At 40.8% G+C, this 47,614-nt stretch carries 38 protein-coding genes and 2 pseudogenes; 13 read left to right on the top strand and 27 right to left on the bottom strand.

The window, feature by feature from the left end; all coding sequences use genetic code 11:
• The 5 genes and pseudogenes from B5G52_RS16185 to B5G52_RS22555 all read right to left on the bottom strand — a co-directional run.
• Positions 1-1,115 (bottom strand): IS4 family transposase (locus tag B5G52_RS16185; protein WP_087533684.1); only part of this gene is annotated, 1,115 nt, incomplete at its 3' end.
• A 90-nt stretch (positions 1,116-1,205) separates the two neighbouring features.
• A pseudogene (locus B5G52_RS16180) lies at positions 1,206-1,920 on the bottom strand (IS3 family transposase); the annotation flags it as partial.
• 47 nt (positions 1,921-1,967) lie between these two features.
• Positions 1,968-2,126: a hypothetical protein gene (locus B5G52_RS22095; RefSeq protein WP_176372567.1), complete on the bottom strand. Its 159-nt coding sequence runs from the start codon at positions 2,124-2,126 to the stop codon at positions 1,968-1,970.
• Positions 2,127-2,209: 83 nt separating this feature from the next.
• Positions 2,210-2,458 (bottom strand): PAS domain-containing protein, encoded by a 249-nt coding sequence (locus tag B5G52_RS16175; protein WP_140394340.1) that lies wholly within the window; start codon positions 2,456-2,458, stop codon positions 2,210-2,212.
• Between the two features lie 216 nt (positions 2,459-2,674).
• Positions 2,675-2,794: pseudogene (locus tag B5G52_RS22555) on the bottom strand (PAS domain-containing protein); the annotation flags it as partial.
• 292 nt (positions 2,795-3,086) lie between these two features.
• On the opposite strand from B5G52_RS22555, the gene htpG reads away from it, so the two are divergent.
• Together htpG and adk are read left to right on the top strand one after the other, a co-directional pair.
• Positions 3,087-5,003, top strand: coding sequence for a molecular chaperone HtpG (gene htpG, locus B5G52_RS16165; RefSeq protein WP_087533682.1), 1,917 nt, complete (start codon positions 3,087-3,089; stop codon positions 5,001-5,003).
• A 175-nt stretch (positions 5,004-5,178) separates the two neighbouring features.
• Positions 5,179-5,823: an adenylate kinase gene (gene adk / locus B5G52_RS16160; RefSeq protein ID WP_087533681.1), complete on the top strand. Its 645-nt coding sequence runs from the start codon at positions 5,179-5,181 to the stop codon at positions 5,821-5,823.
• Between the two features lie 72 nt (positions 5,824-5,895).
• Here the strand turns inward: adk and tpx are convergent, their stop codons facing one another.
• Positions 5,896-6,477: a thiol peroxidase gene (gene tpx, locus B5G52_RS16155; RefSeq protein WP_087533680.1), complete on the bottom strand. Its 582-nt coding sequence runs from the start codon at positions 6,475-6,477 to the stop codon at positions 5,896-5,898.
• 203 nt (positions 6,478-6,680) lie between these two features.
• Between tpx and B5G52_RS16150 the strand changes: the two genes are divergently transcribed.
• Positions 6,681-7,685: a response regulator gene (locus B5G52_RS16150; RefSeq protein WP_087533679.1), complete on the top strand. Its 1,005-nt coding sequence runs from the start codon at positions 6,681-6,683 to the stop codon at positions 7,683-7,685.
• A gap of 4 nt (positions 7,686-7,689) precedes the next feature.
• On the top strand, positions 7,690-8,652 hold the full coding sequence (locus B5G52_RS16145) for a diguanylate cyclase (protein WP_087533678.1): 963 nt from the start codon (positions 7,690-7,692) through the stop codon (positions 8,650-8,652).
• A gap of 26 nt (positions 8,653-8,678) precedes the next feature.
• Here B5G52_RS16145 and B5G52_RS16140 read toward each other — a convergent pair whose 3' ends face one another.
• The 4 genes from B5G52_RS16140 to B5G52_RS16125 all read right to left on the bottom strand — a co-directional run bounded on the left by B5G52_RS16140 (position 8,679) and on the right by B5G52_RS16125 (position 14,260).
• The gene (locus tag B5G52_RS16140; RefSeq protein WP_087533677.1) at positions 8,679-10,193 is read right to left on the bottom strand and encodes a SpoVR family protein; all 1,515 of its coding nucleotides are present in this window, start codon (positions 10,191-10,193) and stop codon (positions 8,679-8,681) included.
• A 21-nt stretch (positions 10,194-10,214) separates the two neighbouring features.
• Positions 10,215-11,489, bottom strand: a complete 1,275-nt coding sequence (locus B5G52_RS16135; RefSeq protein ID WP_087533676.1) for a YeaH/YhbH family protein — start codon at positions 11,487-11,489, stop codon at positions 10,215-10,217.
• 31 nt (positions 11,490-11,520) lie between these two features.
• Positions 11,521-13,443 carry a PrkA family serine protein kinase gene (locus B5G52_RS16130; RefSeq protein WP_087533675.1) on the bottom strand — a complete coding sequence of 641 codons (1,923 nt, stop codon included), beginning with the start codon at positions 13,441-13,443 and terminating at the stop codon, positions 11,521-11,523.
• Positions 13,444-13,678: 235 nt separating this feature from the next.
• A complete protein-coding gene (locus B5G52_RS16125; protein WP_087533674.1) occupies positions 13,679-14,260 on the bottom strand; it encodes a superoxide dismutase in 582 nt (193 codons plus the stop codon).
• Between the two features lie 276 nt (positions 14,261-14,536).
• Between B5G52_RS16125 and B5G52_RS16120 the strand changes: the two genes are divergently transcribed.
• Positions 14,537-14,875 carry a Grx4 family monothiol glutaredoxin gene (locus B5G52_RS16120; RefSeq protein ID WP_016709200.1) on the top strand — a complete coding sequence of 113 codons (339 nt, stop codon included), beginning with the start codon at positions 14,537-14,539 and terminating at the stop codon, positions 14,873-14,875.
• 44 nt (positions 14,876-14,919) lie between these two features.
• Here B5G52_RS16120 and B5G52_RS16115 read toward each other — a convergent pair whose 3' ends face one another.
• From B5G52_RS16115 to B5G52_RS16090, 6 genes are all read right to left on the bottom strand, one after another.
• On the bottom strand, positions 14,920-16,233 hold the full coding sequence (locus tag B5G52_RS16115) for a PAS domain-containing sensor histidine kinase (RefSeq protein WP_087533673.1): 1,314 nt from the start codon (positions 16,231-16,233) through the stop codon (positions 14,920-14,922).
• Positions 16,233-17,570: a sigma-54 dependent transcriptional regulator gene (locus B5G52_RS16110; protein ID WP_087533672.1), complete on the bottom strand. Its 1,338-nt coding sequence runs from the start codon at positions 17,568-17,570 to the stop codon at positions 16,233-16,235. Before B5G52_RS16110 ends, B5G52_RS16115 begins: the two co-directional genes overlap by 1 nt.
• A gap of 100 nt (positions 17,571-17,670) precedes the next feature.
• Positions 17,671-18,879: an ABC transporter permease gene (locus B5G52_RS16105; protein WP_087533671.1), complete on the bottom strand. Its 1,209-nt coding sequence runs from the start codon at positions 18,877-18,879 to the stop codon at positions 17,671-17,673.
• Positions 18,880-18,889: 10 nt separating this feature from the next.
• Positions 18,890-20,203: an ABC transporter permease gene (locus B5G52_RS16100; protein WP_087533670.1), complete on the bottom strand. Its 1,314-nt coding sequence runs from the start codon at positions 20,201-20,203 to the stop codon at positions 18,890-18,892.
• A gap of 3 nt (positions 20,204-20,206) precedes the next feature.
• Complete coding sequence (locus B5G52_RS16095) at positions 20,207-20,917, bottom strand: ABC transporter ATP-binding protein (protein ID WP_087533669.1); 711 nt, start codon at positions 20,915-20,917, stop codon at positions 20,207-20,209.
• A gap of 45 nt (positions 20,918-20,962) precedes the next feature.
• The gene (locus tag B5G52_RS16090) at positions 20,963-22,216 is read right to left on the bottom strand and encodes an efflux RND transporter periplasmic adaptor subunit (protein WP_087533668.1); all 1,254 of its coding nucleotides are present in this window, start codon (positions 22,214-22,216) and stop codon (positions 20,963-20,965) included.
• A gap of 790 nt (positions 22,217-23,006) precedes the next feature.
• Between B5G52_RS16090 and gltB the strand changes: the two genes are divergently transcribed.
• The 4 genes from gltB to B5G52_RS16070 all read left to right on the top strand — a co-directional run bounded on the left by gltB (position 23,007) and on the right by B5G52_RS16070 (position 30,127).
• Positions 23,007-27,464: a glutamate synthase large subunit gene (gene gltB / locus B5G52_RS16085; protein ID WP_087533667.1), complete on the top strand. Its 4,458-nt coding sequence runs from the start codon at positions 23,007-23,009 to the stop codon at positions 27,462-27,464.
• Between the two features lie 9 nt (positions 27,465-27,473).
• Positions 27,474-28,889 carry an FAD-dependent oxidoreductase gene (locus B5G52_RS16080; RefSeq protein ID WP_087533666.1) on the top strand — a complete coding sequence of 472 codons (1,416 nt, stop codon included), beginning with the start codon at positions 27,474-27,476 and terminating at the stop codon, positions 28,887-28,889.
• Positions 28,890-29,366: 477 nt separating this feature from the next.
• The gene (locus B5G52_RS16075; protein ID WP_087533665.1) at positions 29,367-29,633 is read left to right on the top strand and encodes a DUF1778 domain-containing protein; all 267 of its coding nucleotides are present in this window, start codon (positions 29,367-29,369) and stop codon (positions 29,631-29,633) included.
• Complete coding sequence (locus B5G52_RS16070; RefSeq protein ID WP_087533664.1) at positions 29,624-30,127, top strand: GNAT family N-acetyltransferase; 504 nt, start codon at positions 29,624-29,626, stop codon at positions 30,125-30,127. Before B5G52_RS16075 ends, B5G52_RS16070 begins: the two co-directional genes overlap by 10 nt.
• A 321-nt stretch (positions 30,128-30,448) precedes the next feature.
• On the opposite strand, the gene B5G52_RS16065 is transcribed toward B5G52_RS16070, so the two are convergent.
• From B5G52_RS16065 to nadK, 6 genes are all read right to left on the bottom strand, one after another.
• Positions 30,449-31,294, bottom strand: coding sequence for an abortive infection family protein (locus tag B5G52_RS16065; RefSeq protein ID WP_087533663.1), 846 nt, complete (start codon positions 31,292-31,294; stop codon positions 30,449-30,451).
• Positions 31,295-31,859: 565 nt separating this feature from the next.
• Positions 31,860-32,183: a hypothetical protein gene (locus tag B5G52_RS16060; protein ID WP_140394339.1), complete on the bottom strand. Its 324-nt coding sequence runs from the start codon at positions 32,181-32,183 to the stop codon at positions 31,860-31,862.
• Between the two features lie 98 nt (positions 32,184-32,281).
• Positions 32,282-32,704, bottom strand: a complete 423-nt coding sequence (locus B5G52_RS16055) for a hypothetical protein (protein WP_087533661.1) — start codon at positions 32,702-32,704, stop codon at positions 32,282-32,284.
• A gap of 41 nt (positions 32,705-32,745) precedes the next feature.
• Positions 32,746-34,419 carry a DNA repair protein RecN gene (recN, locus tag B5G52_RS16050; protein ID WP_087533660.1) on the bottom strand — a complete coding sequence of 558 codons (1,674 nt, stop codon included), beginning with the start codon at positions 34,417-34,419 and terminating at the stop codon, positions 32,746-32,748.
• Positions 34,420-34,634: 215 nt separating this feature from the next.
• Positions 34,635-35,192, bottom strand: a complete 558-nt coding sequence (locus tag B5G52_RS16045; protein ID WP_087533687.1) for a hypothetical protein — start codon at positions 35,190-35,192, stop codon at positions 34,635-34,637.
• Between the two features lie 78 nt (positions 35,193-35,270).
• Entirely contained in the window at positions 35,271-36,155 is an 885-nt protein-coding gene (nadK, locus tag B5G52_RS16040) for an NAD(+) kinase (protein WP_087533686.1), read from the bottom strand.
• 105 nt (positions 36,156-36,260) lie between these two features.
• Between nadK and B5G52_RS16035 the strand changes: the two genes are divergently transcribed.
• The gene (locus tag B5G52_RS16035; RefSeq protein ID WP_087533659.1) at positions 36,261-37,226 is read left to right on the top strand and encodes an HrcA family transcriptional regulator; all 966 of its coding nucleotides are present in this window, start codon (positions 36,261-36,263) and stop codon (positions 37,224-37,226) included.
• Between the two features lie 58 nt (positions 37,227-37,284).
• Positions 37,285-37,893, top strand: a complete 609-nt coding sequence (gene grpE / locus B5G52_RS16030; RefSeq protein ID WP_087533658.1) for a nucleotide exchange factor GrpE — start codon at positions 37,285-37,287, stop codon at positions 37,891-37,893.
• Between the two features lie 35 nt (positions 37,894-37,928).
• On the opposite strand, the gene B5G52_RS16025 is transcribed toward grpE, so the two are convergent.
• Positions 37,929-39,125, bottom strand: coding sequence for a Bcr/CflA family efflux MFS transporter (locus tag B5G52_RS16025; protein ID WP_087533657.1), 1,197 nt, complete (start codon positions 39,123-39,125; stop codon positions 37,929-37,931).
• Positions 39,126-39,313: 188 nt separating this feature from the next.
• Here B5G52_RS16025 and B5G52_RS16020 point away from each other — a divergent pair, with 188 nt between their 5' ends.
• Positions 39,314-40,111: a M48 family metallopeptidase gene (locus tag B5G52_RS16020; protein WP_087533656.1), complete on the top strand. Its 798-nt coding sequence runs from the start codon at positions 39,314-39,316 to the stop codon at positions 40,109-40,111.
• Positions 40,112-40,183: 72 nt separating this feature from the next.
• On the opposite strand, the gene B5G52_RS16015 is transcribed toward B5G52_RS16020, so the two are convergent.
• Together B5G52_RS16015 and B5G52_RS16010 are read right to left on the bottom strand one after the other, a co-directional pair.
• Positions 40,184-41,296 carry a polysaccharide lyase family 7 protein gene (locus B5G52_RS16015; protein WP_254911232.1) on the bottom strand — a complete coding sequence of 371 codons (1,113 nt, stop codon included), beginning with the start codon at positions 41,294-41,296 and terminating at the stop codon, positions 40,184-40,186.
• A gap of 283 nt (positions 41,297-41,579) precedes the next feature.
• Positions 41,580-43,424 carry a M2 family metallopeptidase gene (locus B5G52_RS16010; RefSeq protein ID WP_087533655.1) on the bottom strand — a complete coding sequence of 615 codons (1,845 nt, stop codon included), beginning with the start codon at positions 43,422-43,424 and terminating at the stop codon, positions 41,580-41,582.
• Between the two features lie 177 nt (positions 43,425-43,601).
• On the opposite strand from B5G52_RS16010, the gene B5G52_RS16005 reads away from it, so the two are divergent.
• Entirely contained in the window at positions 43,602-45,878 is a 2,277-nt protein-coding gene (locus tag B5G52_RS16005) for an acyl-CoA dehydrogenase (protein ID WP_087533654.1), read from the top strand.
• A 46-nt stretch (positions 45,879-45,924) separates the two neighbouring features.
• On the opposite strand, the gene B5G52_RS16000 is transcribed toward B5G52_RS16005, so the two are convergent.
• Positions 45,925-46,365 (bottom strand): hypothetical protein, encoded by a 441-nt coding sequence (locus B5G52_RS16000; protein WP_087533653.1) that lies wholly within the window; start codon positions 46,363-46,365, stop codon positions 45,925-45,927.
• Between the two features lie 144 nt (positions 46,366-46,509).
• Complete coding sequence (cysK, locus tag B5G52_RS15995; RefSeq protein WP_087533652.1) at positions 46,510-47,478, bottom strand: cysteine synthase A; 969 nt, start codon at positions 47,476-47,478, stop codon at positions 46,510-46,512.
• Positions 47,479-47,614: the final 136 nt, after the last annotated feature.

Genomic DNA, 47,614 nt, shown 5'->3' with positions numbered 1-47,614 from the left:
TACTTGCAGGTGCATTTTGCTAGACGCTTACGTTTAAAGGACTGTTTTTTGAAGTATCGCAGCCCAACAAATGCCCATGACACTACTCGCCTGTTTTTGGTTGAGTTAGCTTGAAAAGCCCCTGTCTTTCCTGCTTTGTCTATCACTGCACCCAGCATCATTGAGAACCAATGCGCCAGTGTGGCAAGCAGTAAAAGTATGTCTAATCGATTGAGTTTGTTCGTTCTATTCAGATCTGAGCCTAAACCGAACCTTACACTTTTTTGGTCTCGGAACCCTGCCTCTATCTGCATTCTCATACCATATAGCTTGAGCACTTTTTCGAGAAAGTGGTGCCTTTTTGGAAGTGAAGAAACGAGTAGCCAAGGCTCTTTATAACCGCGTTCTTTATCTCTTTTTAATAACTTATGACTCTTGCCAACCAACACTGCATGCGTTTGATATTTTGCACTTTTGGTCAGCTCGGTCGCGCCAAGATACTGACTCTTACGTTGATTGTTCTTGAAGAGTGACTGGCATGGAATAAACTCATCACTGTCCTGCGTTTTCAAGTGTGCCGTACCTCGAACCCGGCTGATATAGTGCCAGCTATTGTTTCGCACGGCTTTGAGCCAGGGGACTTTAAAGCCCGCATCCGTCACAATGACGGGGCGGCAATCACTCGGCAAGATCAGTTTGAGCATCTTTAAGAACCGTTTTTGTACTTTTGGGCAATGATATTGAAAGCTGAATGCACTTTCTTGATATAAGGTCAAAGAGCGACCTTCATTGACAATGCTAGCACGCAGAATACAGTATTTGGTTTGTGTATCTGCATGACTCCAATCAACCAAGATGACGGGATGCTTTTCAGTGACCACAAAACGGCTTAAGCGAACATAAACCGATGTCGATTCACGTAAAAGCTCGTGGTTACTGAGTAGTCGATCAATACGTTTAATATCATGTTTTTCAGTTGTTTTTGAATCCAAGTTGCGGCCGATAGACGTCAAGGTGCATTGCTGACAGTGCAAAAGAGATTTAACGGCAGCGACTAGAGTATTAAATCTGGCTTTATGGATAGAGTTAGGAGTGACAGCGCGGAGCATATTGTGCAAAATAGTAGACGCATTCATGGTGTTTAGTTCTGTTGTTTTTGGCGATTCATAAGATCACAAAACACCATGAATGTTCCCTCACATTCCACATTTTTTAATACTATTAGTTCATTGATATATAAAGGTTAATTCTGGGGATACTTTAGCTAACGCACTATGCCTTCTCTTTTTGTTGTAATCAATTTCTATATATTCAAATACATGCTGCCTCATGGTTTCTCGGTTCATAATAGGCTCATATTGGATGGCTTCGACCTTGAGTGAATGGCAGAAGCTTTCCAAACACGCATTATCCCAGCAGTTGCCTTTACGACTCATACTTTGCATTAAATGATGTTCGCTTAATAAATCACGATAAGCATGGGAAGCATATTGGCTGCCTCTATCACTATGTACAATGACATCTTTAGGTCTACCTCGGCGCCAGATAGCCATTTGCAGGGCGTCACACACCAAAGATGATGTCATGCGTGTACTCATTGACCAACCAATCACTGAGCGCGAGTACAGGTCGATAATCACAGCGAGGTAAAGCCATCCTTCGCTGGTCATTAGATACGTGATATCACCTGCCCATTTTTGATTAGGCTTATCGGCGGTAAAGTTCTGCTCAAGTAAATTAGAGGCCACAGGTAAATTGTGTTTACTGTCGGTGGTCGACTTGAATTTACGAGCTGCTTTAGCTACTAAACCCTGACGTCCCATGCTTCTGTTGATGGTTTTTACATCATGTTTATTCCCTTGCTCCCGCCAGCTCGACTTGGATACGTCTCGCACCGTCTCGCTCTTCACTGTCAACAAATACGGCTTTGACCTGAGTATCTAACATTTGCTGTTGTTGTTTGCGCTTACACACGTGCTCACATAATTTTATCCATGCATAAAACCCACTTGGCTGATAGTCAAAACTATTTCTTTAGCTCCCGTTTGGATATCATGCATTACGGCTCCCGCATTATTTGAGAGTGAAAGAGTATCTTTAGCTAGTACTAAGCTACCATTGATTGCAGTGATGGCTTTTTGAGTCAAATTTCTATTTTCATTTACAACTTCAATAATTTGTTAAGTTGCAACACTTGTTCGAGCAGCTAAGTTGCGTACCTCATCAGCTACTACACTAAACCCTCAGATAGAGTCGTGACTTTTTCAATGGTAATACCAATGACATTGAGACCTAAATCTGCATTTTCATCTGTTTTTCGCGAAATATTAAAGGCTATCTCAGAGGTTTTTCCAATTTCTCTGTTCATTTTTTCTGTTATAACAGTAGCAAATTTGATTACTTTATATAATTCACCTGTATCGTCATGAACTGGGTTACATGAAGCCTCTAACCACAAAATATTTCCATCTACTATCAAACCGCTTAGATCTCCCAGAAACAAACTCTCCCTGTTTTAATTTTAACCAAAAATTCTTATGTTTTTCTGAGTTAACTTCATTAGGCGAGAAAAAATCTCATGGTGTTTACCAACTAGTTGAGCTCGGCTATATTTCACACCATTCAAGAATTTATCATTTGCATCTAAAATAACACCGTCTAAACTAAACTCAAATCGCCTTACTATGTTTTTTATTCACTGATTTTTTAATAAGATTTCATCAAAAGAGCGATTAACTATTTCTTCATATGAATACCCTAATACAGTACAAAAACGTTCATTAGCGTCAATTATTTTAGACTTATCGTTTATAGAGAAAAAAGCATCTCCTCTTTCAGTTCATTTTTAATTCGCTCATATTCGAAAGCAGCAATTTTAATTTGTGAAATTTCACTCCGTAATTTTTCCTGTGAATAACATTATTTAATTTCTTTTGCAAATGAATGTAAACAGACTTGCAGCTTTGGTAATGGTTAAAATGGAAGCCCAAATTTATTCTTTTTTTACTCTTGAATTGTTCGACTATGGACACAATATTCTAAGCCATGCTACTAGAGCAAATTTGATTGTGTACCAACTTGTGTACCAGAAAGTATAGGGTAATATTATGTCAGAAGAAAAAAACATCACAAAACATGAGTTTGGGTCAGATACAGGTCGCTTATTAAACCTAATGATCCATTCGCTTTATTCAAATAAAGAAATATTTTTACGTGAGCTTGTGTCGAATGCCTCAGATGCGGCTGACAAGTTACGCTTTTTAGCGCTTTCAAATGGTGACTTATACCAAGGTGATGCGGATTTACGTGTTCGTATCAGTGCTGATAAAGATGCAAAAACAGTGACAATTTCAGATAACGGTATCGGTATGACCCGTGACGAAGTTATCAGCTCACTGGGTACTATTGCAAAATCAGGCACTGCTGAGTTTTTCAAAAATCTAACTGGTGACCAAAGCAAAGATTCACAGTTAATTGGTCAATTTGGTGTTGGTTTTTATTCAGCCTTTATCGTAGCTGACTTAGTAACAGTTCGCACTCGTAAAGCAGGCGAAGAAAAAGGTGTTGAATGGCAATCACAAGGTGAAGGCGAATACACCCTAGAAGAGATTGAAAAAGAAGGCCGTGGTACAGACATTATTCTGCACCTTCGTGAAGACGAAGCAGAGTTTGCTGATGATTGGCGCTTGCGTAGCATCGTCACCAAATATTCAGATCATATTTCTACACCTGTACAAATGTACAAAGAAGAAGTACCTGAGTCTGAAGGCGAAGATGGTGAGAAAATCCCAGCTGTTCCAGGTGAGTGGGAAAGCATTAACCGCGCTACAGCACTTTGGACGCGTGATAAGTCTGAAATATCAGAAGATGAATACAAAGAGTTCTATAAGCACGTAAGCCATGACTGGGAAGAGCCGCTAAGCTGGGGTCACAATAAAGTTGAAGGTAAGACTGAGTACACAAGCCTGCTTTATATCCCTAAAAAAGCGCCTTTCGATTTATGGAACCGTGAGCGTCAAAGTGGCTTAAAACTTTACGTACAACGTGTATTTGTAATGGATGACGCTGAGCAGTTTATGCCAAGCTACTTACGCTTCGTAAAAGGTTTACTAGATTCAAACGATTTACCGCTGAATGTATCGCGTGAAATCTTACAAGATAACAAAGTGACACAAGCTATTCGAAAAGGGTGTACTTCACGTATTTTAAAAATGCTTGAACGTATGGCGAAAAACAAAGCCGATGATTACCAAACATTTTGGAATGAATTTGGTCAAGTAATGAAAGAAGGTCCAGCTGAAGATGCGACCAACAAAGAAGCGATTGCTAAATTACTACGTTTTTCTTCAACGCACACAGATGAAGAAGCTCAAAACGTTTCATTAGAGCAATACATTGAGCGTATGAACGAAGAGCAAGATGCGATTTACTATGTTGTTGCTGATTCATTCACCGCAGCTAAAAGCTCACCACACTTAGAGATCTTCCGTAAGAAAGGTATCGAAGTATTATTAATGAGTGACCGTGTTGATGAGTGGATGATGAGCCACTTAACAGAGTTTTCAGAAAAACCGTTCAAATCAATTACCCGAGGCGATCTTGACCTAGGTAACTTGGATGATGAAGAAACGAAGAAAGCGCAAGAAGAGTCAGAGAAAGAAGTAGAAGGCTTAGTTGAACGTATTAAAACAGCACTGGGTGATAGTGTGAAAGACGTACGCTTCACACATCGCTTAACAGACTCACCAGCATGTGTAGTTGCAGATGAAAACGACATGAGTTCACAAATGCAAAAGCTAATGGAATCAGTAGGTCAAGCTGCTCCTGAAGCAAAACCAATTTTTGAGCTAAACCCTGAGCATCAACTTGTTAAGCATTTAAATGTTGAGCAAGATGAAGATAAATTTGGCCAGTGGTCACATGTACTGCTTGACCAAGCATTGCTTGCTGAGCGTGGTACATTAAAAGACCCAGCGGGTTTTGTGACACGCTTGAATAAATTAATGCTAGATATGAGCAAGTAATTGCTAAATTAGGCATTTGATTGAAAAAGGGGCGAAAGTCCCTTTTTTGCATTCTACGGCTAGTTAATTAGTATAAGTTGCTTGAGTATCTGTAGCGCTTATGGAAGAATTCAGGCTTTAAAAATAAATATTACTGAACTGCTTTTTCAGTTTGGTATCAACCGAGGACAATGATATGCGCATTATTCTTTTGGGCGCGCCGGGTGCAGGTAAAGGCACTCAAGCTCAGTTTTTGATGGACAAATACGGTATTCCGCAAATCTCTACTGGTGATATGTTACGTGCAGCGATTAAAGAAGGCACACCACTGGGTTTAGAAGCTAAAAAAGTAATGGATGCGGGTCAGTTAATCTCTGATGACATCATCATTGGTCTAGTAAAAGAGCGCATCGCCAAAGATGACTGTGAAAAAGGCTTCCTATTAGATGGTTTCCCTCGTACGATCCCTCAAGCTGACGCGATGAAAGAAAATGGCGTAGTGGTTGATCATGTTATCGAGTTTGACGTAGCTGATGAAATCATTGTTGAGCGTATGGGCGGACGTCGTGTTCATCCAGGCTCTGGTCGCGTTTACCACGTTGTTTATAATCCGCCAAAAGTGGAAGGTAAAGATGACGTAACCGGTGAAGATTTAATTATCCGCGCCGATGATACAGAAGAAACTGTACGTAAACGTTTAGGTATTTACCATGAGCAAACAATGCCACTGGTTGATTATTATCAAGCTGAAGCAAAAGCGGGTAATACGCAATACCACAAGCTAGATGGCACCCAAGCTGTTGAAGCGGTAAGCCAACAGCTTGGTGAACTATTAGGCTAATTTGTGCTTGATAGGACTAAAAAACCGCCAAATTTGGCGGTTTTTTATCACTACTATTTAACAAGTCATGGCTCAAAGCGCATTCATCGCGCTAATGATAGGCTCATAGTTAGGCTCTTTCGATAAATCATCTACTAATTGCTTATACACAATTTTATGTTCACTGTTTAAAACAAATACAGCACGGGTAAGAAGCCCCATATCTTTAATGATCAAGCCATAATTTTGACCAAAGTCACGCCATACTGAATCAGATAAAGCGGTAATTTTATCTATATTCTCGGCTTTGCAAAAACGCTTTTGTGCAAACGGTAAATCCACACTGATAGTAAGCATCACTATATTTGGAAACTTCTCGGCCACTTTTTCGTTGAAATGTTTAGTTTGAATACTACACACTCCAGTATCTAGGCTTGGCACTACACTAATGAGTACAGCCTGACCTTTATAGTCATTTAATGTTATTGGTGAGAAAGAGTCATTGACAACTTTAAAATTAGGCGCTTGTTGCGAAACTTCAACCCCAGTACCAAGTAGTGTAATTGGCTTTGACTGAGCAGAAACTTTACCTGCATCTAAGCTATTTTCAGCTATATTAGCCGCAAAAGTCGCTGAACAAAACGTACATAACGCAAAAGTGATTAAACGAAGCATAAGGTATTTCCTTTAGAATTAACGCAATTGCACTCAGTGTATTATAATCAACACAGTGCACCAAGGTTTACGCTAATTTAAAATTGTAAATCTAGGTTACATTGATTAACATAATGCAGTAATAAATGTTTATTAGCTGACAAATAATAATAAAGAAAAGTTGTAGGCTTTGCCTTATACAACTGAAACAACAGAGAGAAGTTATGTCAACATCGGTACTAATTTGTGATGACTCAAAGCTAGCGCGACGCCAATTGGCACGTTCGTTACCTGATGATTGGGATATCAAAGTTGAGTTTGCCGAGGATGGTGTTCACTGTATTGGACAAATTAAAGCGATTCAGCCAGAAATACTGTTTCTTGACTTAAACATGCCGCAAATGGATGGCTACGAAGTACTGCAAGCTATTCAGCAGCAATCTCTGTCGGTATTAACGGTCGTTGTTTCAGGTGATATTCAGCCTAACGCACACCAACGCGTGCTTGACTTAGGGGCCATTGATTTTATTCAAAAGCCTTGCGACGCGCAAAAACTTGCCGACATCATTGAGCATCACGGTATTAAAGATAAAGCGATGCGAGAGCGCCTTGCTCATCAGCTTGGTGAGCAGGTTGACCCGGATGTAAGAGATATCTATCAAGAACTAACGAACGTCGCTATGGGACAAGCAGGGGACTTGCTTGCCCGTCTTCTTAATGTATTCGTTGAGCTGCCTATTCCTAATGTGAATATCCTTGAAGTTAATGAGCTCGATATGGCGCTGCGCTCAATCGATGCAAATGCCTCAACATCGGGTGTATGTCAAGGCTTTATTGGTGGTGGTGTTTCAGGGGAAGCTCTTTTATTATTAAATGATTCAAGCTTTAAAGAAATTGCTTCACTAATGAATTACCAAGGTGAGCTAAATAATAAAGTTGAGCTTGAGCTATTAATGGATATCAGTAATATCTTAATTGGCGCCATTTTAACGGGGTTATCGCGCCAATTAGACATGACATTTAGCCAAGGCCACCCCGTAGTATTAGGCCAACATTGTGATGTATCAGATTTAGTAAGGGCGAATAAATCCCGCTGGCAACGTACTTTAGCAATAGAGATAAGCTACGGTATTGAAAATCACAATATTAACTGTGACCTTATGCTGTTATTTACCGAAGATTCACTTAAAACTTTGAAATACAAAGTTGCTTACCTACTAGAAGACTAACATTATGCCAGCAGCTGATTTTAACATGAATGAAATCCATTGGTTAATGGATATGTTTAACACCGTCGATGTCGGTTTAGTGGTGCTCGACCGTGACTATAAAGTGTGTATTTGGAATGGCTTTATGGAAAATCACTCGGGTATGTTGCCGAGTGCGGTCAAAGATAAAGATTTATTTGATTTATTTCCCTCTATCGATGAAAAGTGGTTCCGTAGTAAGTCAGAATCCGTATTTATTTTAAAGAATCGCTCATTCACTATTTGGGAGCAACAGCCGTATATTTTTCGCTTCAAAAACTACCGGCCAATCACAGGTAAAGCGGATCATATGTATCAAAATGCGACTTTTATTCCACTTTCAAATACCATGGGGGAGGTAAGCCATATTTGCGTCATTCTTTATGATGTAACGGATGAAGCGGTAAATAAAAAAGAGTTAGAAGAGGTTAACCGCAAGCTTGAACAAATGAGCCAAACCGATGCATTAACCCAACTGAATAACCGCGGCCATTGGGAGAACACATTACGGCAAGAGTTTCTACGCATAAAACGCAATTCAGGTATATGTACTTTATTGATGTTTGATATCGATCACTTTAAGAAAATCAATGATGAATATGGTCACCGCTGCGGCGATGAAGCATTACGCCATATTGCAGACTTACTACGTAAAACCCTCAGAGAAACCGATATAGCAGGACGTTATGGTGGCGAAGAGTTCGCTGTAGTTCTACTTGATAGTGATAAAGTAGGTGCTGAGACTTTTGCCGAAAGGCTGCGTAGCTTAATTGAAAACTCATCTGTTTACTTTGATGGACAACAAATCAAAATGACGGTGAGTATTGGCTATGCTAGTTTTGATGAGAGTTTTGAACGTTATGAAAAGTGGATTGAAGCCGCTGACAAAGCTCTATATGCGTCTAAAGATAATGGCCGAAACTGCATTACTGATTACAAAAATTTATAAAGAAAAATGACGCATTGGCGTCATTTTTATTCTGTGCTGTGTCTCGAGTCATCTAACGGGCACTGGCCAAGGATGCTCACATCACCAGTTCCTGATTGCTGCTCTAATTTAACTTTAAATCCCCATAGTCTATAAAGGTGTTTCAACACTTCATCTTGCGATTTTGCTAGCGGAATGTTTTTATGTGGAACATAGCGCAGAGTTAATGAGCGATCACCACGAACATCTACATCATAAACCTGTATATTTGGTTCAAGATTACTCAAATTATATTGTGCAGATAATGCTTCACGCACTTTGTGATAGCCACTGTCATCATGTATCGCGCCCACTTCTAAGGTCGGGTATTTTTCATGATCAATAATGGTAAAGAGTTTAAAATCTCGAATCAGTTTAGGAGATAAAAACTGGCTAATAAAGCTTTCATCTTTAAAGTTCTGCATTGCAAAATGCAGCGTATCCAGCCAATTACTTCCGGCATATTCAGGAAACCATTGTTTATCCTCTTCTGTGGGGTTCTCACAAATGCGGCGAATATCAACCATCATATTAAAGCCAAGTGCATAGGGATTAATACCTGAGTAATACTGGCTGTTATAGGGCGGTTGATAAACCACATTGGTATGGCTTTGCAAAAATTCCAACATAAATGAATCTGTAAGCTTACCTTCATCATATAAGTGATTCAAAATAGTGTAATGCCAAAATGTCGCCCAACCTTCGTTCATGACTTGAGTTTGCTTTTGCGGGTAAAAGTATTGCGATATTTTGCGTACAATACGAATAATTTCCCGCTGCCATGACTCTAATAATGGCGCGTTTTTCTCAATGAAATACAAAATGTTTTCTTGTGGCTCTGAAGGAAAGTGTTGCTCTCGCTTTTTTGTTTCCTGCTGATGTGTTGGAATTGTACGCCATAGCTCATTGACTTGAGATTGCATATATTCTTCACGCTCTTGCTGGCGCTTTTGCTCCTCAAAAAGTGAAATTTGCTGAGGACGTTTATATCTGTCAACGCCGTAGTTCATTAAGGCGTGGCATGAATCAATAAGGTTTTCTACATCATCTATGCCATACTTTTCTTCACAGCGCGCGATATAGTTTTTGGCAAATAATAAATAGTCGATAATAGAGCTGGCATCAGTCCATGTTTTGAATAAGTAATTGCCTTTAAAAAATGAGTTATGGCCGTAACAAGCGTGAGCCATTACCAACGCTTGCATGGGAAGGGTGTTTTCTTCCATTAAATAGGCAATACAAGGGTCTGAGTTAATAACAATTTCATAGGCAAGGCCCATTTGCCCGCGCTTGTAGTTTTGCTCGGTTTGAATAAACTTTTTCCCGTATGACCAATGACTGTAACCAATTGGCATACCAACGCTTGAATATGCGTCCATCATTTGTTCTGCGGTGATCAGTTCAATTTGGTTTGGGTAAGTATCTAGGCGATAATGCTCGGCAACGCGAGCAATCTCATCTTGGTATTGTTGTAATAAATCAAATGTCCAATCAGGACCATCACTTATTCGTTTATCGGTCATATAAATACCTCGTTGCGAATCTTACGCTGCACCCTGATGTTGACGACTTTTCTTAAATAGCTCGCGGAAAATAGGGTAAATGTCTCCAACCGTTTTAATATGCTGCATGGCAAAATTGTCATGACTTTGGCAAATGTTTTGATATTCTCGCCAAAGACTTTGGTGTGCACGGGTGGTGATTTCGATATAAGCGTAATACCGTACATCATCAAGTAACTTATTGCGTAATAGTTCAGAGCATTGGGGTGAATCATCAGCCCAATTATCACCATCGGATGCTTGCGCTGCGTATATGTTCCACTGCGACGCGTTGTAGCGTTCTTTAATAATCTCGTTCATTAACTTCAGCGCACTTGAAACAATGGTGCCGCCGGTTTCTTGGGAGTAAAAAAATTCTTGCTCGTCCACCTCTTTTGCTTGGGTATGATGGCGAATATAGACCACTTCAATATCTTTATAGCTACGGGTTAAAAACTGATACAGCAAAATATAAAACCGCTTAGCCATGTCTTTGGTCGCTTGATCCATCGAGCCTGACACATCCATAATGCAAAACATCACGGCTTTGCTGGTGGGGTGAGGCTGTTTTTCATAGTTACGAAAACGCAAATCGTAATTATCTATAAAAGGCACCGCTTTTATTTGCAGCTCTAATTGCGCAATTTCTTGCTCTAGTAAGGTTATTGCAGCTAGATCAGGCTGTGCTTCTGCGAGCAGTATGGCAAGTTGTTCGTTAAGCTCCTTTAAGCGGCGTTTCTTGCTGGCGCTCATAGCTACACGTCTGGCTAGGGAGCCTTGTAATGAACGAACAATATCAATATTACTGGGCATACCATCGCTGCAAAAACCAGCTCGGTGGGTTTTCATTTGCACTAATTTATCAAGTTGATTCTGCTGTAAATTAGGTAGTTCTAAGTCTTCAAACAGTAAGTCTAGGTATTCATCTTTTGATATTGAAAACACAAAATCATCTTGGCCTTCGCCAGAGTCACTTGCTTCGCCTTCACCGGCGCCACCACCTTGCGGGCGTTGTATTTTATCACCGGTAGAGAATTGATCGTTACCAGGGTGAATTTGCTCACGATCGCCGCCTTTGCCTTGATGAAAAATAGGCTCACTAATATCTTGTTGCGGAATAGATATGCTTTCTCCGCTGCTTGTGTCAGTCACACTGCGTTTGTTAATCGCATCAGACACCGCTTCTTTTATTTGCTTTTTATAACGCCTGATAAACCGTTGACGATTTAACGTGCTCTTGTTTTTACCGTTCAGGCGACGGTCTATAAAGTGCGCCATAGAGACCCCCTAAAAGTACATCAGTCACTAACTACTGTGATTTACGAACGCGTAAGTACCACTCTGATAGCAAGCGAACTTGTTTTTGGGTGTAGCCTTTTTCGACCATACGGTTAACAAAATCTTCGTGTTTTTTCTGATCTTCTGCGGATGTTTTAGCATTAAACGAAATAACCGGTAGTAACTCTTCGGTATTTGAGAACATTTTTTTCTCAATCACGGTGCGCAGTTTTTCGTAACTGGTCCACAAGGGGTTTTTACCGTTATTATGAGCCCGTGCTCGTAATACAAAGTTCACTATTTCGTTTCTAAAATCTTTCGGGTTGGAAATACCAGCAGGCTTTTCAATTTTTTCAAGCTCAGCGTTAAGTGCTGCACGGTCAAATAACTGGCCGGTGTCAGGGTCGCGGTACTCTTGATCTTGAATCCAAAAGTCTGCATAAGTGACATAACGGTCGAAAATGTTTTGGCCATATTCAGAGTATGATTCTAAATATGCGGTTTGCAGCTCTTTACCGATAAACTCTACATATTGAGGTATAAGGTAACCTTTTAGATGACTCAGGTAGCGCTCTTCAACATCAGCAGAAAATTGCTCGCGTTCTATTTGTTGTTCAAGTACGTAAAATAAATGCACCGGGTTGGCTGCTACTTCAAGGGTGTCAAAATTAAATACCCGAGATAAAATCTTAAACGCAAAGCGGGTAGACAGCCCAGTCATGCCTTCGTCTACGCCGGCATAATCACGGTATTCTTGATATGATTTGGCTTTAGGATCGGTGTCTTTGAGGCTCTCCCCGTCATAGACTCGCATTTTCGAATAAATGCTTGAATTTTCTGGCTCTTTTAGGCGCGATAAGGTGGTAAATTTAGCTAATGTTTCGAGTGTCCCTGGCGCACATGGGGCATTGTAGAGCTCACTGTGCTCAAGGAGTTTGTCATAAATCTTTATTTCTTCAGAGACACGTAAACAGTAAGGGACTTTAACGATATACACACGGTCTAAGAATGCTTCGTTATTTTTATTATTTTTAAAGGTTTGCCATTCTGATTCATTTGAATGGGCTAAAATCATCCCATTGAAGGGCAGGGCACTGATGCCTTCGGTGCCGTTGTAGTTACCTTCTTGGGTTGCTGTTAAAAGTGGATGCAGCACTTTAATAGGCGCTTTAAACATCTCAACAAATTCCATCAAGCCTTGATTCGCAAGGCACAATGAGCCTGAATATGCGTAAGCATCTGGATCGCTTTGGGCAAAATGCTCCAACTGACGAATATCCACTTTACCTACCAGGGCAGAGATATCTTGGTTGTTTTCATCGCCGGGTTCAGTTTTTGCAATGGCAATTTGATTTAAAATTGAAGGGTAGCGTTTTACAACTCTAAACTGGCTAATATCACCATTAAATTCATGCAGTCGTTTAGTTGCCCATGGGGACATAATGGTTTTTAAATAACGTGGTTTAATACCATATTCTTTCTTTAGTAGCTCGGCATCTTCGTTAGCATCAAAAAGTGCCAAAGGGTGATCGTTCACCGGCGAGCCTTTAATTGAATAAATGGGTACCTGTTGCATTAAGTACTTTAGCTTTTCAGCAATCGAAGACTTACCGCCCCCGACTGGACCAAGTAAATACAGTACTTGCTTACATTCTTCTAAGCCTTGTGCGGCGTGTTTCAGATAAGATACTATTTGTTCTATGGCATCTTCCATACCATAAAAATCATTAAAGGCGGGGTAACGTGCAACAACGCGATTGGAAAATAATCGGCTTAACCGAGCATCGGTTGAAGTATCAACCATTTGTGGCTCACCAATAGCCATGAGTAATCGTTCAGGGGCGCTGGCGTAAGCTGCTTTGTCTTTTTTACAAATATCGAGAAATTCTTCGATACTGTACTCTTCTTCTTTTGCTGCTTCGTATCGTGATTGATAATGCTCAAATATACTCATAGTAGAAACCTCCGAAAACCAGCTAAAAAAACCAGTTTTGAATGAAAGAAAAAAGCAAAGGTTAAGTTAAGGGTAGTCACGATTTTGATTCTTTGCGCAATAAAATTAAGAATTTAATTGAAATATTCTCACAGTGATCAGATTTAGTTATGAGTGCGTGTGACACATAAATGCCAGGCATAAAAAAAGACGCCGTAGCGTCTTTTTATCAATTTTTAACTAATTGCTAAGTTAATTATGCGAAGTTTGCGTTCGCGAATTCCCAGTTAACAAGTGACCAAAAACCTTTTAGGTAGTCTGGACGCACGTTACGGTAATCAATGTAGTAAGCGTGTTCCCACAAATCAACAGTTAGGATAGGTGTAACACCTTCGTCAGTAAGTGGAGTTGCAGCGTTAGACGTATTTACGATGTCTAATGTGCCATCAGCAAGTTTTACTAACCACGTCCAGCTTGAACCGAAGTTGTTTACTGCTTTATCATTTAATGCATCTTTAAATGCGTCGAATGAACCCCATTTTGCGTTGATAGCATCAGCAACCGCGCCCGTTGCTTCACCACCGCCGTTTGGAGATAGGCTGTTCCAGTAGAAAGTATGGTTCCAAATTTGTGCAGCGTTGTTAAATACGCCACCAGTTGAAGAACATACGATTTCTTCAAGTGATTTGCCTTCAAATTCAGTACCAGGGATCAAACCGTTAAGTTTAGTCACGTAAGTGTTGTGGTGCTTACCATGGTGAAACTCTAAAGTTTCTTGTGAAATATGTGGCTCAAGTGCATCAATTGCATAGGGTAGTGACGGTAGTTCAAATGCCATTTTTTATCTCCATCTTCTTTTGGTTGATAGTCCAAATAGTAATAGTTAATACCTGCACAAACAGGGTAGTTACCTATACCAAATGGGATTATAGTGTTACTATAATTGTTGAGTATTTTACTCAAGTTTTAGCAAACAGCAATGCCAAACAGCGTTGCAAATGCAAGACTATTTCGATTGTGGCTTTATTTGCCCACTTTAAGATACATATATGAGGCTAAATGAAAATTTTTCAAGCCATGAATATGTTCAGCTATCGTCACTTTGAGGTTGTAGATGGAAACCATTGATAAAATTAAACAGCAAATTTCTGAAAATCCAATTATCCTTTATATGAAAGGATCGCCTAAGTTACCAAATTGTGGTTTTTCTTCACAAGCATCTCAAGCACTTATGTCATGCGGTGAACCGTTTGCTTATGTTGATATTTTACTCAACCCTGATATCCGTGCTGAACTTCCAGCATACGCTAACTGGCCAACATTCCCACAACTATGGGTTGAAGGCGAGTTAATCGGTGGTTGTGACATTATCATCGAAATGTTTCAACGTGGTGAATTACAACCATTGATCACTGAAACAGCTGCAAAATATAAAGAAGCAGACGCAGAATAACCTTCTCGCGAATGTTTAAAGGCCGCACTAAATTGCGGCCTTTTTTATTGCTTATTTGGCAGAACTACATGCACACTGAGACCGCCATTAGGCTGATTATGTAAGCTAATTTGACCATGATGTGCCTCAACTATTTCACGGCATAGTGCCAGTCCTAAGCCGCTGCCTGTCGCTTTGGTGGAATAAAATGGGATCAAGGCATTTGCCATCACTTGTTCACTCATTCCTTTACCCTGATCGCTAATTGTTATTCGCGTACAATTTGCATCTTGTGACAAGTTCACGCTTATCTGTTCAATGTTTGATTCTGACTCATGGGCGTTTTTCAATAAGTTGATTAACAGTTGCTCGATTTGTGTGTGATCGGCATAGGTAGTTACATCAGCGTGTGCATTCAAACAAAATGCCCATTGATTCTTTAATTGTTTTAATAGCTGTGGCCAATTAATGCGAGTAAGTTGTGGGGTGGGTAATTTAGCAAACTTACCATATCCTTGAACAAATTCGTTTAAATGTTTAATGCGCTCTTCAATTGTTGAAAATACGCGACTAAGTCTTGGTTCATCGACTTTTTCGCTGAGAATTTTTCCACTGTGTAACATGGAGGACATAGGCCCAAGGGAATTATTAAGCTCGTGACTGATTATACGTATCACTTTTTTCCAGACTTCCACTTCTTGCCGGCTTAATTCGCGGGTTAATTGTTTAAACACGTATAAAGTATGGTACTGGTTGTTGAGTAACAGTTTGCCAGTGGCTAAATGCCACGTTTGTGATTCTTGTTGCTGATTATCAAGAGTAAATAAACCGTCTACTCCGCGCTCAAGGGCGTTAACTAACTGCGGATGAGCATCAACAAACAACGTTGAAAATTGGCTTCCTTCAAGTGAACTTTTAGCATTGAGTAAGTCTCTGGCACTGTGGTTACTGTAAACGATAAAGCCTTGATCGTTCTTTAAAATAACCGCTTGCGGTGAGCTTTGTAATACTTTATCTAACATTAATTCACGTTGATAAATCCACTGTTTTTCTTGGCGTAACTGCTTTGCAGTTTGGTTGTACAGTTGGCATAATTTGCCGACTTCGTTATTCGCTTTGTAGGCAAGCAGTGACGACAGTTCGCCATCTTTAAAATTGAGCAGTCCCGTCTCTAAAGACTGTACACCTTGAACGAGTGGTTTAGCTAATCGCAGGGCTAGATAGCCACAGATCAAAATGCTAATAGCACTGACACTGACAACCCATTGCCAAGAAAGTTGGGTTAGCCAACTTATAAACCACACAGGCACTAAAGCAGCTACTGCGCTAATTAAGGCCAGCTGTTGCGTGATAGTTAAATTGATGCGGTTACTGGTCATTAATAATCAATCTCAAACTTTTGCAAACGACGGTATAATGCTTGTCGACTCATACCAAATTGTCTGGCAACCTTGGCAATTACACCTTGATGACGGTGCATCGCGTCTTCAATCTCTTGCTTAGTGATTTCTTGCGTTGAGGTCACCGTAGTTGTACTTTGCGCTTTGCTGGTTTGCAGCGCAAAGTCAGATAAGTTAATAGTACCCGATGGCTTAAGCACGGCTGCGCGTTTACAGGCATTTTCAAGTTCACGGACATTGCCCGGCCAACTGTGCGCTAATAGTGCGTGTTCAGTATCGAGTGTGAGCTCACGGTTATCTAAAAAGTGCAGAGCAAGTGGTAATATATCATCAGGTCTTTCAGCGAGGCTGGGCAAGTTAAGCTCGATAACGTTGAGCCGATAATATAAATCTTCTCTAAATTTACCAGCGCTTATAGCTGTATGTAAATCTTCGTTGGTGGCAGAAATCACCCGTACTTTTACTTTACGAGTTTGAGTTGAGCCTAAGCGTTCAAATTCACCTGTTTGTAATACACGTAATAGTTTCATTTGACCTGACAGTGGCAGGTTACCAATTTCATCTAAAAATAAGGTGCCACCATCTGCGGCTTCAAAACGACCTATTCGTTGTTTAGTGATACCAGTGTAAGCGCCGGCCTCTGCGCCAAATAGCTCTGCTTCAATAAGCTCATGGGGCAGGGCGCCTGCATTAACTGTAATAAATGGCTGGGTGCTCAGTAAAGAGTTAGCTTGAATGATTTGGGCTATGCGCTCTTTACCACTGCCGTTTGGACCTGTGATAAGCACCGAGGCATCAGACTTTGCTACTTGAATAGCCATAGTTAAAATACTTTCCATTGCGGTGCTTTTATAAATCAAGCCAACTAAGTCAGCACTGCTTAAGCTGGCATTGCGCTCTTGCTGGTGGCGTTCATAGGTTGCATTTTGCTGTTTTGCTTTACCCAGTTCGACTAAATTATTCACGCAAGTTAGTAGCTTCGCATCATCCCATGGCTTTGGTAAGTAATCTGCAGCGCCCGCTTTTACTAACTCTATTGCAGTTTCAAGCTCTGTCCATGCGGTGATCAAAATAATGGGTAGGTGGGGGTTAATCGTGCGTAATTGATAAAAGAGCGCTTTGCCCTCTTCACCTGAAGTTGTATCAGCGGTGAAATTCATATCTTGGATCACTAAGGAGATACGTTGGTATTGTACTACTTGTAGCGCTTCAAATGGGGTAGAGGCGGTGACCACTGCAAAATCATGTATCTCGAGCAGTAATGATAAGGCCTGTAAAACGGCAGGGTTATCATCAACGATAAGTATTTTTTCCATGTGTGTTTAATCGCTGTTTTTATTATGTACTATTTTTATTAAGTAATCAGTGAAAATGCTACACCGTGTTAACCCAGTGTAGCATAGGTTGGGAGCAGCTTTATATTGTTCTAGTTGCGATACTCGGCGAAATATTAGCAGCGCGTTTAGCCGGGCCTAATACTGCAAGTAGACTCATGAAAAACACCATAACAGCAGTGATCGCAATATAGCTCGGTGGTAAAGCAGCAATAGAAAAATGTTGCATTAACATTTGACCAAGTAATAGTGCTGCAATTACACCTAAAAATAAGCCAACACTACAGATCAAGGCATTTTCAACTAAAAAGTAATTGATAATGGCTGACTTTCTCGCGCCTAATGCGCGGCGGGTGCCTATTTGTTTAGTTCGCTTGCTGATGTTGAACAGCGTTAAACCAAAGATACCTAATGCAGTTACCAGCACTAAAATAGTGATAAGCACAATCAGCATACGCATCATAAGTTTATCCGCAGCCATATATTCATCTTTCAACTCATCGAGCCCTCTAATATTATTAATTACGCGTTTGCTGTAATTTTTAAGCATCAGGCTTTCAATATCTTTCATTACAGCAGCACGTTGTCCGGGCTTTGCTCTTACAGCAAATTGGGCATAAGTTCTGCTTTGAATATACGGAATAAGCGCAACATTATTGGGGTGAGAGTCTTTTAACCAAGGGCCTTTCATTGGCGCTGTGATACCGATGACTTTTAGTGGCAAGTCACCAAAATAAATGGTTTTTCCTAGGGCATCACTTTCAGGAAATAACTCATTGGCTAACGCTTCGGTAATGACAGTGACGTTAGTTGTTCTATCTGTCGGTGAATTAGTGATGAGTACTTCATCTTCACTAAAATTACGCCCTGAAATCAATTTTACGCCGTATGTGTCAAGGCCGTGCTCATCAATAAAAAAGTAAGCAGTGCGCACACTTTTACTTTCTTGTGGGGCTGGCTTTAAATTAAAGCTAGAAGCACTGCCACTGCCAGATAGAGGAATACTGCTACTTTGCGCGGCACTTTCAACCCCAGGTAGGGCTCTTAACATAGACTCATCTAGCTCAAACTGCTGGCTTAAATCTACATCTTTACCAAAAGTCATCACATTGAACTTAAACAAGTCTTGCTCTGGATAACCAGTTTCTTGATTTAAAAAAGCAATTCTATCTTGAATGATAAATGCGGCATTGCTGACTATGGCAGTGGTAATCGCAATTTGGAGCAATAACAGTACTGCGCCTACCTTTGAGCGGCAAAGGGCATGAAATATCGGTTTTATTTCTAACATGAGTGGCTCCTTATTGGCTCTTAAGATAAATAGCAGGGTTGGTTTTACATACTAGCCATGCAGGGTATAGTCCAGCAATAATGCATGTTGTTATCGCGATAACGGGTGCACTCAATAACATGGTTAAATCCATCGTAGCGAGATTAGCGTAGTAATTGTAACTTTGTCTTACGCCGAGCAGGCCAACTTGTGCAAGTACAATACCGAGCAAACCGCCGATAAAACCAAGCATCGCCACTTCAACCAAGTGCTGTAGAAAAACTTGTCGTTTACTGGCTCCAAGTGCTCGGCGTACACCCACCTCAGGTGCGCGGCGTAAAAATTTGGCAAGAAGTAGCCCTAAAATATTGGCTAAACACACCGCTAAAAACATAAAGCTTAGACCAACCAGTATTTTATTATCTTCACTGACCACATTGTTGTACTCCATCCATTGATTTACATCACGCAGGCTATATTCAGGCTTTTCGCGGGTGAAGCGGCCTCGTTTTTTTTGCTCTTCAATGTAAGATGTGAGGTAATTACCGTATGCTGTTTTTTGCTCTGTTGTATCAAGCTGTGCCCAAAATTGAATCCACACTTGTTCAGATTGCAACCGGTCGGCAAAATTTCGGATATTTTCATATTTCCAGCCATTACTGTTGCCCCAGCTATTAAGCTCTTTTGCTTTGATTAAACTAAAGGGTAAAAATAAATCCTCTACTTTGTTAAAAGCCCCGTTATTTAAGTCATAATATTTAAGGTTGAGAGGCCAGTCATTAATCACACCAACAACTTGATAGCTATCGTCATCGAGATAAACTAGCTTACCAATTGAGTTTTCACCCGCAAACAACTTATCGTTCAGCTCTTTTGAAATCACCACAACAGGGGCTGCAGATTGTTCTTGTTGCTCACTCCAAACACCGCCATAAATAAATGACACATCAAACATGTTAAAAAAATCAGGTGTGGTCATGCGGGCGTTGCTAATAAACGGCTTCACTTCATCCGAGTCTAAATACACCGAAAAGCCCGTGCGCATCATGGCCACTTTTTTGTCAGGAATAGGGGCGTTGTATAAATTTTCTGCATCTTGATAAGTCAGTTGCATAGGAATATCGTCACCCGTCCACCAAGTATGGCCTTCATCCATGGTTTGCAGCTGTACATTATACAATTGACTGCTCTTATGCGGGATGGGGTCTGCCGACATCATGTGATAAACACTTAAACTGGTCATGGTTATGCCGATACCAATGGCTATCGCCAGTACCATTAAAAAGCTCACTAAAGGTGTGCGCTTGAAGCTGCGCCAACTTAAATCGAGATAATGTAGTAGCATAAGTTACACTCCAGCCGCATTTTTAAGATTTTGTGTACCTTGATATAAGGTAAAATCAGCCAGTTGGCCGTCAACCACTTGAATATTGCGCGGTGCACGACGGGCAAGTTCAGGGTCGTGGGTCACCATCACAATGGTGGCGCCGTCACGATTTATTTGCTCAAGTAACTCCATCACTTGGCGTGCCATTAGGCTATCAAGGTTACCCGTTGGCTCATCTGCAAGTAAAAAACGTGGCTCACCAGCGAGGGCTCTTGCTATGGCTACGCGCTGTTGTTGGCCACCAGATAACTGCTGTGGTAAGTGCTTAGCGCGTGATGCAAGGCCAACTTGTTCAAGGCATTGTTCTATACGACGTTTACGTTCATTGGCTTTAATGCCTCTGTAGCGCAGTGGTACTTCAATGTTTTCGAATAAATTAAGGTCGGGGATTAAATTGAACCCTTGGAAGATAAAGCCAATTTTTTGATTGCGAACATCAGCCCGTTGATTATCGTTTAATTTACCTACATCTATACCGTCTAGTAAATACTCACCTTCAGAAAATGGTTCTAACATGCCCGCAATATTTAAAAAGGTGGTTTTACCTGAGCCGCTAGGGCCTGTTACTGCAATGAATTCACCTTCATCTACTTGTAAGCTGAAGTCGCGTAAAGCGTGAGTTTGCACCATTTCGGTTTGGTATATTTTACTAATGTTGTTCATTTTTAACATGGGTTTGTCCTTTTTATTGTCCTGTTTATACACAGCATACTTTTACTAGCGAAGTAGTAATGTTGACGCGTTTTTAAAATTGTCATAGCTTGAGATGATAAGCTCATCGCCAGGCTCTACACCGGCAATTAGCTCAACGGCATTAATACTGGTTGCACCGATAGTTATATCTACACGCTTTGCAGTATCACCGCTGACTTTGTATACGTGGGTTCCACCTTGTTGCATAAATGCGCCACGTTGTACTTGTAAAACATTGTCACGGTTCTCTAATAGAATGCGTGCGGTCAATCGCTGGTTTTGGCGAATGCCTGAGAGTGCTTTATTAAATCTTACTCGGGTTGTAACCTCGCGGTTATTTACCTCTGGCGAAATTGCAGAGAGCGTACCGGTTACCTTTCTTGCACCTAGTAACAATTCAACTTCCATCCCGAGGCCAAGTTCATTTGCATAGCTTTCAGGTACTTGCAGCTGGGCCTCAAAGTTACTTAAATCAACCAGTGTCATTAGAGGTTGGCTTTGAGTTACAGCCTCTTTTTGTTGCACTAAAAGATTACCAACAATCCCCGTTACACTTGCTTTGATGGTTAAATTGCTAACTTGACGGTTTAATTCATCAACAATGAGTTGTTGGCGTGTGAGATCACGCTCTGCGGCTTGTAGTTCAAAAGCGAGTGTATCATTAGCAAGCGCAACTTCTTGCTCGGCATGTTTGTACGAGAGCTTTGCACGGGCGAGATCATCCACCGCTTTTTCTAAATCAATTTGGCTGATCAAACTTTTTTCGATTGATAACTTTGCGCGGCGGTTTTCTCTATCTGCGGCGTTGAGTTCTACTTGCGCGAGATCCAATGCTTTAGTTAAGCTCAGTTTTTGTCGTCTAGCTTCTAAATGTTTACGTTGTAATTCACCCTCAAGGCGAGCTAATACGGACTGTTGTTGCTTGAGCTCATTGGTAAGTTCGGGGCTGTCTACTATTGCAATCACCGCATTTTCACTCACTTTGTCACCGGCTTTGACGTGCAAATCTACATAACCACGTTCAGGGCTATACACTTTAGGTGCATTGGCCGCAACAACTTTACCACTGGCAGAAACATCTCTTGTTAGAGTTTTTAAACTGACAGGTGCAATTTGTAAGGTGTTTCTAGCTACTGATATTGTACCTTGCTCCGTTCCCATAAATGCCTTTACACATAAGGCAACGAATGCCAATAGCGCGATTAGTATCACTAATGGCTTTTTATAATTTTTGCGCTTGCTTACAGAAATATCCTGCGCGCTAGTATCTTTAATCATGAGGCGTCCTATTTTTATTGTGTTTAATCTTCGAGATACGAAATCATCAAACTCACTGCAAACATGGTAATAGGTGAGATTAAAAATAAACTGAGAGTAAACATAATAGTGTCCTGTTAAAAACTTACTCTTTACTATTCGAATATCATGCCGATTTGCAAGTCGTTGTATTTTAAGGTTATTTTTAATTTTGATGAATTCTAAGAGTGTCCGCGGACAGATTAAGTGTCCGCCGCGGACACTTTTAATGACGAGCTTTACCTGTGCGTTACACAGCACGCTCAGTAAATCACACTAATTTATGCGTAATCTATGCAAAAAATAACTGGCAAGTTTATATTTATGCATTAATTAACTTGCTAGCAATAAGTGACTTAATTTTAAAATGTGGGTGATTACTCTAACTGTCCGTGTTTTTTAGGTTTTTCAGACAGGTGATTGAGTTGAACCTTGGCCCTTGTGTTGGTGTTACTAAAACGCTTCGGTGAATAATTATTCACTAATCGCAGCGCTTTACGTTTACGTAAACTGGATATTTTGAGTGTAGCTTTTTTTACAACTTGTTAAATATGACACCAGTGTCATAAAAAAATAATGGCTAAAAAGGCGCTAAATGTTAAAAAATGGCATGAAATATAAAAGTTGCGCTTAAGTGAGAAATATTCAAGAATGTGAATATGTATTCAAAATTTATTGACTCTACATACGATAGGCGATAGTTTTGACCGTCTGCTAGCAAACCGTCGAGAAGATCTTTAATAGCTAGCTGTTGTAGCAAGGGGAGGGGTCTATGTTATACGACTCAAAATTAGAAAAAGATAATTGTGGCTTTGGCTTAATAGCCCAGGTCAATGGTCAAGCTAGTCATCGCTTAATAAGAACGGCGATCACTGGTCTTGACCGTATGGAACACCGTGGTGGTATCTCTGCCGATGGTAAAACAGGCGATGGCTGTGGTTTATTATTACAAAAACCAGATAGCTTTTTTCGCGCGATCGCAGCTGAGAACAATTGGCATCTAGGTAAGAATTATGCAGTAGGCATGATTTTCTTAAATCCAGATCCTGTATTAGCACAAACCGCAAAAGATATATTGAGTGAAGAACTCGAAAAAGAAACACTGAATATTAAAGGTTGGCGTGTCGTACCTACAGATGCTTCATGTTTAGGGCCTATTGCCAAAAAACAATTACCAAACTTCGAACAGATTTTTATTAATGCACCTGAAGGTTGGCGTCCAAAAGATTTAGAGCGTCGTTTATATGTGGCACGTCGTCGTGCTGAAAAACGTTTAAGCGAAGATGACGGGTTTTATATTGCCAGCTTGTCAGGGCTTGTGACTATCTACAAAGGCTTAATGATGCCGGTAGATTTACCTAACTTTTATCTAGACTTAGCTGATATTCGCATGACCAGTGCGATTTGTGTTTTTCACCAACGTTTTTCAACAAATACACAACCGCGTTGGCCTCTTGCCCAACCGTTCCGTTATTTAGCGCATAATGGTGAAATTAACACCATTCAAGGTAACCGCCAGTGGGCACGCGCACGTTCTTACAAATTTGCATCGCCACTGATCCCAGATTTACAATCAGCTGCGCCATTTGTTAACGAAACAGGCTCGGATTCATCAAGCCTAGATAACATGCTTGAGCTATTTTTAGCGGGTGGTATGGATTTATTCCGTGCAATGCGCATGCTGGTGCCACCAGCATGGCAGAAAAACCGTGCCATGGATGATGATCTTCGTGCATTCTACGACTTTAACTCAATGCATATGGAACCGTGGGATGGCCCTGCGGGTATCGTTATGTCTGATGGTCGCTTTGCAGCCTGTAACCTAGACCGTAACGGTTTACGTCCAGCGCGTTATGTGATCACGCAAGATGGCTTTATTACACTTGCCTCAGAAGTAGGCATTTGGGATTACACCGCCGATGAAGTGGTTGAAAAAGGCCGCGTAGGTCCGGGTGAGCTTCTTGTTATTGATACCCAACTTGGCAAAATTTGGCACTCTGATGAAATCGACCAAGATTTAAAAGCACGCCACCCATACAAAGCTTGGCTTGAAGAAAATGTTAAACGGTTAACACCGTTTGAAAAGTTATCCGAGCAAGATGCAGGTAACCGTTCATTTGACGATGAAACCTTACTGAAATATCAGAAAATGTTTGGCTTTACTAATGAAGAGCTAGACAGTGTTATTCGTGTAATGGGTGAAATAGGCCAAGAAGCTACGGGTTCTATGGGTGATGATACACCGTTTGCCGTACTGTCTGAGGGTAACCGTTCGTTGTTTGATTACTTCCGCCAAAAATTTGCGCAAGTAACCAACCCGCCGATTGATCCACTTCGTGAAAATCACGTTATGTCTTTGGCTACCTGTATAGGTAGTGAGCAAAACGTATTTAACGAAACCACAGGCCACGCTAAACGCTTGCAGTTTGATACGCCTATTTTGATGTATGCAGACATGCAGCAGCTACTTAGTGCTGACCAAGCTCACTACAGCTACTGTAAAATTGATATTACTTATAGCCAGGAAGAAGGTTTAGCCAATGCGGTAACACGTATTTGTGACGAAGCACAAGAAAAAGCAGCCGGTGGCTGTGTGATGTTGTTTCTTAGTGACCGCAATTTTGATGAAAATCAATTACCAATTCCTGCTGCTATGGCGGTGGGTGCTGTGCAAAAGCGTCTTGTTGATAATAACTTACGTTGTGAGTCAAACATTATTATTGAAACCGGTAGCGTACGTGATGCGCACCAGTTTGCGGTTTTAATTGGCTTTGGTGCAACGGCAATTTACCCATACCTAGCGTATGAATCACTGGTTGCAATGAGCGACTCTAAAGTGATCAACAAAAGCTACTGTGAAGTGACCCTTGCATATCGTAACGCGATAAACAAAGGCCTTTATAAGATTATGTCGAAAATGGGGATTAGTACCGTTGCGTCATATCGTTGTTCAATGTTATTCGAAGCCGTCGGCTTGTCTGACGCGATAGTTGATACTTGCTTTAAAGGTGTTGCTAGTCGCATTAAAGGGGCATGTTTTAGCGATTTTGATGAAGATCAACGCAAACTTCATAAACTGGCACATAGCAAGCGTAAACTATTAAGCCACGGTGGCTTACTAAAATATGTGCACGGTGGTGAGTATCACGCCTATAACCCAGACGTTATCCAAACATTGCAAAAAGCAGTGCGCTCTGGTGAATACACAGATTACAACGTGTATGCCGATTTAGTTAATAAGCGCCCAATTTCAACATTACGTGACATGCTAGCGCTTAAATTACCAGCAGAAGGCATTAGCATCGATGATGTTGAGCCTGCTACTGAGTTATATAAACGCTTTGACTCTGCGGCAATGAGTATTGGTGCGTTGTCACCAGAAGCACATGAAGCACTGGCTATTGCGATGAACCGTTTAGGCGGTTGCTCAAATTCAGGTGAGGGTGGTGAAGATAAACTACGTTACGGCACTGAGAAAAACTCGCGCATTAAGCAAGTTGCATCGGGCCGATTTGGTGTAACACCACATTACTTACGTAGTGCAGATGTAATTCAAATCAAAGTGGCGCAAGGTGCAAAACCAGGCGAAGGTGGTCAATTACCGGGTGAAAAAGTAACCCCGTATATCGCTAAGCTACGTTACTCAGTGCCAGGTGTGACGCTTATTTCGCCTCCACCACATCACGATATTTATTCAATTGAAGATTTAGCCCAGCTAATTTTTGATTTAAAACAAGTAAATCCTAAAGCTCTGATCTCGGTCAAACTCGTATCAGAGCCAGGTGTGGGTACGATTGCAACAGGTGTTGCAAAAGCCTATGCCGATTTAATAACAATATCTGGTTATGACGGTGGTACCGGTGCGAGTCCATTAACGTCCGTGAAGTATGCGGGTAGCCCATGGGAGCTTGGTCTTGCAGAGACCCAACAAGCATTGGTGGAAAATGGCTTACGTCACCGTATTCGTCTACAAACTGATGGCGGATTAAAAACAGGTTTAGACATTATTAAAGCCGCTATTTTAGGTGCTGAAAGCTTTGGTTTTGGTACTGGACCTATGGTTGCACTAGGCTGTAAATACTTACGTATTTGTCACTTAAACAACTGTGCGACCGGTGTTGCAACACAAGACGATACACTGCGTCAAAAGCATTACCATGGTCTGCCGGAAATGGCGATGAACTACTTTAAGTTTATTGCCCAAGAAGCCCGTGAAATCATGGCAAGCCTAGGTGTTGCCAATTTAACTGATTTAATTGGTCGTTTAGATTTACTAGAAGCGATTGAAGGCAAAACTGCGAAGCAACAAAAGATTGATTTATCATCTGTGATTGCGCAGCCAAATAACCCAACGGGTGAAACGCTTTATTGTAGCGTGCCAAATTCGTCACATTACTTAGGTAAACTAAACGAAACGTTATTGGAAAAAGCACAGCAAGCCATTGACGAAAGCACAGGTATTTCACTGGTTAATCGTATTTGTAATACCGACCGTTCTGTGGGCGCAATGTTATCGGGCTATATCTCCGATAAACATGGTAACCAAGGTATGGCAGCGGATCCTGTATCAATTGAATTGCACGGTACTGCTGGTCAATCATTTGGTGTGTGGAATGCTGGTGGCCTTGAGATGACGTTAGTCGGCGATGCGAACGATTATGTTGGCAAAGGCATGGCAGGCGGTAAGTTAGTTATTCGTCCACCGCTAGGCTCTTCTTTTGAAAGCCACAAAGCCACGATTGCCGGTAATACGTGTTTGTACGGTGCAACAGGCGGTAAATTATTTGCTGCAGGCTGTGCAGGTGAGCGTTTTGCTGTGCGTAACTCAGGTGTTCAAGCTGTTGTTGAAGGCTTAGGTGATAACGGCTGCGAATACATGACCGGTGGTGTTGTGTGTGTACTAGGCAGCGTTGGCGTTAACTTTGGTGCCGGTATGACAGGTGGTTTTGCGTATATTTTAGATGAGCGAAATGACTTTGAAAAACGCATTAACCCAGAGCTCGTTGAAATAGTGTTATTGGATGAGCTCAGTTCTCACCAAGAGCATCTACGTGGCCTAATTGCAGAGCACTTAGAGTCAACAGGTTCAAGCCGTGCAGAAAATATTTTAGCGAACTTTGAAGCTTACTTACCTAAGTTTAAGTTAGTTAAGCCAAAATCAAGTGATGTGAAAAGTTTACTCGGGCATCGCGCTCGTAGTAGTGCAGAACTTCGTGTTCAAGCACAGTAAGGGGGTAGTATGAGCGAGAATGTATATCAATTTATAGACGTGCAACGGGTTGATCCCCGTAAGAAACCTATTTCGTCACGTAAGAAATCGTTTGTTGAAATTTACGAACCCTTTTCAGAAACTCAAGTAAACTCACAAGCGGATCGCTGCCTTGATTGTGGTAACCCATATTGTGAGTGGAAATGCCCAGTACATAACTATATCCCACAGTGGTTAAAGTTAATTCGTACCGGCCGTATATTAGAGGCAGCAGAGCTGTCTCACCGTACCAACAGTTTACCTGAAGTATGTGGCCGAGTTTGTCCACAAGATAGATTATGTGAAGGCTCATGTACTTTAGATGAAGAGTTTGGTGCAGTAACTATCGGTAATATTGAAAAATATATTACCGATACTGCATTTAAAATGGGCTGGAAACCTGACATGTCTTATGTGACGTGGACAGATAAAAAAGTAGCCATTATTGGTGCAGGCCCTGCGGGACTAGGTTGTGCAGATATTCTAGTACGTAATGGCGTGAAACCGGTGGTATTTGATCGCCATCCAGAAATTGGTGGGCTATTAACCTTTGGTATTCCTTCTTTCAAACTTGAAAAAGAAGTGATGCAAAAGCGCCGCGAAATATTCACTGAAATGGGCGTTGAGTTTAAACTTAATGTTGAAGTCGGTGTTGATATCACCATGGATGATATTTTAGCTGATTACGATGCTGTATTTTTAGGTGTAGGTACGTATCAAAGTATGCGCGCAGGCCTTGAAAACGAAGATGCACCGGGTGTACATGATGCACTACCGTTCTTAATCGGCAATACCAACCGTGTAATGGGCTATGACGAGACAAACCAAGCCTACATCGATATGGCTAAGCAAAAAGTTGTGGTCCTCGGTGGTGGTGATACAGCGATGGACTGTGTTCGTACATCGATTCGTCAAGGCGCTGACAAAGTAATTTGTGCCTATCGCCGTGATGAAGAAAATATGCCTGGTTCAAAGCGTGAAGTTAAAAATGCCAAAGAAGAAGGTGTAGAATTTACCTTTAACGTACAACCTACAGGTATTGAGCTTGACGACAAAGGCCATGTTGCTGGCGTCAGAATGGTTAAAACTCAAATGGGTGAACCTGATGAGAATGGTCGTAGCCGCGCAGAAGTCGTACCTGGTTCTGAGCATGTTATCGAGGCAGATCAAGTCCTTATGGCATTTGGTTTTAAACCACACAAAATGGATTGGTTAGAAAAATACGATGTTGAAATTAACCACTGGGGCGGTATTAACGCACCAGAGCAGGGCGAATTTACTCATCAAACGACAAATCCAAAAATCTTTGCTGGTGGCGATATCGTTCGCGGCTCTGATTTAGTTGTAACCGCTATCTTCGAAGGGCGTAACGCCGCAGAAGGCATTATGGACTACTTAGAAGTGTAATGCTTTGAAGGTTTAAGAATGTAAAAAGCAAGCCAACCGGCTTGCTTTTTTTATGAGTTGGATAATAGTCATAAGCCATAATTTTGCGCTGTGTTAAATTAAGCGCCGTAGGTTGGCTTGAGTATAACGAAACCCAACGAAAAAATACCTTTCATTCGGTATCAAGCTCTTACGTTATTGAGTGATCTGAATTGTAGGAAAGCCATTTAAGTGATATTCACAAAGAGCTTAAGATTATATTTAAGTCGCAGAGGTAAAACGCAGACAGCTTGGTACCACCACATTAGGTCATTCGGGTAAGTTCGTTTCTGCCCCATAATGGTTTGTAGGAATTTAAATTAAGGGTAAAAAAATCTCTATCGTTTTAGTGTTTATTCCATATATACCTGAGCTATACGATTAAAAATAATTTAACCTTTGTGTATATCCAATAGATACACTACAATTTGTATATCTAATTAATATACGGGAGCTAATATGGCTAATAAAACTGCACCTATAAATATGCGAGTAGAACCGTCTGTTCGTAATATCATTGATGCTGCGGCTAATTTACTAAAGGTTGACCGTTCTGTATTTATTCAACAAGCAGCGCTTTGTGAAGCATACCAAGTTATAGCTTCACAAAGAGATTTTGCTTTGGACGAACAAGCCTTTGCTGCATTTGAGCAAGCGTTAGACGCAGAACCAACGGTTAATAAAGGTATGGTAGAGTTGCTGAATAGGAAATCACCTTGGGAATAACTGCACCTGAATTGCTTAGCGAAATCCACGATTTATCAGATTTTGATTGTGGCAGACTTGAGCTAAATGACTGGTTAATAAAAAAGGCGCTCAAGAGCCAACAACGAAATAACGCAAAAGTTTATATAGTCACTGATTCTATCACTACAAAGGTAATCGGTTATTACGCTATTGCTATGGGCTCTATTCAACGAGAAGGTGCGATTGCAGCCCTAAGAAGAAACAGCCCCAACCCAATTCCAATGATCGTTCTTGCGAGATTAGCCGTTAATGACTCATATCACGGAAAAGGCATCGGTGTTGGCCTTCTTAAAGACTGTGTCAAAAGATCTGTTTATGCTATGAACGTAGTCGGCGGGGCGGGGGTTCTTGTTCACGCTATCGACGATTCAGCAAAAGATTTTTACTCGAGATTTGGCTTCAAAGAATCCACATTTGACCCGATGACGCTTATGGCTAGAATAAAGGATATTGAAGCTGCTCAAAAAGAATAAGTTTACAGGATCAGAAGCTTTCCAAAAAAATTATTCCTGCTATTCAGAAAGCTTAAACAAGAACGGCAAGCTCAAGTGATCATCGTTTCACACAGCCTGCGCTCATAAATACTCTAAAGGTCGGTTTGAGCATGAAACAGGACAGTCGGTCAAACTCACTTTTGGACATAAGCTCGCTAGAGTAAAAGTTCTTTGAGTAATGATTGCCATTAGGAAAAGTATGACAATCAGGTATGTGATAACGTCAACCTAACCAGCGGCGTGCTAAAGCAGAATTTTGCGTATCTTTTGCTAAAAGCACTATAGTTTAAGCCGTCAGGTTTAGGTTCTAGTTAGCACTTTGTTTGAGGATTTCTCATCCCATGTTTCAAGTACAAAAAGTGCTAAAGTATGCGCTGAATGAATAGCAAGCCTTGCGTGGCGTGGCTTCAAATTATATACCTTTCGTCCTTCACCATGTGCAGAGCTCGCATGAGTTCTAAATGCGCCAATACCGCCTACGATTGATAGCATTCCTGATATTATCTTTTTTAGATCATCATCTTGTACAAGTTTAGTATCGAAGCCTAAATCATCCCTTACTACTTTCCAGACACCTTGAAGATCTTGTTTTTGTGGAAATGGTAATTTTTCATCTGCAATATACACCTTAAAAATCGACTCTAATATATTACATGCAGCTGAAACAGCCTCTCTAGGCTCTGAATTTACATTCTCTAATGCTCGGTTAAATTCAGCTTCAATTGAAGGAATATCGCGCCCTTTAATTAGTTCAGATAATGATTTACTCGGCGCTGAACTGCCGTCTGATATTACGCCGCCAGTGATGTAAGTTAAATTACAGCGCTCTAATATGGCGTTTAATTTAACTTTAAATTCTTTCTTCTGCTCTGAAACGTTTACACCCCACTGATAGTTATTTTGTTCTAACTCATCAGGCAGTTCCATGTATGTTTCAATAAGTTTCCCTAGAACTTTTAAAGGGAAATCTGATTCTTTGTTTATGCGCCGTAACCATGCTTGTGTTTTAACAGGCTTAGAACCCTCGGGTGGTTCTACTGGGGCATCAGCATACAAAAAAAGATTATCTAATCCAGCATGTGACTCTATGTCGCATAAATTATTAGATAAGACAGCAATAATTGGTGCAGGAATTTCTTTACGCATACTACCTCGATATGTGATGAAGAGTGCTAGCAACTTAGTATTTATGGGTTGCGCATATATTTGGCAAAAACGCACAGGCAGATTTAACAAACCTATTACTTAAGCTTACTTAAGTAAAGCTATTGATTTATAACTACTCTACCAGAGGAATACTGAATAAACGAGTACGAGAAATTGTAAAATGAGCATTGATATGGTTACCACATTACAAACTTTCAGTCATTGTCATTTATCGATTAGTAAAAGTAGGTCAACTGGCTTGTTTCTTATCTGTGCGGCTTATCGCCTCTAACCCACAATGGGGCAGAAACGAGTTATCTCTGGATGTTTGATTATGGAACCAAGCCACCCCTAAGCTCTAAATCATTTGTGTCCAAGCGAGTGGAAGAGCGTTTGCTTCACGGCTTAAGCCGCAACTATAATTTTAATATTGATTGTTGGGTTTCGTTGCACTCAACCCAACCTACGGTGATAAATTTAACGCAGAATTATTCTGTTTTTTCCTAGCGCCTAGAACCTATTGCCTAGCACCTTTAACCTAGCCCCTCGTATCTCTAACCTTTTTTCAATGACTAGCTTGCAAGCTTTGTAGCCAGGCATCGGGCTCTGCGATGATGAACTCTAGACAATGTTTATCTGTGGTGGTGATTTTAATACCTGTGTTGCCGATGGGGATTATGCCAGCGGCTTTTGCTGTGCATCTTTCAACGCGTGCTATGGTGTCGCGTTTAATGGCGTAACTACCTAAGTTTAACTGTTTATTAAGGGCTTCAAAGTGGAGTAAATGCTCAGTTAACGTTAAACGTCCATCAGCTTTTGCAGCGCCTAATTGTATTGTTGCGTAACTTGTTTTTAGTTGGGTTACTTTTGCAAGAGTTGCGTTCATCATTCACTCCGTGATTTTAATTTTTATTGAGTGTAAGCGGCGTTTTAATATGTGTCAATTTTGTAAATTAAATGTGCATTTCTTTACCTGTACATAAAAGATTACAAAAAATTCTTTGCTCGATTATGCAGCTTTTGTTGTTTGTTTAACGCGATAAAAGCAAATAACACCACGCTCATTTGCACTGTTAATGCAATTAAGGTGCTCACTAAATTAAAGCGGCTCTGTGCACTGTTAGTGGTGTTTAGCTCGATTAACCATGCAAGCGCTAACATTAACACTAACGAGCCATGTAAAAAGCGTTGCAGATTGGCTTTAAACTTTAAATGTTTAAAAAAGCTAAAACCAAAGAGCAGTAAACTCAGGATTGGAGTGAGCAAAATACAAATAAATGACAGCGTTATAAATGGTTGCCAATTTATGGCCGTGAGCGCGCTTGATTGTTGAATATAGTCTTTACAGCCGGTTAAAAGCACGAAGGCAAACGTGATCGCGCTAGTTTTGAGTGTGGTGTTATTTATCATTTTCGTCTATTCATTATGAGTTATTAAACAAAGTACTGAGCTTAACCGTGGGCAGAAATAAGCTCTTTAGCGTTTGCCCGGGCCATTTTGCTAATGTTATCGCCGGCGAGCAAGCGGGCAATTTCATCAATACGACCATTTTTATTTAAACTCTGCATATGGGTAAACGTTTCGCCATCGGCGATTTCTTTGGCAACAAAAAATTGTTGATGCCCTGAACTTGCCACTTGCGGTAAGTGAGTAACGCAAATAACTTGGGTTGATTTACCCAGTTGACGTAATAATTTTCCTACCGCTGAGGCCGTTGGGCCAGAAATACCCACATCTACCTCATCAAAAATCAGGGTCGGTGTTGTCACTTTTTGCGCAATAATAACCTGTATCGCTAAGCTAATTCTCGATAACTCACCACCCGATGCTACTTTAGATAAAGGCTGTAGCGGTTGCCCTGGGTTGGTTGATACTAAAAATGCAATAGAGTCAAAACCAAGGCTATTAGGCGCACGCTCTGGCTCTTTTTTTAGGGCTATTTCAAATTGGCCATTCTCCATAGATAAGTTTGCCATACTAGCGCTTATCAAGGTGTTTAATGTCATTGCAGCTTGCAAGCGGCTTTCACTTAATTCATCAGCGGCATATTGATATGTACTAAGTGCGTCTTCAATTTCTTGTGCTAGCTGCTCGAGCCTGTCAGAGTTGTGGCTTATTGAGTCAAGCTCTTGGCTAATTGATTGGTGAAAATCAACCAGCTCTTCTGGTTTAATATGATGTTTGCGAGCAAGATCCATGGCGCCACTTAAACGCTCTTCAACCTCAACTAAGCGGTTAGGGTCAAGCTCCGTTTGCTCGGCGTAGTTTCTGATTTCGCGGCTTGCTTCTTCTACTTGAACAGCCGCCTCTTCTAATAAGGTAGCAACACTTGTTAAGCTAGCATCATAGTGGGCAAGCTCTGCAAAGCGTTGGGCGCTGTGTTGTAAAATAGAGCATGCGTTTTGCTCATCACTTTCATATAAGTGTTGTAGCTCACGCTGGCAAGATTCAAGAATTGTTTGACTGTGGCTTAACTTATGGTGCTCTGCTTCAATAGCGGTGAATTCACCTTGTTGCAGGGAAAATTCGTCTAATTCAGCGACTTGATATTCTAATAATTGTTTTTGCGCAGCTTGCTGTTGCTGGGCTTGTTCAAGCGCAGTGAACTCTTTTTGTAAACTTTGATAATGTCGATATTTACTTCGCACAGCATCAACAAGTTCAATATGCCCAGCATAAGCGTCTAGCAAATGCAGTTGATGATCCGCTTTTAACAGGTGCTGATGAGCATGTTGACCATGAATTGAAATAAGGTGTTGGCCAAGCTCTTTTAATTGAGCTGCCGTGACAGGGCTGCCATTAATATAACTTTTACTACGGCCATTTTTACAAATAACGCGGCGTAGCAAGCATTCATTGTCGTCATTGGAAAGTAAATGTTGCTCTAGAAATTGCACTGCATTAGGTAATGCGGTGATATCAAATTGAGCGCAGATTTCTGCCCGCTCTGTACCAGGGCGAACGGCTGAGGCCTCTGCACGTTCTCCTAGGCATAAAGATAGGGCATCGATAGCAATCGATTTACCGGCACCGGTTTCACCGGTTATTGCTGTCATGCCACTGTGCCATTCAGTGCTGAGGTTGCTTACAATTGCGAAGTTTTTTATTTCTAATCCAATTAACATACTGTTTATCCATCCAGCTAATTAACTGTTAATTTATACAGTGTTTTGGGTTTTTGCAAATTAAATTTTTAAATTAATTCAAATTTTATACACATAGTAGAAAGGGCAATGAACAGTGGAAGGGCTAAATGTGGCAGGAGAAACTGTAATAGGTAGTTGAGTAATATAGAAAACTTTTAAATCATTAGTGTGGGTGAATTGCTCACCCAACCCAGTTATGCAATATTACTATGTATGTTGTTATTTTGTTCTGTTGAGTCGTTGTTATTATCCGTTGTTGTTATGTAGTCATCGCCATTGCCGCTAAGCTCTGCTGACTCCAAGGTTTTTATAAGAGAAGGGAGTATTTCATAATAAAACGTACGGTTGTACTCAATACCGCCATACGGCAACTCGGCCACAAATAACGACAGTTGTTCTGATAACTGACCACGCTCACCGGTCACGTAGGTTTTTGCCAGTTCACTATTAACCGTGTTTATGAGTGAATCAACAATGCGCTCTAGGTATAGTAAGTTTTCATCTGTGTGTGGTTGCACAACAAAAAAGTTACTGGCAATCACCTGAATGCGGGCTATATATTTTGGTTTTATAATTTTTGCTGCGCAAAACTCGTTTAGCTTTGATTTTAAGTGAGTGGTAACTTCGGCCACTCTACTGTTAAACAGTCGTTTTTCGGCTTCGCGTGCTTTGCGGCGATTGTTTTCAATAACAAGGTAGGTACCTAATAATGTAATTAATAACAGCAAAGCTAAAAATACAACGTACGTCATATCGGCTTTATTTCCCATTTAAGGTATTTATACTATTTTTTGATATTTTGCTCTAAAGTATGGGTAAGTGCAATAAGATTAATACAAACGACTACCCCAATTAAGCTTAGTTCGTAAAACGTGATAATAAGAGTAGTCTTTAGGATGAATTAATCTCAGTTTTTTATCCGCCTTTTTAATGACTACTTCATCGCCTGGGAGTACAGCTAAAACCACATGGCTGTCGCAACTTACTTGCAGGCTATCGGTATTTTCTAAGCTCAGCTTTAGTCGCACTTCGTTATCAGCATCAACCACTAATGGGCGGCTTGAAAGAGTGTGTGGAAACATCGGCACTAATGAAATCGCGTTAAGTTCAGGTGTTAAAATTGGTCCACCACCAGAAAGCGAATAAGCAGTTGAACCTGTTGGTGTTGATACGATTAAGCCGTCGGAGCGTTGAGAAAACACAAACGCATCATTGATAAAAGCCTCAAATTCAATCATGTGGGCGACTTTATCGGCATGTAGTACGGCTTCGTTTACCGCTGAATTTGCGCTTTTAAGCTCAGCATGACGATACACTTCTACTTCGAGTAAAAAACGGTTTTCTTCTATATATTGGCCACTTAGTACTTGTTCTAAGCTTGCTTCAAAACCTTCGGGGTTTAAATCTGTCAGAAACCCTAAATTCCCCCGGTTTACACCAATAACGGCTACATTAAACCGCGCTAAAACACGCGCTGCACCTAGCATGTTTCCATCACCGCCAACTACAATGGCTAAATCAGCTCGTTCACCGAGCTCTATGAGTTTAACGAGTTTGTCTTTTGGTATATCAGCAAGTTGGTGCCCAGTGCGCTGTTCAACAATCACGTTAAATCCTAACGCATTTAAAAATGTATAAAGGCGTTGTAAGGTAGTGGCTGCGCCATCGTGATTTGCTTTGCCAATTAAGCCTATGGTTTTAAACGGTGATTCCATGATGTTTACGCGAATAGTTATAATATCGTTAGGGTAACTCATAAATGATTGCTTTGAAAACCTCAGAGTCTTGAAATAACTTCTCGTTGCCCCGATATACCCAATATGCAGCAAGATGTAGATACTATGAATTTAAATCCGCGAGATCAGCAAATATTTTCCGCCGTAATGAGTCTTTATTGTAATGGTGAAGGTTTACCTGTGGCGTCAAGCCGTATTGCTAAGCAAAAAGGCATGGCTGTATGCTCTGCAACGGTGCGTAATGCTATGTCACGCCTTGAAAAGGTCGGGCTGTTATATTCACCTCATACCTCCGCAGGGCGCGTACCGACTAATGCAGGCTTTGATTATTGGCTAAGTGAGTTTTTTCCGTTAACTAATATTGCTCAATATTGGCATCCCGCTCAGGCGCAATTGGTTGAGTTGGCTCATGGATTAAGTCAAAAATACCAAGTGTGTTGTTGTGTTGGCTTACCGCAAGTAAGCTCGCAACATGTATTTAGAGTAGAAGTGCTCGATTTTGATAGCAACGACTGGCTTATTTTATTACTCGATAGAGCAGGTCAAAGTCATAATATTTGTATTCACAAACCCAATGATGCTTCAGATACTGTGCGATATCAGTTCGCTACGTGGTTAAATACGGTATTTAGTCAACAAACCTTAATGGAAGGTTTGTATCGGATGCAGGCGATGGCCAATACAGCACCGCGTAATTGTCATGATTCATTAAATCAGTGGACGCGAGAATTGAGCCAAAAGCTGGGTTCAGACAATAGCATTGTGGTTGGTGAGAATTATCTTTACCGACAAATTGATTGCCAACAAAGTTTAAATATTGGTGTATCTTTCTTAAATTTTGTAGAAGATAAGCTCGCTTTTAAAAATGGCGTATCTGTGCTTAATACCGATCAACTGCCATTTACAGATTGCGATGAGTTAATGGTGATCAGTGTGCCGTATTTTCAGAATCAGGAATATCAAAGTCGATTTTGTGTTATTTGCCCTAAATCGGCGCAAATTGAAGCAATCATACAAGAATTTAGATTAATCGAGTCATCTGACTCTTGAATCTTTTGATTCAATCCCCATAATTATCGCAATTGTAAAGAATTGGAGTACTTAAATTATGTCTGAGCAGACAAAATCACCAGAGCAAGAAGTTGAACTCAACGAAGAATTAGATCAAATGCAAGCAGATGTTGAAGCCGCGGTTGAAGCTGCAGATGCCCATGAAGCTGAAGAAGTAAGCCCTGAAGCTGAAATTGCTATGCTATATGCTGAGCTTGAAGCGGCAAAGCAAACTATTAATGATCAAAAAGATGGTGTCGTTCGCGCTGCTGCTGATGTTGAAAATATTCGTCGTCGTGCTGCACAAGACGTAGAGAAAGCGCATAAATTTGCCCTAGAGAAATTTGCTAACGAATTACTACCTGTTATTGATAACCTAGAACGTGCAATTGAGTTTTCTGATAAAGAAAATGAAACGTTAAAGCCGTTACTTGAAGGTATTGATATGACGGTTAAGAGCTTTAATGATGCGGTTGCAAAATTTGGCGTTGAAATTGTAAATCCACAAGGTGAGCAGTTTAACCCTGAATTCCATCAGGCAATGTCAATCCAGCCAAGCAACGATGTATCACCAAATACAGTGCTAGCCGTAATGCAAAAAGGCTACACATTAAACGGTCGTTTATTACGCCCAGCAATGGTAATGGTGTCTAAAGCTGCAGAATAATTTGTTACTCACAGTTTGAAAAAATGCCTCATCTATTATGAGGCATTTTTTTTATCTCTCGCTCGGTGCCACAACTGGGCAATTAAAGTAAGTATTAAAGCACTAAACATTAGGCTCGAAAAAGGGACGGCACTTTGCGCGTGCATAAGCGCTAAGATTGGTCCAACTAATGCGCCGCTACCAAAGCGTAAGGTGCCAATCACCGCTGTAGCAGTGCCTGATTTTTCTTCAAATTTCATTAAAATGAGTGCATCAGCATTGCTTGCGATGACACCTAAACTCATCATTAATGGCGCAATAGCCGCAACAATAAAATACAATGATAAGTGTAAAATACTAAAGCTAAGTAGTGAGCTACCAGCAATAAAGCCTATAAATAAACCGTAATAGAGCATTTTTCGTGAGCCAATACGTGGTACCAACCGGGTATTTAAAAAGTTACCAAACATTAAGGCCATTACATTAAAAGCAAACAGTAAACCAAACAACTGTTCTGAGACTTTAAAGTAGTCGAGGTACACAAACGGAACTGCAGTTAAAAAACAAAAAAAGCCAAATGAGACAAACATCGAACTGGCTATGTCTGCTCGGGCATCTTTATTGCTAAATACGGTTTTGTAGCTATCAAAAAAGAGCGCAAAACCTTTGAGTGGGCTTTTGAAAATTGGTATATCAATTAAGTGTATTTGTGCCAGTGCTAAGATAACAAAGCTATAACTTGCCAGTACAATAAAAATAGTTTGCCATTGTGAAAAGCCTAAAATCATAGAGCCGACCGTCGGAGCTATAAGTGGCGCGACCATCATTATCATCGATACATATGACATACCTTTTGCCGTGTCTTTTTGATAAATATGGCGAATAACTCCAGGCACTACAACCGTTGCAGCTGCTCCAGTAAAGGCTTGCACAACGCGAAGACCCCAAAATATGTGTATATCGCTACAAAAAGCCAGAGCGAGGGAGCTTATACCAAATAGAGCCAATCCTGTTTTAGCTAACACACGTCGGCCAAGTTGGTCGGCAATCGGGCCAAAAAAGAGCATGCCTAAAGCATAACCCGCTAAATAAAGACTAAGCGATATTTGTACATTAGGCATAGTCGTATTTAAGTCATTCGCAATGACCAACATAGCAGGTAAGTACATATCTATTGCCAATGGTGTTATTGCAACAATACTGGCGAGCAGGGGGAGTAAAATACGCTTACTAAAAGAGTCTTGAATGTGCATGATCCACTCGAGAAATGAAAAGAGCCGCTATTGTAGCAGTCAATATTAGAACACGGAACTTAGTTTGCGTGCTAAGTAATCATTATTAAAATTAAGTAAATAGAAGTGCCGTAGTAATATTAAATTAAGGCATGTTTTGCTATATTGTTATTAGTGTCTAAGTTACTGAATATGCTTGAGGGAATACAATGAAAAAGTTAGTTTTAGCGGTACTTGCTACGGCTGTATTAGCAGGCTGTAAAACATCACCAACGGGTCGCACTCAGCTTGCGCTTTATTCTGATCAAGAAATGAGCCAAATGGGTCAGCAAAGTTTTGCTGATATGAAGAAAAATCAAAAGATTAATAATGATCCATCAGTTAATGCTTACGTTAAATGTATTGCTGAAGATGTAATTGCTGTCCTACCACAGCAATACGCGTCTCAAAAATGGGAAGTTGTAGTGTTTGAAGAAGACTCTGCAAACGCGTTTGCTTTACCGGGTGGCTATATTGGTGTTCATACAGGCTTGCTTCAAGTCGCTAAAAACCAAGATCAATTAGCAACGGTGATAGGTCATGAAGTAGGCCATGTCATTGCAGAGCATTCTAACGAGCGAGTATCACAAAGTTCAATTTTACAAACTGGCATGCAAGTGGGCAGTGCCGCGCTTGATATGGGAAACGTGCAATATCGCAATGAAATAATGCAAGGTTTAGGACTTGGCGCTCAATATGGCGTTATTTTGCCATTTAGCCGCTCACATGAATCAGAAGCCGATATTATTGGTTTGGATTTAATGGCTAAAGCGGGCTTTAATCCACAAGAGTCAGTCACACTTTGGCAAAATATGAGTCAAGCGGGAAGTGGTGAAACACCTGAGTTTATGTCGACTCACCCAGCGCCGGGAAATCGAATAAAAGAATTACAGGCGAACATGTCAGAAGCACTCTCAGAGCAAAAGGTAGCAAATAGCTCAGGTAAAAACCCTCAGTGTTCTTTGTAATGTAAGTCGAGCTAAAATGATAAAAGCCTGTAAAAATACAGGCTTTATTGTTCAGGGGAATTATTTTTAATCTTAGTTTACAGGTGTAGCTTCACTTAAAACGAGTTTAGAAAATGTAACTTGTGTATAGTCACCATTTGCTTTATCGGTTTTCCAATCACCGGTACCAGGGCAAGCAGTGTACCAACCGCCTGGTGAATCTTTGGTACTACACTGGTTATAGGCGCCTGCTTTAAAGTAATGCCAATCGGCTAAATAACCTAATGGGTGATCATATTTATCAACTTTACCGTTAGCATCAACATTATTTGATAAGTCAATTGAATACTCTACAGTTGGTTTTCCTGGTGCTGTAAAAGTTAGGTGCATCGTGCTTTGATATACATTTATCTCGTAGCTAAACTCCTCACCTAGTGCTATTCCAGCAGAACCAGGCGCATCAGAGTTCTCCCAGGTATTACCCCAAACTGGGTAGGTGATATCTGTACGATTCGGATCATCTTTTGGTAAGTTACGTTCATAGTTCCAAAATACAGATCCTGTTTCGTGGTTTGGCCATTTTTTGTAATAAATTTTAATTGGCTCATTACCCCAACCGAAACCAAAATCTTTTTCAATTAAAGCTTTATCTTTTCCTGCATGTATTTGTCCTACAACTACACTGTAAGCAGGTGGTTTATCAGCATGGCCTGCACGAACAGCAACATGGTCAACTTTTAACGTTGCTTCCATTTTGCCACCGACAGAGCCAAATCTTTCTGATAAAGGGTGTGCTGCAAGAGCAAAATTATTTCGTGAGTTCTTAGTTTTAATCTTAATGTTTGTGCCACGGATCATCTGACGTAACTCGCTACGGGTATTACTTGATGTCGCTGTGGTGATCGCTTTATTCGGGCTGGTAAATACCATGCCGCCTTGTTCATCTAAGTAAAAGTAATCAGGGTGAGCGTAGGTTTGAATTTCTTCTACATCTATCTCGTCTATTTTACCATTACTGTCTTGATCCATTGGTAAGGTTATCTTCCATTGACTTAAATCAAATTTATCGGCAGGAACTAAGTTAGCGCTGTTACCTGTATTCTTAGGTTGGCTACTGCCATTGCTGCTACATGCTGCTAGCATTGAAAGAGAAAGAGGTATCACCGTGCCGTAAAAAACACATTGCTTAAGTCGATTATTTTTCATTTATATCTCTTTAATTTTACGTATGCTAAAACCAATTAACAAAATATAACAGACCAATTAATTAAATCAACCATACCAATTAATAAAATAAAAATAAGAGTTGAGATTTTCTGTTTTTATTTTTTGTCATGCCAATTAACTGTGTAAGGTTATATACGATGTTGAATGATGAAGGTGAATACGAATATTTATGCTGAAATGTCTGTGCGCAGAAAAGAGTGGCTATATAAAAAACTAAGCCCGTAGGGCACGGGCTTAGTGACTTTACTATTAAAAACTTAGCTTACCAGCCACATTGGCGGCCTTGGTTTTGTTCATCTAAGTATTTTTGTAATGGCGCAAAATAATCCAGTAGCGCCGTCGCATCCATTTCAGGTTTACCGGTTACCGTAGCAAGTGCTTCTTGCCATGGACGGCTTGAGCCCATTTCTAGCATCGCGTTAAGCTTTTCACCGGCTTCTTTTGAATTATATACAGAGCAGCGGTGAATCGCTTCTTTGTTTCCTGCTATTTCACATAGGCTACGGTGGAAATCAAATTGTAAGATATGGGCTAAGAAGTAACGGGTATAAGGTGTATTACCTGGAACATGGTATTTAGCACCTGGATCAAAGTCAGCTTCTGTACGGGCTATTGGCGCTTGAACGCCTTGATACTTTTGACGTAAATCCCACCAAGCTTGGTTATAGTCCTCAGGCGTTACTTCACCAGAGAATACTTTCCAACGCCATTGATCTACTAACAAGCCAAATGGAATAAAGGCAACTTTATCGAGTGCCATTTTCATTAGTAATCCAATGTCTTTAGATTCGTCTGGAACTTGCTCTAATAAACCAATTTCTTTTAGGTAACCAGGAGTCACTGATAAGGCTATAGTGTCACCGATGGCTTCGTGAAATCCATCATTAGCACTTTCTTGATAATAAAGCGGTTGAGTATTGTACGCACGCTGGTAAAAGTTGTGGCCAAGTTCATGGTGAATTACCGAAAACTCTTCGCCAGTGCGTTGTATACACATTTTTATACGCAGGTCGTCTTTACTATCAATATTCCATGCTGAGGCATGGCATTGTACGTCGCGATCTTGTGGCTTTGTAAACAATGAACGCTCGTAGAATGTTTCTGGCAGGGGATCGAAGCCCATTGATGTAAAGAACGTTTCAGCGCCACGCACCATTTTTAGTTCATCGTAATTATGTTCGGCGAGTAAAGCGGTCACATCATAACCTGGATCGGCGTTTTCAGGTGCAACAACATCATAAATATTGCCCCATGTTTGCGCCCACATGTTACCTAAAAGGTGGGCTGGAATTGGTTGATCTTGTGGTACTTTATCTTCACCGTATTTTTCGCCAAGTTTCGCGCGAACATGACAGTGTAATGAGTCATAAAGCGGTTTTACCTGACCCCAAATACGGTCAAGCTCGGTGGCAAAATCATCCGCAGGCATATCATATTTACTGCGCCACATGGCACCAGTGTCTGCGTAACCAAGCTCTTTTGCACCTTCATTTGTCAGTGCAACTTGTTGTTCATACAGTGGGCGCATCGGTTTTGAAACTTGACGCCAGCCTTGCCATAAATCAAGCAGTTCATTGTAATCACGGCTGCTTGCCATTTTTGCCGTCATATCACCTAAGCTTAAGCAGCTGCCGTCATCTTTACAGTATTTACCTTTGCCATATAAACCGCCTAGCTCAGCAATGAGTTGCGAAAGTTTTGCTGTTTTTTCTGCGTCTTGAGGTGCAGGTAACGTTAATGCCAGTTTTAGTTTATTTAGTTTGCGGCGCGCATCGTAATCAAGTTCTAATTCGTCAAACTTTGCAGCTTCATTAGCAAGGCGAACGACAGCTTCGGTCATTTTGCGGTTTACTTCAGCTGATAATGCAGCTGTATCATGGGTGATAAAGTTTGCGTAAATCCATTCAGCACGGCTTGATTCTAAATAAAGCGCATTGAGTTCTTGTTCGGTTTTATCAATAAATGCATGGGCATCTTTTGCGTTTACAGGGGGTGGTGTTACAGCCGTTGTATTGTTTTTTGCTGTTTCTTGGTTGCAGCCAGATAGTGCTAAGGTACTTGCCACCATTAAGGCGCTTAAACTGAGCTTAAACTGTGGAGTAGTCATGTTGTGACCCTTATATTTGTTATTTGTCGGGTAGGATAATAGCAGCGTCTGTCACTTAGGCAAAATTTATCAAGTGAGTTGGTGAAAGTCAGGCGATGTCGACAGTGACATTGTATTTATAAAAGGATCGGTCATAATTGAAGCTAGTCATTTTCATTAATTAAAAGGATAGTTTCCATGTCAGTGTTCATATTATTACTGGTCGTGGTGATAGTTATTTTTGCGGTAAAAGATATTCGCATTAGCTTAATTAGTCGCCCTGCATTTAAGTTTTTCAAAAAAGTCCTTCCTCCATTATCGCAAACCGAGCGTGAAGCGATGGAAGCGGGGGATGTTTGGTGGGATGGAGAGCTATTTAGTGGTAACCCTGATTGGCAGATGTTACATAGCTACCCTAAACCAGAGCTCAGTGAAAAAGAGCGAGCGTTTTTAGATAGCGAAGTTGAAACATTGCTTGCGATGCTAGATGACTATCAAATAGTGCAAAAAGACAAAGACCTGCCAAAAGAAGTATGGGATTACTTAAAGGTAAAGGGCTTTTTTGCACTTATTATTCCAGAAGAATTTGGCGGTCGTCAGTTCAGTGCAATAGCAAACTCTACGATAGTGGCAAAAATTGCGACCAAAAGCTTAACGGCGGCGGTCACTGTTATGGTACCTAATAGTTTAGGTCCGGGTGAGCTTTTACTGCATTACGGTACCAAAGAACAGCAACAACGGTGGCTACCAACGCTTGCGACTGGCGAAGACGTCCCGTGTTTCGCGCTTACAGGCCCTGAAGCGGGCTCTGATGCCGGCAGCATTCCTGATTCAGGCGTGGTCTGTAAAGGTAATTTTAATGGTGAAGAAGTCGTTGGCTTACGTCTAAATTGGTCAAAGCGTTATATAACATTAGCGCCTGTGGCAACAGTACTTGGTCTTGCTTTTAAAATGTATGACCCTGATGGTTTATTAGGCAAGCACAAAGAGCTGGGTATTACCTGTGCGTTGATCCCAACTGACCATCCAGGTGTTGAAACAGGCGAACGTCATTTTCCACTTAATATGGCATTTATGAACGGCACGACATACGGCAAAGATGTGTTTATTCCATTAGATTGGATTATCGGTGGGCAACAAGGCGCAGGCCGTGGTTGGCGTATGTTGGTTGAGTGTTTGAGTGCTGGCCGAGGAATTTCATTGCCAGCACTAAGCAGTGCGACTGGGCATTTATGCGCGCGTATGACGTCAGCATATACCATGGTGCGTCAACAATTCGGTTTATCAATTGGCCAATTTGAGGGGGTTCAAGAAGCCCTAGCGCGGATAGGTGGATTAACTTATAGCTTAGAAGCTTGTAGGTTAATGACTGCAGGCGCAATTGATCTTAAATTAAGCCCGTCAGTGGTTACGGCTATTGCTAAATACCATATGACCGAAATGGGCCGTACCGTTATGAACGATGCCATGGATATCCACTCTGGTAAAGGGATTCAAGTTGGCCCTAATAACTACTTAGCTCATGGTTATATGGGAATTCCTGTTTCCATTACTGTGGAAGGAGCCAATATTCTAACTCGCAACTTGATGATTTTTGGTCAAGGGGCTACACGATGCCATCCATTTGTGCTTAAAGAAATGGAAGCCGCGGCAATGGAAGACGAAGATGTTGCATTAAAAGAGTTTGATGCATTATTGCTACAGCATATTCTTTTTGCCGCTACTAATGCTGGGATGGCGTTTATTCATGGCTTAACGCGTAGCTTCTTTGCAAAATCGCCTGTTTGTGGTGCAACCGCTAATTATTATAAACAGCTTGGTAGAATGAGCCGAGGTTTAGCGTTTTGTACAGATGTAGCCATGCTTATTTTAGGCGGTGAGCTTAAACGTAAAGAGATGATTTCTGCTCGTTTAGGTGATGTACTGAGTCATCTTTATCTTGCATCAACGGTATTAAAGCGCTTTGAAGACGAGGGTCGTCAGCAAGCTGATTTAGCATTTGTGCAATATTCTGTAGAGCGCTCTCTGTTTGAAATTGGCCAAGCGTTTGATGGTTTCTTTAAAAACTTCTCAAACCCAGTGGTTAACTTCTTATTAAAACGCATTGTTTTTCCACTGGGGAATCATTATCACCGACCTAGTGATGATATTGCACAAACAGTGTGTGAACACATGACGCAGCCGGGCGTATTTAGGAACCGTTTAACTCATTTATGTTATATCGACGATAATGCTGGCACTGGGGTAATGGAAAACGCCTTTATTGCTATGCATGACACGGCGAATGCATTTAAGCGATTAAAAAAATGGCAACGTGAAGGAACTCTGAACCGTAACGCTGATATTGCAACAGCGATTAATGACGCAATTGAAAAACAACTTATTACTGCCGAGGAAGGGCAAAGGCTCGATGAAGCAAATGAGTTGAGAAAACAAGCTATTGCAGTAGATAACTATAAACAAGGTGAGCTATAAATAAAAAAGCCTCAGCAGTAGCGAGGCTTTAGATTTTAACTTTGTCTTATCTGGCAAATGGGTCGGCGTTTATTTTATCAACGTACCATTTGCCTTTTTTACGCACCATTTTTACGCTACGCATATCATCTATTTTGTCACCGTTAAAATAACCAGTGAAAATTAAGTTAATGTTGGCTTTATCCCCGTACTGCTCGCGCAGACTCATATTAGTCATATCAACTTCGATAACAACTTCATCGTACTGCATGTTAACTAAGTTTCGCGCAAATTGCTTTGCGGTACCGTATGATTTCATAATACGTGCAAGCTTTGGTGTCGCCATTGTCATCGCTTTACTGAGGTCTTTAGCATTATAAAGCGTGTCAAAGTAAAGCGCAGCACTTTCGCCAGGAGTATTGTTTTCACCAGAAGGGATGCCATCATCGCCACAGCCTTGCAGCATGAGCGCACAAAAAAATGTGCAAATAGTTAGAAATAATTTCATTCGCAATAGTTGAATTATTATTGATGATTTAGTGTGAGACTAAACGAGGAATATGTAAAGTTAATCACATATAATAGTTGTTTATTTGGCTATAAATAATAAAAAAGGATGCTAATTAGCATCCTTTTAAATGTACAGTTGTTACTACTGTACTAGTTCTTGCTCTGAGAACTCTTCAGCAAATAATGGGCTAGATAAGTAGCGTTCAGTTGCACTTGGTAAAATAACTACAATATTTTTGTCTGCGTTTTCAGGTAGTTCAGCAATGCGTTTTGCTGCAACCACTGCAGCACCAGATGAAATGCCGACTAAAATACCTTCATCTTTCATTAACTGGTGCGCCATAGCAATAGCATCTTCGTTAGAAACTTGCTCAGCGGCATCGATAACATCTAAATCTAAGTTGCCAGGAATAAAGCCAGCGCCGATACCTTGGATTTTATGAGGCCCTGGCGTTACGTCCTCCCCAGCTAATGTTTGGCTAATAACAGGAGAGTTTGTAGGTTCTACCGCAATTGATTTTACATCTAAGCCTTTTTCAAGCTTTAGGTAGCGGCTTACACCAGTAATTGTACCGCCAGTACCTACACCCGCTACGAAGAAATCTACTTTACCGTCAGTTGCATTGAAAATTTCAGGGCCTGTTGTTTCAAAGTGAATTTTAGGGTTCGCAGGGTTTTCAAATTGTTGTAACAGAATGAATTTAGTTGGATCGCTTGCTTGGATCTCTTTTGCTTTTTCGATTGCGCCATTCATACCTTTAGCACCCTCGGTAAGTACTAAATTAGCGCCTAGAGCTTTTAATAGTTTACGACGTTCTAAGCTCATTGTATTAGGCATAGTAAGTGTAAGCTTATAACCGCGAGAAGCTGCAACAAACGCTAGTGCTATACCTGTGTTACCTGAGGTCGGCTCAATTAGTTCTTTATCTTGCGTTAATTGCCCAGACTTTTCGGCTTCCCAAATCATTGATGCACCAATGCGGCATTTAACACTGAAGCTTGGGTTACGAGATTCAATTTTAGCGAATACATTACCAGATGTAACTCGATTAAGTTTTACCAGTGGTGTATTACCAATGCTGAGTGAATTATCTTCAAAAATTGTAGACATAGTGGTCCCTTGGGTGCAATTTGTTCAATCGGGATCGAATTATAGCAATCGATCTGTAATAGCTACACTTTACTGCTCAATAAAAAAAACTAAAGTAAAGTTTGGGTATAAGATATACCCAAACCAACTCAAAATA

Origin of the sequence: Pseudoalteromonas sp. A601 (assembly GCF_002165575.1) — a bacterium.
GTDB lineage: Bacteria > Pseudomonadota > Gammaproteobacteria > Enterobacterales > Alteromonadaceae > Pseudoalteromonas.
Note: the sequence above shows the minus strand (reverse complement) of the source record. Positions and strands in the feature narration are given on the sequence as shown.

Excerpts from the sequence above, each read along its gene's own strand:
- B5G52_RS16010 (WP_087533655.1), bottom strand. The coding sequence starts at position 43,424 with ATGACTACTCCACAGTTTAAGCTCAGTTTAAGCGCCTTAATGGTGGCA.
- adk (WP_087533681.1), top strand. The coding sequence starts at position 5,179 with ATGCGCATTATTCTTTTGGGCGCGCCGGGTGCAGGTAAAGGCACTCAA.
- B5G52_RS16150 (WP_087533679.1), top strand. The coding sequence starts at position 6,681 with ATGTCAACATCGGTACTAATTTGTGATGACTCAAAGCTAGCGCGACGC.
- B5G52_RS16015 (WP_254911232.1), bottom strand. The coding sequence starts at position 41,296 with ATGAAAAATAATCGACTTAAGCAATGTGTTTTTTACGGCACGGTGATA.
- B5G52_RS16090 (WP_087533668.1), bottom strand. The coding sequence starts at position 22,216 with ATGATTAAAGATACTAGCGCGCAGGATATTTCTGTAAGCAAGCGCAAA.
- B5G52_RS16130 (WP_087533675.1), bottom strand. The coding sequence starts at position 13,443 with ATGAGTATATTTGAGCATTATCAATCACGATACGAAGCAGCAAAAGAA.
- B5G52_RS16060 (WP_140394339.1), bottom strand. The coding sequence starts at position 32,183 with ATGATGAACGCAACTCTTGCAAAAGTAACCCAACTAAAAACAAGTTAC.
- B5G52_RS16095 (WP_087533669.1), bottom strand. The coding sequence starts at position 20,917 with ATGTTAAAAATGAACAACATTAGTAAAATATACCAAACCGAAATGGTG.
- B5G52_RS16140 (WP_087533677.1), bottom strand. The coding sequence starts at position 10,193 with ATGACCGATAAACGAATAAGTGATGGTCCTGATTGGACATTTGATTTA.
- B5G52_RS16045 (WP_087533687.1), bottom strand. The coding sequence starts at position 35,192 with ATGACGTACGTTGTATTTTTAGCTTTGCTGTTATTAATTACATTATTA.
- B5G52_RS16115 (WP_087533673.1), bottom strand. The coding sequence starts at position 16,233 with ATGACCAGTAACCGCATCAATTTAACTATCACGCAACAGCTGGCCTTA.
- recN (WP_087533660.1), bottom strand. The coding sequence starts at position 34,419 with ATGTTAATTGGATTAGAAATAAAAAACTTCGCAATTGTAAGCAACCTC.
- B5G52_RS16105 (WP_087533671.1), bottom strand. The coding sequence starts at position 18,879 with ATGTTAGAAATAAAACCGATATTTCATGCCCTTTGCCGCTCAAAGGTA.
- gltB (WP_087533667.1), top strand. The coding sequence starts at position 23,007 with ATGTTATACGACTCAAAATTAGAAAAAGATAATTGTGGCTTTGGCTTA.
- B5G52_RS16075 (WP_087533665.1), top strand. The coding sequence starts at position 29,367 with ATGGCTAATAAAACTGCACCTATAAATATGCGAGTAGAACCGTCTGTT.
- B5G52_RS16125 (WP_087533674.1), bottom strand. The coding sequence starts at position 14,260 with ATGGCATTTGAACTACCGTCACTACCCTATGCAATTGATGCACTTGAG.
- htpG (WP_087533682.1), top strand. The coding sequence starts at position 3,087 with ATGTCAGAAGAAAAAAACATCACAAAACATGAGTTTGGGTCAGATACA.
- B5G52_RS16065 (WP_087533663.1), bottom strand. The coding sequence starts at position 31,294 with ATGCGTAAAGAAATTCCTGCACCAATTATTGCTGTCTTATCTAATAAT.
- B5G52_RS16110 (WP_087533672.1), bottom strand. The coding sequence starts at position 17,570 with ATGGAAAAAATACTTATCGTTGATGATAACCCTGCCGTTTTACAGGCC.
- B5G52_RS16080 (WP_087533666.1), top strand. The coding sequence starts at position 27,474 with ATGAGCGAGAATGTATATCAATTTATAGACGTGCAACGGGTTGATCCC.
- nadK (WP_087533686.1), bottom strand. The coding sequence starts at position 36,155 with ATGGAATCACCGTTTAAAACCATAGGCTTAATTGGCAAAGCAAATCAC.
- B5G52_RS16025 (WP_087533657.1), bottom strand. The coding sequence starts at position 39,125 with ATGCACATTCAAGACTCTTTTAGTAAGCGTATTTTACTCCCCCTGCTC.
- B5G52_RS16020 (WP_087533656.1), top strand. The coding sequence starts at position 39,314 with ATGAAAAAGTTAGTTTTAGCGGTACTTGCTACGGCTGTATTAGCAGGC.
- B5G52_RS16005 (WP_087533654.1), top strand. The coding sequence starts at position 43,602 with ATGTCAGTGTTCATATTATTACTGGTCGTGGTGATAGTTATTTTTGCG.
- tpx (WP_087533680.1), bottom strand. The coding sequence starts at position 6,477 with ATGCTTCGTTTAATCACTTTTGCGTTATGTACGTTTTGTTCAGCGACT.
- B5G52_RS16145 (WP_087533678.1), top strand. The coding sequence starts at position 7,690 with ATGCCAGCAGCTGATTTTAACATGAATGAAATCCATTGGTTAATGGAT.
- B5G52_RS16055 (WP_087533661.1), bottom strand. The coding sequence starts at position 32,704 with ATGATAAATAACACCACACTCAAAACTAGCGCGATCACGTTTGCCTTC.
- grpE (WP_087533658.1), top strand. The coding sequence starts at position 37,285 with ATGTCTGAGCAGACAAAATCACCAGAGCAAGAAGTTGAACTCAACGAA.
- B5G52_RS16035 (WP_087533659.1), top strand. The coding sequence starts at position 36,261 with ATGCAGCAAGATGTAGATACTATGAATTTAAATCCGCGAGATCAGCAA.
- B5G52_RS16135 (WP_087533676.1), bottom strand. The coding sequence starts at position 11,489 with ATGGCGCACTTTATAGACCGTCGCCTGAACGGTAAAAACAAGAGCACG.
- B5G52_RS16000 (WP_087533653.1), bottom strand. The coding sequence starts at position 46,365 with ATGAAATTATTTCTAACTATTTGCACATTTTTTTGTGCGCTCATGCTG.
- B5G52_RS16100 (WP_087533670.1), bottom strand. The coding sequence starts at position 20,203 with ATGCTACTACATTATCTCGATTTAAGTTGGCGCAGCTTCAAGCGCACA.
- cysK (WP_087533652.1), bottom strand. The coding sequence starts at position 47,478 with ATGTCTACAATTTTTGAAGATAATTCACTCAGCATTGGTAATACACCA.
- B5G52_RS16120 (WP_016709200.1), top strand. The coding sequence starts at position 14,537 with ATGGAAACCATTGATAAAATTAAACAGCAAATTTCTGAAAATCCAATT.